The organism is Yoonia sp. I 8.24 (genome assembly GCF_022096995.1).
In the GTDB taxonomy this organism is placed as follows: Bacteria; Pseudomonadota; Alphaproteobacteria; order Rhodobacterales; family Rhodobacteraceae; genus Yoonia.
The window spans coordinates 342,311-399,110 of the sequence record NZ_JACXGQ010000001.1 but is presented as its reverse complement, the minus strand read 5'-3'; the positions used below and the strand labels follow the sequence as shown (position 1 = coordinate 399,110).

Annotated in this window: 57 protein-coding genes (2 of these 57 cut by a window edge); 46 read left to right on the top strand and 11 right to left on the bottom strand. The window is 55.5% G+C overall.

Translation table 11 applies throughout. The features are described from left to right. The 17 genes from nuoF to Yoon_RS01960 all read left to right on the top strand — a co-directional run. A protein-coding gene (gene nuoF, locus Yoon_RS02040) for an NADH-quinone oxidoreductase subunit NuoF (protein WP_238109691.1) crosses the window boundary here: on the top strand, positions 1–818 show its 3' portion. 469 nt of this gene lie to the left of the window's left edge; only the last 818 of its 1,287 coding nucleotides appear in the window; its start codon lies beyond the left edge, outside the window; it ends in the stop codon at positions 816–818. After that, entirely contained in the window at positions 815–1,225 is a 411-nt protein-coding gene (locus Yoon_RS02035) for a hypothetical protein (protein WP_238109688.1), read from the top strand. The genes nuoF and Yoon_RS02035 overlap by 4 nt, the downstream gene beginning before the upstream one ends. A 180-nt stretch (positions 1,226–1,405) precedes the next feature. Continuing rightward, entirely contained in the window at positions 1,406–1,810 is a 405-nt protein-coding gene (locus Yoon_RS02030; protein WP_238109687.1) for a DUF5333 domain-containing protein, read from the top strand. Between the two features lie 140 nt (positions 1,811–1,950). Then, on the top strand, positions 1,951–3,966 hold the full coding sequence (gene nuoG / locus Yoon_RS02025; protein WP_238109685.1) for an NADH-quinone oxidoreductase subunit NuoG: 2,016 nt from the start codon (positions 1,951–1,953) through the stop codon (positions 3,964–3,966). A 106-nt stretch (positions 3,967–4,072) separates the two neighbouring features. Further along, positions 4,073–5,113 carry an NADH-quinone oxidoreductase subunit NuoH gene (gene nuoH, locus Yoon_RS02020; RefSeq protein ID WP_238109683.1) on the top strand — a complete coding sequence of 347 codons (1,041 nt, stop codon included), beginning with the start codon at positions 4,073–4,075 and terminating at the stop codon, positions 5,111–5,113. Positions 5,114–5,263: 150 nt separating this feature from the next. After that, positions 5,264–5,848: a hypothetical protein gene (locus Yoon_RS02015; protein WP_238109681.1), complete on the top strand. Its 585-nt coding sequence runs from the start codon at positions 5,264–5,266 to the stop codon at positions 5,846–5,848. Between the two features lies 1 nt (position 5,849). Beyond that, on the top strand, positions 5,850–6,344 hold the full coding sequence (nuoI, locus tag Yoon_RS02010; RefSeq protein ID WP_238109679.1) for an NADH-quinone oxidoreductase subunit NuoI: 495 nt from the start codon (positions 5,850–5,852) through the stop codon (positions 6,342–6,344). 12 nt (positions 6,345–6,356) lie between these two features. After that, positions 6,357–6,776: a DUF4259 domain-containing protein gene (locus Yoon_RS02005; RefSeq protein ID WP_238109670.1), complete on the top strand. Its 420-nt coding sequence runs from the start codon at positions 6,357–6,359 to the stop codon at positions 6,774–6,776. After that, positions 6,773–7,171 carry a carboxymuconolactone decarboxylase family protein gene (locus tag Yoon_RS02000; RefSeq protein WP_238109669.1) on the top strand — a complete coding sequence of 133 codons (399 nt, stop codon included), beginning with the start codon at positions 6,773–6,775 and terminating at the stop codon, positions 7,169–7,171. The genes Yoon_RS02005 and Yoon_RS02000 overlap by 4 nt, the downstream gene beginning before the upstream one ends. Beyond that, the gene (locus Yoon_RS01995; RefSeq protein WP_238109667.1) at positions 7,168–7,773 is read left to right on the top strand and encodes an NADH-quinone oxidoreductase subunit J; all 606 of its coding nucleotides are present in this window, start codon (positions 7,168–7,170) and stop codon (positions 7,771–7,773) included. Before Yoon_RS02000 ends, Yoon_RS01995 begins: the two co-directional genes overlap by 4 nt. Before the next feature lie 46 nt (positions 7,774–7,819). Continuing rightward, the gene (gene nuoK / locus Yoon_RS01990) at positions 7,820–8,125 is read left to right on the top strand and encodes an NADH-quinone oxidoreductase subunit NuoK (protein ID WP_113776488.1); all 306 of its coding nucleotides are present in this window, start codon (positions 7,820–7,822) and stop codon (positions 8,123–8,125) included. A gap of 5 nt (positions 8,126–8,130) precedes the next feature. Then, positions 8,131–10,227, top strand: a complete 2,097-nt coding sequence (nuoL, locus tag Yoon_RS01985; RefSeq protein ID WP_238109666.1) for an NADH-quinone oxidoreductase subunit L — start codon at positions 8,131–8,133, stop codon at positions 10,225–10,227. Then, complete coding sequence (locus Yoon_RS01980; protein ID WP_238109664.1) at positions 10,227–11,774, top strand: NADH-quinone oxidoreductase subunit M; 1,548 nt, start codon at positions 10,227–10,229, stop codon at positions 11,772–11,774. Before nuoL ends, Yoon_RS01980 begins: the two co-directional genes overlap by 1 nt. Before the next feature lie 12 nt (positions 11,775–11,786). Continuing rightward, a complete protein-coding gene (gene nuoN / locus Yoon_RS01975; protein ID WP_238109663.1) occupies positions 11,787–13,223 on the top strand; it encodes an NADH-quinone oxidoreductase subunit NuoN in 1,437 nt (478 codons plus the stop codon). Beyond that, positions 13,213–13,971, top strand: coding sequence for a biotin--[acetyl-CoA-carboxylase] ligase (locus Yoon_RS01970; RefSeq protein ID WP_255698625.1), 759 nt, complete (start codon positions 13,213–13,215; stop codon positions 13,969–13,971). Before nuoN ends, Yoon_RS01970 begins: the two co-directional genes overlap by 11 nt. Before the next feature lie 14 nt (positions 13,972–13,985). Beyond that, positions 13,986–14,759 carry a type III pantothenate kinase gene (locus Yoon_RS01965; protein WP_238109660.1) on the top strand — a complete coding sequence of 258 codons (774 nt, stop codon included), beginning with the start codon at positions 13,986–13,988 and terminating at the stop codon, positions 14,757–14,759. Beyond that, positions 14,756–16,420, top strand: coding sequence for a ribonuclease J (locus Yoon_RS01960; RefSeq protein ID WP_238109659.1), 1,665 nt, complete (start codon positions 14,756–14,758; stop codon positions 16,418–16,420). Before Yoon_RS01965 ends, Yoon_RS01960 begins: the two co-directional genes overlap by 4 nt. A gap of 62 nt (positions 16,421–16,482) precedes the next feature. Here the strand turns inward: Yoon_RS01960 and Yoon_RS01955 are convergent, their stop codons facing one another. The 4 genes from Yoon_RS01955 to Yoon_RS01940 all read right to left on the bottom strand — a co-directional run bounded on the left by Yoon_RS01955 (position 16,483) and on the right by Yoon_RS01940 (position 20,900). Then, a complete protein-coding gene (locus Yoon_RS01955; RefSeq protein WP_238109657.1) occupies positions 16,483–17,022 on the bottom strand; it encodes a hypothetical protein in 540 nt (179 codons plus the stop codon). Between the two features lie 47 nt (positions 17,023–17,069). Beyond that, complete coding sequence (locus tag Yoon_RS01950; RefSeq protein ID WP_238109655.1) at positions 17,070–18,527, bottom strand: DEAD/DEAH box helicase; 1,458 nt, start codon at positions 18,525–18,527, stop codon at positions 17,070–17,072. Between the two features lie 193 nt (positions 18,528–18,720). Continuing rightward, positions 18,721–19,158, bottom strand: a complete 438-nt coding sequence (locus tag Yoon_RS01945; protein WP_238109654.1) for a hypothetical protein — start codon at positions 19,156–19,158, stop codon at positions 18,721–18,723. A 143-nt stretch (positions 19,159–19,301) separates the two neighbouring features. Continuing rightward, positions 19,302–20,900 (bottom strand): peptide chain release factor 3, encoded by a 1,599-nt coding sequence (locus Yoon_RS01940; RefSeq protein ID WP_238109652.1) that lies wholly within the window; start codon positions 20,898–20,900, stop codon positions 19,302–19,304. Between the two features lie 87 nt (positions 20,901–20,987). Here Yoon_RS01940 and Yoon_RS01935 point away from each other — a divergent pair, with 87 nt between their 5' ends. Together Yoon_RS01935 and Yoon_RS01930 are read left to right on the top strand one after the other, a co-directional pair. Further along, on the top strand, positions 20,988–21,599 hold the full coding sequence (locus tag Yoon_RS01935; protein ID WP_238109650.1) for a hypothetical protein: 612 nt from the start codon (positions 20,988–20,990) through the stop codon (positions 21,597–21,599). Between the two features lie 35 nt (positions 21,600–21,634). Beyond that, positions 21,635–22,192, top strand: coding sequence for a hypothetical protein (locus Yoon_RS01930; RefSeq protein ID WP_238109648.1), 558 nt, complete (start codon positions 21,635–21,637; stop codon positions 22,190–22,192). Here the strand turns inward: Yoon_RS01930 and Yoon_RS01925 are convergent. Next, positions 22,189–23,151: a Hint domain-containing protein gene (locus tag Yoon_RS01925; protein WP_238109646.1), complete on the bottom strand. Its 963-nt coding sequence runs from the start codon at positions 23,149–23,151 to the stop codon at positions 22,189–22,191. The two genes, Yoon_RS01930 and Yoon_RS01925, sit on opposite strands and share 4 nt — an antisense overlap. 94 nt (positions 23,152–23,245) lie before the next feature. On the opposite strand from Yoon_RS01925, the gene Yoon_RS01920 reads away from it, so the two are divergent. The 3 genes from Yoon_RS01920 to Yoon_RS01910 all read left to right on the top strand — a co-directional run bounded on the left by Yoon_RS01920 (position 23,246) and on the right by Yoon_RS01910 (position 26,284). Further along, the gene (locus tag Yoon_RS01920) at positions 23,246–24,025 is read left to right on the top strand and encodes an SDR family oxidoreductase (RefSeq protein WP_238109978.1); all 780 of its coding nucleotides are present in this window, start codon (positions 23,246–23,248) and stop codon (positions 24,023–24,025) included. After that, positions 24,025–25,143: a DNA alkylation repair protein gene (locus tag Yoon_RS01915; RefSeq protein ID WP_238109645.1), complete on the top strand. Its 1,119-nt coding sequence runs from the start codon at positions 24,025–24,027 to the stop codon at positions 25,141–25,143. Before Yoon_RS01920 ends, Yoon_RS01915 begins: the two co-directional genes overlap by 1 nt. Positions 25,144–25,210: 67 nt before the next feature. Next, positions 25,211–26,284: an ABC transporter ATP-binding protein gene (locus Yoon_RS01910; protein WP_238109642.1), complete on the top strand. Its 1,074-nt coding sequence runs from the start codon at positions 25,211–25,213 to the stop codon at positions 26,282–26,284. Here Yoon_RS01910 and Yoon_RS01905 read toward each other — a convergent pair. Genes Yoon_RS01905 through ccmI form a run of 3 tightly spaced genes read right to left on the bottom strand, consistent with a single transcriptional unit; the run spans position 26,241 to position 28,176 of the window. After that, the gene (locus Yoon_RS01905; RefSeq protein WP_238109640.1) at positions 26,241–26,510 is read right to left on the bottom strand and encodes a DUF1289 domain-containing protein; all 270 of its coding nucleotides are present in this window, start codon (positions 26,508–26,510) and stop codon (positions 26,241–26,243) included. The genes Yoon_RS01910 and Yoon_RS01905 overlap by 44 nt on opposite strands. Then, positions 26,507–26,983, bottom strand: a complete 477-nt coding sequence (gene ruvX / locus Yoon_RS01900) for a Holliday junction resolvase RuvX (RefSeq protein ID WP_238109637.1) — start codon at positions 26,981–26,983, stop codon at positions 26,507–26,509. The genes Yoon_RS01905 and ruvX overlap by 4 nt, the downstream gene beginning before the upstream one ends. Beyond that, positions 26,980–28,176, bottom strand: a complete 1,197-nt coding sequence (gene ccmI, locus Yoon_RS01895) for a c-type cytochrome biogenesis protein CcmI (protein WP_238109635.1) — start codon at positions 28,174–28,176, stop codon at positions 26,980–26,982. The genes ruvX and ccmI overlap by 4 nt, the downstream gene beginning before the upstream one ends. A 188-nt stretch (positions 28,177–28,364) precedes the next feature. Here ccmI and Yoon_RS01890 point away from each other — a divergent pair, with 188 nt between their 5' ends. The 5 genes from Yoon_RS01890 to speB all read left to right on the top strand — a co-directional run bounded on the left by Yoon_RS01890 (position 28,365) and on the right by speB (position 34,646). Beyond that, on the top strand, positions 28,365–29,609 hold the full coding sequence (locus Yoon_RS01890) for a sarcosine oxidase subunit beta family protein (RefSeq protein WP_238109634.1): 1,245 nt from the start codon (positions 28,365–28,367) through the stop codon (positions 29,607–29,609). Between the two features lie 37 nt (positions 29,610–29,646). After that, entirely contained in the window at positions 29,647–29,976 is a 330-nt protein-coding gene (locus Yoon_RS01885; protein WP_238109631.1) for a sarcosine oxidase subunit delta, read from the top strand. Then, the gene (locus Yoon_RS01880) at positions 29,973–33,038 is read left to right on the top strand and encodes a sarcosine oxidase subunit alpha family protein (protein WP_238109629.1); all 3,066 of its coding nucleotides are present in this window, start codon (positions 29,973–29,975) and stop codon (positions 33,036–33,038) included. Before Yoon_RS01885 ends, Yoon_RS01880 begins: the two co-directional genes overlap by 4 nt. Then, on the top strand, positions 33,031–33,597 hold the full coding sequence (locus Yoon_RS01875; protein ID WP_238109628.1) for a sarcosine oxidase subunit gamma: 567 nt from the start codon (positions 33,031–33,033) through the stop codon (positions 33,595–33,597). The genes Yoon_RS01880 and Yoon_RS01875 overlap by 8 nt, the downstream gene beginning before the upstream one ends. Positions 33,598–33,674: 77 nt before the next feature. Next, positions 33,675–34,646 (top strand): agmatinase, encoded by a 972-nt coding sequence (gene speB / locus Yoon_RS01870; protein WP_238109626.1) that lies wholly within the window; start codon positions 33,675–33,677, stop codon positions 34,644–34,646. 8 nt (positions 34,647–34,654) lie between these two features. Here the strand turns inward: speB and Yoon_RS01865 are convergent, their stop codons facing one another. Next, on the bottom strand, positions 34,655–35,752 hold the full coding sequence (locus Yoon_RS01865; RefSeq protein WP_238109624.1) for a Hint domain-containing protein: 1,098 nt from the start codon (positions 35,750–35,752) through the stop codon (positions 34,655–34,657). Positions 35,753–35,966: 214 nt separating this feature from the next. On the opposite strand from Yoon_RS01865, the gene Yoon_RS01860 reads away from it, so the two are divergent. The 4 genes from Yoon_RS01860 (at position 35,967) to rarD (ending at position 39,827) form a co-directional block, all read left to right on the top strand. Further along, entirely contained in the window at positions 35,967–36,566 is a 600-nt protein-coding gene (locus tag Yoon_RS01860) for a superoxide dismutase (RefSeq protein ID WP_238109622.1), read from the top strand. Positions 36,567–36,835: 269 nt separating this feature from the next. Beyond that, positions 36,836–37,804 (top strand): hypothetical protein, encoded by a 969-nt coding sequence (locus tag Yoon_RS01855; RefSeq protein ID WP_238109621.1) that lies wholly within the window; start codon positions 36,836–36,838, stop codon positions 37,802–37,804. A 110-nt stretch (positions 37,805–37,914) separates the two neighbouring features. Further along, positions 37,915–38,892, top strand: a complete 978-nt coding sequence (locus Yoon_RS01850; RefSeq protein WP_238109620.1) for a threonine/serine dehydratase — start codon at positions 37,915–37,917, stop codon at positions 38,890–38,892. Then, positions 38,889–39,827 (top strand): EamA family transporter RarD, encoded by a 939-nt coding sequence (gene rarD / locus Yoon_RS01845; RefSeq protein ID WP_238109619.1) that lies wholly within the window; start codon positions 38,889–38,891, stop codon positions 39,825–39,827. The genes Yoon_RS01850 and rarD overlap by 4 nt, the downstream gene beginning before the upstream one ends. On the opposite strand, the gene Yoon_RS01840 is transcribed toward rarD, so the two are convergent. Beyond that, entirely contained in the window at positions 39,764–40,321 is a 558-nt protein-coding gene (locus tag Yoon_RS01840) for a TIGR00730 family Rossman fold protein (RefSeq protein WP_238109618.1), read from the bottom strand. The two genes, rarD and Yoon_RS01840, sit on opposite strands and share 64 nt — an antisense overlap. 111 nt (positions 40,322–40,432) lie before the next feature. Between Yoon_RS01840 and Yoon_RS01835 the strand changes: the two genes are divergently transcribed. From Yoon_RS01835 to Yoon_RS01805, 7 genes are all read left to right on the top strand, one after another. After that, a complete protein-coding gene (locus tag Yoon_RS01835; protein WP_238109616.1) occupies positions 40,433–41,614 on the top strand; it encodes a LysM peptidoglycan-binding domain-containing protein in 1,182 nt (393 codons plus the stop codon). A 65-nt stretch (positions 41,615–41,679) separates the two neighbouring features. Beyond that, positions 41,680–43,500, top strand: coding sequence for an ABC transporter ATP-binding protein/permease (locus Yoon_RS01830; RefSeq protein ID WP_238109615.1), 1,821 nt, complete (start codon positions 41,680–41,682; stop codon positions 43,498–43,500). Between the two features lie 75 nt (positions 43,501–43,575). Next, positions 43,576–44,781: a multidrug effflux MFS transporter gene (locus Yoon_RS01825; RefSeq protein WP_238109976.1), complete on the top strand. Its 1,206-nt coding sequence runs from the start codon at positions 43,576–43,578 to the stop codon at positions 44,779–44,781. 107 nt (positions 44,782–44,888) lie between these two features. Beyond that, positions 44,889–45,545, top strand: a complete 657-nt coding sequence (locus Yoon_RS01820) for a tetratricopeptide repeat protein (protein WP_238109613.1) — start codon at positions 44,889–44,891, stop codon at positions 45,543–45,545. Positions 45,546–45,568: 23 nt separating this feature from the next. Continuing rightward, positions 45,569–46,861 carry a PQQ-like beta-propeller repeat protein gene (locus Yoon_RS01815; protein WP_238109612.1) on the top strand — a complete coding sequence of 431 codons (1,293 nt, stop codon included), beginning with the start codon at positions 45,569–45,571 and terminating at the stop codon, positions 46,859–46,861. Positions 46,862–46,911: 50 nt separating this feature from the next. Continuing rightward, on the top strand, positions 46,912–48,369 hold the full coding sequence (gene der, locus Yoon_RS01810; RefSeq protein WP_238109609.1) for a ribosome biogenesis GTPase Der: 1,458 nt from the start codon (positions 46,912–46,914) through the stop codon (positions 48,367–48,369). A gap of 73 nt (positions 48,370–48,442) precedes the next feature. Then, positions 48,443–49,639, top strand: coding sequence for a DUF2235 domain-containing protein (locus Yoon_RS01805; protein WP_238109607.1), 1,197 nt, complete (start codon positions 48,443–48,445; stop codon positions 49,637–49,639). On the opposite strand, the gene serS is transcribed toward Yoon_RS01805, so the two are convergent. Further along, positions 49,636–50,928, bottom strand: coding sequence for a serine--tRNA ligase (gene serS / locus Yoon_RS01800; RefSeq protein ID WP_238109606.1), 1,293 nt, complete (start codon positions 50,926–50,928; stop codon positions 49,636–49,638). The genes Yoon_RS01805 and serS overlap by 4 nt on opposite strands. A gap of 214 nt (positions 50,929–51,142) precedes the next feature. On the opposite strand from serS, the gene yajC reads away from it, so the two are divergent. The 8 genes in view from yajC to ccmD are tightly spaced (at most 31 nt apart) and all read left to right on the top strand, a layout consistent with a single transcriptional unit that may run on beyond the window. Beyond that, entirely contained in the window at positions 51,143–51,421 is a 279-nt protein-coding gene (gene yajC / locus Yoon_RS01795) for a preprotein translocase subunit YajC (protein WP_238109605.1), read from the top strand. 18 nt (positions 51,422–51,439) lie between these two features. Then, positions 51,440–53,101, top strand: a complete 1,662-nt coding sequence (secD, locus tag Yoon_RS01790; protein ID WP_238109604.1) for a protein translocase subunit SecD — start codon at positions 51,440–51,442, stop codon at positions 53,099–53,101. A gap of 1 nt (position 53,102) precedes the next feature. Next, positions 53,103–54,284: a protein translocase subunit SecF gene (gene secF, locus Yoon_RS01785; RefSeq protein WP_238109603.1), complete on the top strand. Its 1,182-nt coding sequence runs from the start codon at positions 53,103–53,105 to the stop codon at positions 54,282–54,284. Positions 54,285–54,293: 9 nt separating this feature from the next. After that, positions 54,294–54,647 carry an Mth938-like domain-containing protein gene (locus tag Yoon_RS01780; protein WP_238109602.1) on the top strand — a complete coding sequence of 118 codons (354 nt, stop codon included), beginning with the start codon at positions 54,294–54,296 and terminating at the stop codon, positions 54,645–54,647. Then, positions 54,647–55,261, top strand: a complete 615-nt coding sequence (gene ccmA, locus Yoon_RS01775) for a heme ABC exporter ATP-binding protein CcmA (protein WP_238109974.1) — start codon at positions 54,647–54,649, stop codon at positions 55,259–55,261. The genes Yoon_RS01780 and ccmA overlap by 1 nt, the downstream gene beginning before the upstream one ends. After that, positions 55,258–55,914 carry a heme exporter protein CcmB gene (gene ccmB, locus Yoon_RS01770; RefSeq protein WP_238109601.1) on the top strand — a complete coding sequence of 219 codons (657 nt, stop codon included), beginning with the start codon at positions 55,258–55,260 and terminating at the stop codon, positions 55,912–55,914. The genes ccmA and ccmB overlap by 4 nt, the downstream gene beginning before the upstream one ends. 31 nt (positions 55,915–55,945) lie before the next feature. Then, entirely contained in the window at positions 55,946–56,674 is a 729-nt protein-coding gene (locus Yoon_RS01765) for a heme ABC transporter permease (protein WP_238109600.1), read from the top strand. Beyond that, positions 56,667–56,800, top strand: the 5' portion of a protein-coding gene (gene ccmD / locus Yoon_RS01760; protein ID WP_238109599.1) for a heme exporter protein CcmD. 10 nt of this gene lie beyond the right edge of the window; 134 of the gene's 144 nt are visible here — the first part of the coding sequence; it begins with the start codon at positions 56,667–56,669; its stop codon lies beyond the right edge, outside the window. Before Yoon_RS01765 ends, ccmD begins: the two co-directional genes overlap by 8 nt.

The following is a 56,800-nucleotide window of genomic DNA, read 5'->3' as shown; positions in this document are numbered from 1 at the left end:
GTTGGGATTTTGATATTTACCTGACCCACGGGGCAGGGGCCTATATTTGTGGCGAAGAAACCGCGCTGCTTGAAAGCCTTGAAGGCAAAAAGGGCATGCCGCGGATGAAGCCACCATTCCCTGCGGGTGCTGGTCTTTACGGCTGCCCGACAACTGTGAACAACGTCGAATCAATTGCTGTTGTACCGACAATCTTGCGTCGTGGTGGTGGCTGGTTCGCGGGCATTGGCCGTGCGAATAACGCAGGCACCAAACTGTTCGCGATTTCCGGTCACGTCAACAACCCCTGCGTTGTCGAAGAAGAAATGGGTATTTCTTTCGAAGAGCTGATTGAAAAGCACTGCGGTGGCATCAAAGGCGGCTGGGATAACCTTAAGGCTGTAATCCCTGGCGGGTCATCCGTGCCAAACGTGCGCGGTGAAAACATGCGCGATGCGATCATGGATTTTGACGGGCTGAAAGAAAAAGGCTCTAGCCTTGGGACCGCAGCGGTTATCGTGATGGATCAATCGACAGATATGATCAAAGCGATCTGGCGCCTGTCCAAGTTTTACAAGCACGAAAGCTGCGGTCAGTGCACACCGTGTCGCGAAGGCACCGGCTGGATGATGCGCGTTATGGAGCGTTTGGTAAAAGGTGATGCATCTGTTGAAGAAATCGATATGCTCTTCGATGTGACCAAACAGGTTGAGGGCCACACAATTTGTGCGCTTGGTGATGCGGCCGCTTGGCCAATTCAGGCTCTTATCCGGAATTTCCGGGATGAAATTGAAGACCGGATTAAACATAAACGTATTGCGGGGATTGCAGCAGAATGATGAAAACAGGCCTGATTTTTGGTGCGGCTTTGACGCTTGCCGCTTGTGCAACCGGATCGGGTGCTGCGCGCCCGTTTGATGATCCCGCAGTGCAAAAGCTCTATAACATGTCGACGCCGCAATACTATGCGACGCTGAAAGTCGCGAATGATGTTGCGCGCAACTGCGCTGATTTTCGCTATGACGCGGCCTTGGATGCTGAGCTGAACGAAAAACGCAACGAAATGGGGCGCGGTTCACTCTCTGCGATTCCTTTGCGTCTGGCGATTGAAACAGAAACCAGCGTCAGCGAACGCAGCTTTGAAGCAAAGCACGGTGTTGAAATGATCGGTCACGATCTATGTCCTGCCGCTGCGGCTGAAACGCTTGAAGGTACCGCGTTGAGCGCCCTTTTGGTACCTGTCTAGAATATCTGCGAAGACGCGATTTGTTTGGGCCGCCAGTTTCTGCGCGGCCCTTTTTATTTTTACGCGAAACCTGGCCGATCCCATAGGTTATCAAGGCACTGATATTGAATAACGGTACCGCAATGACGATCTCTGGTGCAATCAAAGGCGCATTAAGAACCGCCTAACAGGAGACGACACATGGCCAAGACCCCATTTATCATTGCCGCCGCCGCAGTTGTGTGCGGGCTTGCCGGCAATTTATCCGCGCAGACCGCGTTGCGTGACCAGCCCGATGTCCGCGACGGCATCATCTATGTCGGCATGGCCTATGAAATTTCCGAGCAGTGCAACGACATTCGCGCACGTACGTTTCGGGGTATTAATTTCCTTCAATCGCTCAAACGCCGGGCCGCCGAACTAGGTTATTCTGACGCTGAAATTGATGCCTATGTCGGGGATCGTGCCGAAAAACGTAGGCTCGAAGATATCGCGCGCGCACAGCTTGCGTTGCTTGGGGTGGTCGCTGATGATCCTGAAACATATTGCGCCGTTGGACGTGCGCAAATCGCCGCAAATACGCGCGTTGGGTGGTTGTTACGGTAAGGAGCCGAATTTGACGCGAATTTTGGCGTCTTTTTTGTCAAACTGACTGGCATCATGTTCCCGGTCGCGTTAGAACGCGGCTAACGCGGTCCCACCCCAAATTGTCGGGGAAGGCGCGCAAGGGAATAAAAAGGCACGCCATGTCTGATCTACGCAAAGTCGTCATTGATGGAACTGAGGTCGAAGTTGATGGGGCGATGACCCTCATCCAGGCCTGTGAACAGGTCGGGATCGAAGTCCCAAGGTTCTGCTATCACGAACGGCTTTCGATTGCGGGTAACTGCCGCATGTGTCTGGTTGAGGTCGTCGGCGGCCCGCCAAAGCCCACAGCCTCTTGTGCGATGCAGGTGCGTGACCTGCGCCCCGGTCCCGAAGGTCAGCCGCCCGTTGTGAAAACCAATTCGCCTATGGTCAAAAAGGCCCGTGAAGGTGTGATGGAATTCCTGCTGATCAACCACCCGCTGGATTGTCCGATTTGTGACCAAGGCGGCGAATGCGATCTGCAAGATCAGGCGATGGCCTACGGTGTTGACTTTAGCCGTTTCCGCGAGCCAAAGCGCGCGACCGATGATCTGGATCTTGGCCCACTTGTTGAAACCCATATGACGCGTTGTATTTCGTGCACACGCTGCGTGCGCTTCACGACAGAGGTCGCAGGCATCGCCCAAATGGGTCAGACGGGCCGTGGAGAAGACGCTGAAATCACCAGCTATCTGGGTGAAACGCTTGATTCGAACATGCAGGGTAACATCATTGACCTGTGTCCGGTTGGCGCACTGGTGTCGAAACCCTATGCGTTTACGGCCCGCCCTTGGGAATTAACCAAGACAGAATCAATTGATGTGATGGATGCTCTGGGCTCAAACATCCGCGTTGATACCAAAGGCCGCGAAGTGATGCGCATCTTGCCACGCAACCATGATGGCGTGAATGAAGAGTGGATTTCGGATAAAACCCGTTTTGTTTGGGATGGCCTGCGCAAGCAGCGTTTGGACACACCATACATCCGTGAAAACGGCAAATTACGTAAAGCTGGATGGGGCGAAGCCCTAACCGCCGCTGCCGCCGCGATGAACGGTAAAAAAGTCGCAGGGCTTGTCGGTGATTTGGCCCCGGTCGAGGCGACATTCGCATTAAAACAGTTGATCGAGGCTCAAGGCGGCGTGGTCGAGGCCCGTACAAACGGCGCGAAACTGCCAGCCGATAACCGCTCGGCCTATGTGGGCACCGCAGCTATCGCCGATATCGACGATGCAGAATACATCATGCTGATCGGCACCAACCCGCGCGAAGAATCGCCAGTCTTGAACGCCCGTATCCGTGCCGCTTGGTCCAAAGGGGCCAATGTCGCGCTGATCGGTGAAGCGGTCGATCTGACCTATGACTATGTGCACATGGGCAATGATCGTGACGCGCTTGTATCGCTTTCTGACCATGCATTCGGCGACATCAAAGACAAAAAATCTGTGATGATCGTGGGCCAAGGCGCGCTGAACGAGGCGGACGGCGAAGCTGTATTAAGCCAAGTGATGAAAGCAGTTGAACGCTCAAACGGCAAATTGATGGTGCTGCACGGGGCCGCGTCACGTGTTGGTGCGCTTGATGTTGGTGCTGTGACTGACGGTGGCATGGACACAATCAAAGATGCCGAGGTGATTTATAACCTTGGCGCGGATGAGGTCGACATCGCACCGGGCGCATTCGTGATCTATCAAGGGTCGCATGGGGATCGTGGTGCGCACCGCGCAGACATCATCCTGCCGGGCGCTGCCTATACCGAAGAAAACGGATTGTTTGTGAACACCGAAGGGCGTCCGCAGCTTGCACTCCGTGCTAGCTTCCCTCCGGGTGAAGCCAAAGAAAACTGGGCGATCTTGCGCGCGCTATCTGCTGAATTGGGCGCAACCTTGCCTTATGACAGCATGGCGCAACTGCGTCAGGCGATTGTGAGCGCCCACCCGCATTTGGGTCAGATTGACGAAGTCACGGAAAATGAATGGCAACCTATAGAGGCGAAAAAGCCGGGGAAAGCCGCGTTCAAGTACGCAATCACGGATTTCTACTTAACAAACCCAATCGCGCGTGCGTCCAGCTTGATGGCTGAACTCAGCGCGAATGCCAAAGCGCGGGCAACCCCCGCAGTTGCGGCTGAATAAGACGGGGTTCGCCCCATAAATTGCAGCCTTTGGGCTGGCACCAGTGGCACGACAAACACGCGCGCCGCGTCAAGATGGCACCAGTTCATGGTGTGAGGGAATAAATATGGTCGAGTTCTTCACCAATACCAACCTTGGGATCGTCCTTGTGATTTTGGCCCAGTGTTTGCTGGTTCTGGTTCCATTGCTGGTCGCTTTGGCGTTCTTGATGTATGCGGACCGCAAAATCTGGGCCGCCGTTCAGATGCGCAAAGGGCCAAACATGGTTGGTGCCTTTGGTCTGCTGCAATCCTTTGCGGATTTCTTGAAATACATCGTCAAAGAAATCGTTGTCCCTGCAGGCGCTGACAAATTTGTCTTCTTCCTTGCGCCGATGATTTCCTTTGTGCTGGCCGTGGTCGCATGGTCGGTGATCCCGTTTAACGATGGTTGGGTGCTGTCCAACATCAACGTCGCCATTCTGTTTGTCTTCGCGGTGTCCTCGCTCGAGGTTTACGGCGTGATCATGGGCGGTTGGGCGTCGAACTCTAAATACCCATTCCTTGGCTCGCTGCGCTCTGCCGCGCAGATGATTTCTTACGAAGTCTCGCTGGGCCTGATCATCATCGGTGTGATTATCTCAACCGGTTCCATGAACTTTGGCGATATCGTCGCGGCCCAAGACGGCAAGGCGGGCCTGTTCAACTGGTACTGGGTTGCGCATTTCCCGATGCTGTTCCTTTTCTTTATCTCAGCACTCGCTGAAACGAACCGGCCACCGTTCGATTTGCCCGAAGCGGAATCGGAACTGGTTGCTGGGTATCAGGTTGAATATTCATCAACACCGTTCCTGCTGTTCATGATCGGTGAATTGATGGCCGTCGTGCTGATGTGCGCGCTGATTTCACTGCTGTTCTTTGGCGGCTGGTTGTCACCAATTCCGGGCCTGCCAGATGGCATCCTGTGGATGGTGCTGAAAATGTCCGCCTGTTTCTTTGTCTTCTCAATGGTCAAGGCGATCACACCGCGCTACCGCTATGACCAACTGATGCGGATCGGCTGGAAAGTCTTCTTGCCGCTCTCACTCTTCTGGGTGGTTCTGGTGTCATTCCTCGCAAAATTCGAAGTGCTCGGCGGTTTCTGGGCGCGCTGGACAATGGGTGTTTAGTTGATCCTACGAGCGATCATAATTCGGGGAACGCTTGCAGTTTCTGCTGGGCTTGCTTTGCCCTGCATAGCTGTAGCGCAGAACTACCGTGACTATGGCCATCCTGGATTTGCAGAATCAATAGTGTCATATGTGTTCGAGACGTGCCCTTTGGCAGACGCCGAAGCTACAAAGATAGCTGATGACTTGAGAGAGATACTGACATACAGCGCTCTAGATTCGGCGGATGTTTCACACGCTAGTCTGCAGGCTGAAATGAATGGTAAGGCGTATTTGACGAATGTTATGACTGACTTAGATAAGCATGGTCAGGCACTTACGTTTGTATCTGCGTATGGGGTGGTCAAAAATCTAGGATACGGCGGCTTGCTAGTTGATGAAGAGCATCTCCAAGAGCGCGATTATCTTGAGATAGAAGCTACAGAAAGAGATTTAGCGCGCGCGACTCTTGATCTCATGGAATGTTTGTTGCCCAACGCTGAAGATGCCATTAATCCACCAACAGCGTCCGGTTTGGGCGAACAAGGTGAAGCGCTTTGGAAAACAACTGTTGCTCCGATCCATGCAAGCGTTTGCGAAATAGACTTTTATGTTCTTATGCGACGATTTGTCGACGCAGACTTTGAAAACACCGAACCCACTGAGAGGCAGGCGTTGGTGGACGAAATCATTTCTGATCACTCGCAATACCTAGATGCCGGTAACATCTCCGACAAATGCGAGGAATTCACCTAGGATGACCCAAATGGATTACACACGCGCCGTAAAGTATTTCCTGCTGCAGGATTTCTATGTCGGTTTTAAACTGGGGTTGAAGTATTTCTTCTCGCCCAAGGCGACGTTGAACTACCCGCATGAAAAGGGGCCGCTGAGCCCGCGCTTTCGTGGCGAACATGCGCTGCGCCGTTATTCGAATGGTGAAGAGCGTTGTATCGCTTGCAAACTGTGCGAGGCCGTGTGCCCCGCGCAGGCGATCACCATTGATGCGGAACCGCGCGATGATGGATCACGCCGCACCACCCGCTATGACATTGATATGACCAAATGCATCTACTGTGGTTTCTGTCAGGAAGCCTGCCCGGTGGATGCCATTGTTGAGGGGCCGAATTTCGAATTCAGCACCGAAACCCGCGAAGAACTGTATTACGACAAAGAAAAACTACTGGCGAACGGCGACCGTTGGGAATCCGAGATTGCGCGCAATCTCGAACTTGACGCACCGTACCGGTAGGGGACAAAGAAGATGGGCGCTTGGGGCGTAGGATCACTCGACAATGACGGCAGCCAAGATTGGCTGACCGATTTTGGTGAATTTGGGGCCTCTGCGGCGACCGATATTCTTGATGCGTGTTCTGACGCGATCGCCAGCGGCTATGTCGAAAGTGATATCGGGACGGGCGTGATTGCCTTGGCCGAAGTTGTCGCTGCTGCCCTTGGCAAGCCGGACGAGGATCTTGCGGATCAGTTGGAAGATCCGGTTGAAAACCACAAAGATGCTCTGTTGGATGTCGACAACGTACAAGCCCGCACCAGCGAGGCGCTTGAAGCGTTGATGGCCGACGCCGAAACATCAGAGCTTTATGATCTTTGGGCCGAGGCCGATGAGCTTGACGATTGGCTCACCCAGATGAAGACGTTGCGTGCGCGATTGGATGCTGCATGAACGATCAAAACCCTTTTGAAGCCATGATGAAGATGGGGCAAGATTGGGCCAAGTCGATGAATGTCGACATGGATGCCTTTACCCCTACCGGATTTGAAAACCTATGGCCGACCATGCCAAAGGAAACCATGGAAATGTTTTTTGGCAAAGGCGTGAACCCTGATGGGTTAGACGCCAAGACCCGGCTTTTGTTGACTCTCGCGGGGCTGACAGTGCTTGGGGCGCAAGCCGATGCGCAAATTCGCCTGACCGTGCGGCATTTGACCGAAGCGGGTGCGACAAAACAGGAAATCGCCGAAACAATCGCCCAGATGGGTATGTTTGGCGGTGTTCCTGCCATGAATAAGGCCATGCAATTGGCCAATGAAGTGTTGGAAAAGGACGAAACCGCATGAGTGTTTTCGCGTTCACATTCTATCTGTTTGCTATCTCCACGGTTGTGGGGGGATTGTTCACAGTGGTTAGCCGCAACCCTGTGCATTCGGTGCTTTGGTTGATCCTTGCATTTTTGTCAGCGGCGGGGCTGTTTGTCACGCTTGGCGCTGAATTCGTGGCAATGCTGTTGATCATCGTTTACGTCGGCGCGGTCGCGGTGCTTTTCCTCTTTGTTGTCATGATGCTGGACGTCGATTTCGCTGAACTCAAGGCGGAGATGGCGAAATATATGCCGCTCGCTTTGTTGATCGGTATCGTCATCATCATGCAGTTGGCGCTGGCCTTTGGTGTCTGGGATTTCTCTGACGGGGTATCAGCACGGGTCGCCGCACCACAAGGCGATGCAGATAACACGGCTGCTTTGGGCATGCTGATTTATGACAAATACATCATGCTGTTCCAGCTCGCAGGCCTTATCCTGCTGGTCGCGATGATTGGTGCGATTGTGCTGACGCTGCGCCACCGCGTAGACATCAAACGCCAAAACGTGATCGCGCAAATGCACCGCGATCCGGCCAAGGCAATGGAACTCAAAGACGTTAAACCGGGGCAGGGGCTGTGATGAAGATATTTTCTTTGAACGTTTTTGCCTTAGAAGGAATGACACGATGATCGGACTTGAACATTATCTCGCGGTGGCTGCGGCCCTGTTTGTCATTGGCATCTTTGGCCTGTTTTTGAACCGTAAAAACGTGATCATCCTGCTGATGAGCATCGAATTGATGCTGCTGGCAGTGAACATCAACTTTGTCGCTTTCTCAAGCTACCTTGATGACCTTGTCGGCCAAGTTTTCACTCTATTTGTTCTGACAGTTGCCGCTGCCGAAGCGGCGATTGGTCTGGCCATTCTGGTTTGTTTCTTCCGCAACCGCGGAACCATCGACGTTGAAGACGTCAACGTGATGAAGGGTTAAGGCACATGGAAACCACCATTCTATTTGCTCCGCTTGTGGGCGCGCTTATTGGCGGCTTCGGTTGGAGAATGATCGGCGAAACCGCCGCGCAGTGGGTAACCACGGGCCTGCTGTTCTTGGCTGCGTTCCTATCATGGATTGTGTTCCTGACGTTTGACGGCACCACAGAGACGATCCACATCCTGCGCTGGATCGAGAGCGGCACACTGTCGACCGATTGGTCAATCCGTATGGACCGTTTGACCGCGATCATGCTGATTGTGATCACGACAGTTTCGGCGCTCGTGCATCTGTATTCATTCGGCTACATGGCCCATGACGAACACTTTAGTGAAGGCCAGAACTACAAGGCGCGATTCTTTGCCTACCTGTCGTTCTTTACCTTTGCGATGTTGATGCTGGTGACCTCTGACAACCTCGTACAGATGTTCTTTGGCTGGGAAGGCGTGGGCGTTGCATCCTATTTGCTGATTGGTTTTTATTATAAGAAACCATCTGCGGGCGCTGCTGCGATGAAGGCCTTTGTCGTCAACCGGGTTGGCGACTTTGGTTTCGCGCTAGGTATCTTTGCGCTTTATATGATGACGGATAGCATTCGCTTTGATGATATCTTTGCAGCTGTGCCGCATCTGGCTGAACAAAACTTGCATTTCTTGTGGCGTGACTGGAATGCGGCCAACCTGATCGCGATGTTGTTGTTCATCGGCGCGATGGGCAAATCGGCGCAGTTGATTTTGCACACATGGTTGCCGGACGCGATGGAAGGGCCAACGCCTGTTTCCGCGCTGATCCACGCCGCGACCATGGTTACGGCTGGTGTCTTCCTTGTGTGCCGCATGTCACCGCTGATGGAATACGCGCCAGAAACCACTGCGTTTATCGTTTTCTTGGGTGCCACAACCGCGTTCTTCGCGGCGACCGTGGGCCTTGTGCAAAACGACATCAAACGTGTCATCGCCTATTCAACCTGTTCGCAGCTGGGCTATATGTTCGTGGCTGCCGGTGTTGGCGTCTATTCGGTCGCGATGTTCCACCTGCTGACACATGCGTTCTTTAAAGCGATGTTGTTCCTTGGTGCGGGCTCTGTGATCCACGCGATGCACCACGAACAAGACATGCGGAACTATGGCGGTCTGCGCAAAAAGATCCCCTATACGTTCTGGGCGATGATGATCGGCACCTTGGCGATTACCGGTGTTGGTATTCCGCTGACACACATCGGTTTCGCGGGCTTCTTGTCCAAAGATGCGGTGATCGAGAGCGCCTTTGCAGGCACATCCGGTGGCTATGCGTTCTGGATGCTTGTGATTGCGGCCTTCATGACCAGTTTTTACAGCTGGCGCCTGATGTTCCTGACCTTCTATGGCACGCCGCGCGGTGACAAGCATACGCATGATCACGCGCATGAAAGCCCAATGGTTATGTTGATCCCGCTGGGGGTTCTTGGGCTTGGTGCGGTGTTCTCTGGGATGCTTTGGTATAATTCATTCTTTGGGGATCACCATAAGGTCGAAACTTTCTTTGGGATTGCTGACGCGGAAATGCACGCGGATGACGGCCACGGTGAAACCGACGCGCATGGTGATGATCACGCGACCGATGACCACGCTGACGATCACGCAACGGATGCAGAGCATGCCTCAGTACCAGGTAAGGGTGCCATCTTTATGGCCGACGACAACCACGTGATGGACGATGCGCACCATGCGCCGACATGGGTCAAGGTATCGCCTTTCGTTGCGATGATCTTGGGCTTTGGCCTCGCGTTCTTGATGTATATCCGTCGTCCTGATCTGCCGGGCAAACTGGCGACGCAACAAGCACCGCTTTATCGGTTCTTGCTGAACAAATGGTACTTTGACGAGCTGTACGATCTGATCTTTGTACGGCCTGCGATGGCCATTGGGCGGTTCTTCTGGAAACGCGGAGATACGCAACTAATTGATGGTGGGATTAACGGTTTGGCCATGGGCATCATTCCATTCTTCACAAGGCTCGCCGGGCGCGCGCAGTCTGGCTATGTGTTCACCTATGCATTGGGCATGGTTATCGGGATCACGGTGCTGCTGACCATTGTGTCGATGTCAGGGGGGGCGCACTAATGAGCAATATCCTTTCGCTTACGACCTTCATCCCGCTGGGCGGGGCTATCATTCTTGCATTGCTTTTGCGTGGCGATGACGCAGCGGCGCAGAAAAACGCCAAATGGGTGGCGATGAGCACATCGCTGGTCACCTTTGTCGTATCCTTGTTTATCCTGTCGAACTTTGATCCGTCTGACACGGGTTTTCAGTTTGTTGAAGAGCGCACATGGTTGGCAGGTCTGCAATATAAGATGGGTGTTGATGGGATCAGCATCCTGTTTGTGATGCTGACCACATTCCTGATGCCACTGGTATTTGCGTCCTGCTGGAATGTGACCACACGCGTCAAAGAATACATGATCGCGTTCCTGCTTTTGGAAACATTGATGTTGGGCGTGTTCATGGCGCTCGATCTGGTTCTGTTCTATCTGTTCTTTGAGGCTGGCCTGATCCCAATGTTCTTGATCATCGGAATTTGGGGCGGCAAGAACCGGATTTACGCATCTTTCAAGTTCTTCCTCTATACGTTCCTTGGCTCTGTGCTGATGCTGGTGGCGATGGTCGCGATGTTCTATCACGCGGGCACCACCGACATCGCGCTGCTGCTGTCCCCAGAAGTCAGCTTTGCCTCCGACCCAATCACAGTGCTTGGCCTGAACATCATGGGGGGGGCGCAGACCTTGATGTGGATTGCGTTCTTTGCATCCTTTGCCGTGAAAATGCCAATGTGGCCGGTTCACACTTGGTTGCCTGACGCGCACGTGCAAGCCCCGACAGCGGGTTCTGTCGTGCTGGCGGCGATCCTGCTGAAAATGGGTGGCTACGGTTTCTTGCGGTTCAGCTTGCCAATGTTCCCAATCGGATCAGAGGTCATGGGGCCGCTGGTGCTTTGGCTGTCGGCAATCGCGATTGTATACACTTCGCTTGTCGCACTGGTCCAAGAGGACATGAAAAAGCTGATCGCCTATTCATCGGTCGCCCACATGGGGTACGTGACGATGGGGATCTTTGCCGTTAACCAACAAGGCATCGACGGCGCGATCTTCCAGATGATCAGCCACGGCTTTATCTCTGGCGCGTTGTTCCTATGTGTTGGCGTGATTTATGACCGGATGCACACCCGCGACATCGACGCCTATGGCGGTCTGGTGAACCGGATGCCGGCCTATGCGTTGATCTTTATGTTCTTTACCATGGCCAATGTTGGCCTGCCGGGGACATCTGGGTTTATCGGCGAATTCTTGGTCCTGATCGGTATCTTCCAAGTAAACACCTGGGTGGCGGCGATCGCAACAACGGGCGTTATTTTCTCGGCGGCTTATGCGCTGTGGCTGTACCGCCGGGTTGTGATGGGCGATCTGATCAAAGAAAGCCTGAAGTCGATCACAGATATGACCAAGCGCGAAAAGCTGATCTTTGTCCCACTGGTTACCATGACATTGCTGTTGGGTGTCTACCCCGCGCTGGTTCTTGATATTATCGGGCCAAGCGTCGAAGCATTGGTTGAAAATTACGAAACGGCGGTCGCGGGCTTTGCGCCTGTCACCCCAGTAGCGTCGCATTAAGGAACGGATGACATGATTTCCGCAGATATCCAAATCGTCATGCCTGAAATCCTGCTGGCTATCTATGCCATGCTGGCCTTGCTGGCGGCGGTTTACACCAACAAAGACAAATCCGCGTCCTTGCTGACATGGGTGACATCTGGGCTCTTTGTCCTTTTGGCGCTCTGGATCGGCGTGAACGGGCAGGGGACACAGACTGCTTTTGACGGCATGTTCAACGATGATGCCTTCTCGCGCTTTGCGAAGATTGCGATATTGCTATCTGCTGCGGCTGTTTTGATGATGTCCGAAGCCTATATGAAGCGCCGCGGGTTGCTGCGCTTTGAATACCCGATCCTTGTGGCCTTGTCGGTCGTGGGGATGATGGTCATGGTTTCGGCTGGCGATCTGATGGCGCTGTATATGGGGCTAGAGCTTCAATCGCTGTCACTTTACGTTGTGGCGTCGTTGCGCCGCGATAGTGTCAAATCGACCGAAGCCGGGCTAAAATACTTTGTGTTGGGCGCGCTATCATCGGGGCTGCTGCTATACGGCGCGTCCCTGACCTATGGTTTTGCGGGCACCACATTGTTCAGCGGCATCATCGAGGCGAGCGCGCATCACCCATCACTGGGGCTGCTATTCGGCATCGTGTTCTTGATCTCTGGGCTTGCGTTCAAAGTATCGGCGGCACCATTCCACATGTGGACGCCGGATGTTTACGAAGGTTCGCCAACACCTGTGACGGCTTTCTTTGCGACTGCGCCAAAATTCGCGGCGATGGCGATGTTTGCGCGGGTTGTGCATGATGCATTTGGCCACATCGTGTCCGATTGGCAGCAGATCGTAGCTTTGCTTGCGGTCGTGTCCATGTTCCTTGGCGCGGTAGCAGCGATTGGACAAAAAGACATCAAACGTCTGATGGCTTATTCATCCATTGCGCATATGGGCTTTGCTTTGATGGGCTTGGCGGCTGGCACAGTTTTGGGCGTGCAGGCGATGCTAATCTACATGGCGATCTATGTGACCATGAACATCGGCGCCTTTGCGTTTATCCTTGGGATGGAACGCGATGGCCGCCCGGTGACCTCAATCGAGAGCCTCAAGATGTATTCCAAGCGCCAGCCGCTACGCGCACTTGCGCTGCTGGTCTTGATGTTCAGCCTTGCAGGGGTGCCGCCAATGGTTGGCTTCTTTGGTAAATTCTACGTGCTGCGTGCGGCCTTTGATGCCGGTTTGGCGTGGTTGGCAGTTGCGGGTGTGATCGCTTCTGTGATCGGCGCGTTTTATTACCTGCGCATCGTCTACTACATGTACTTTGGCGAAGAAACGGAGCCATTGGATGGCAAGATGAACCCTGTTCTATGGGGCTTCTTGATGGCGGCTTCCTTGGCGATGTTGATCGGCGTGATCAACCTGTTCGGAATCGAACCGATTGCCCAAGCCGCGGCAGAAGCGCTTGTTAACTGACAATACACACGCGCATTGGCCTGATGGCTATGCGCGTGTCATTCTCGACAGCGTGGATAGCACGATGGCCGAGGCGGCACGCCGCGCGCCGACCTTAGAACACCCCACTTGGATAATGGCACATACCCAAACCGCAGGGCGCGGTCGCCGTGGGCGGCCTTGGGTGGATCCTGCGGGCAATCTGATCGCCACGCTCGTATTTAAGCCTGATTGCGCGCTCGCCGAAGCGGCCCAACGGTCATTCGTTGCCGCGAATGCGTTGGCGGCGGCGCTATCTGTCTATGTGCAACCTGAAAAACTGGCGCAAAAATGGCCTAACGACGTGTTGTTGTCTGGTGGAAAAGTCGCAGGGATATTGCTCGAAAGCAGCGGGCAGGGGCCGAAAGTTGACTGGTTGTCGATCGGCATCGGCGTGAACCTTGTCACGGTGCCGCAGGCGGTCGAAAACGCAGCCTTTGCGCCCACCAGCTTGCGGACCGCTGGCGGGTGGGATGTTGACCCGGTCGATTTCTTATCGGTACTTGCACAGGCATACGCGACCCAAGAAGAAAACCTGCGTAGCTTTGGCTTTGTGCGCATCCGCGACGACTGGCTCGCCAAGGCGGCGCGCTTGGGCGAGGTGATCACCGCCCGCACCGGGCGCGAAGAGATCACTGGGCGCTTTGATACGGTTGATCTGGACGGTAATCTTGTGTTGCAGACGACCCAAGGCGCACGTCTGATCGCGGCTGCTGACGTATATTTTTAGACGGGAGATGACCCATGCTTTTGGCGATTGACTGCGGCAATACCAATACCGTGTTCTCTATCTGGGATGGAGAAAGCTTTATCGCGACATGGCGGACCAGTACCGAATGGCAGCGCACGGCAGATCAATACTACGTCTGGCTGTCGACTTTGATGGCTGTGCAAAAGCTCGACGTTGAGATTACCGAGATGATCATCAGCTCGACTGTGCCCCGCGTTGTATTCAATCTGCGTGTCCTATCCGACCGCTATTTCAATTGTCGCCCCTTGGTGGTGGGCAAACCTGATTGCTTGCTCGCACAGCAGCCGCGCGTCGATGAAGGCACCGCTGTTGGGCCAGACCGGATTGTGAACGCGGCGGGGGCCTATGATCGTTTTGGCGGTAACCTGATCGTTGTGGATTTTGGCACGGCGACCACGTTTGACGTGGTGGACACAGACGGGGCCTATGTCGGTGGGGTAATCGCGCCGGGCGTCAATCTGAGCCTTGAAGCGCTGCACAATGCCGCCGCCGCGCTGCCCCATGTTGATATCACCATGCCGCAGCGTGTTGTGGGCACAAATACTGTGGCTTGCATGCAATCTGGTGTCTTTTGGGGTTACATCGGGCTGGTCCGCGAGATATGTGCGCGGATCAAAGCGGAGCGCGATGCCCCAATGAAAGTTATCGCAACCGGGGGGCTCGCACCCCTGTTCCAACAAGCGGACAATCTGTTCGATTCATATGACGACGATCTGACGATGCACGGGCTGACCGTGATCAATAAGTACAATAAGGAAAACACATGACCGACCGCCTGATTTACCTGCCTCTTGGGGGCGCCGGCGAGATCGGCATGAACGCTTATGTTTATGGCTATGGCGCACCGGGCAAGGAACGGTTGATCGTGGTCGATCTTGGCGTGACCTTCCCGGATATGGACGGCACGCCGGGCGTGAACCTGATCTTGCCCGATATTTCGTGGCTTGTGAAACGCAAAGCCCAGATCGAAGGCATCTTTATCACCCACGCCCACGAAGACCACGTCGGTGCCATTGGGCATTATTGGGAACAGCTTGGCGCGCCTGTCTATGCGCGCCCGTTCACGGCCAATATCGCCCGCCGTAAGCTGTCAGAACATGGTTTGCCCGATAGCGTGGTTACCGTCGTCGACGTCTACCCGCAAGTCATCGATTGTGGCCCGTTTAAAGTGTCCTATCTGCCGATCAGCCACTCTATCCCTGAAAGCGCAGGCCTGTTGATTGACAGCCCCGAAGGGCGCGTTCTGCACTCTGGTGACTTTAAGATCGATGAAACCCCAGTTGTCGGTGATCCGTGGAATGCCGCGCTTTGGGAAGAAGTGTCTAAGGACGGGGTAAAGGCGCTTGTTTGCGACAGCACCAATATCTTCTCAACCGCCGAAGGCCGGTCAGAGGCGACGATTGGCGACGCGATTGCGGACATGATGAAAGAAGCGACAGGTATGGTCGTGGCCACCACATTTGCGTCCAACATCGCGCGTTTGAAAACGCTCGCGATTGCTGCAGAAAAGGGCGGGCGCTCAGTTGTATTGCTAGGCCGCGCGATGCGCCGCATGGTCGAAGCGGCAACCGAAGTCGGCATTCTGTCTGGCTTCCCACCTGTCGTGTCGCCTGAAGATGCGCTGAATATGCCGCGTGAAAACGTGATGCTGCTGGTGACCGGATCGCAGGGCGAACGGCGCGCGGCATCTGCGCAGTTGGCGCAAGGGTCGTATTTGGGCCTGAAGTTGAAAGAAGGGGATACGTTCCTCTTTTCATCTAAAACCATCCCCGGCAATGAACGCGGCGTGATCCGGATCATGAACCAATTGTCTGAATTGGGCGTTGATGTGATTGATGACGCAGGTGGTAAATACCACACGTCAGGCCACGCAAACCGCCCCGATCTGGAAACCATGCACGAGATCGTCAAACCCCAAATCCTGATCCCCATGCACGGCGAACACCGCCATCTGCGTGAACATGTAAAGGTCGGCAATGCGAAAGGCTTGACCGGGATTGTTGCCGTCAACGGGATGATGATTGACCTGTCCGGCAATGCGCCCAAAGTCGCTGAATATATCGAAACAGGCCGTACTTATCTTGATGGTACCGTGCAAATAGGCGCAATGGACGGCATCGTACGCGACCGGATCCGCATGGCGCTGAACGGCCATATGATCGTGACGTTGATCATCGACGAAAACGACGAACCGCTGGGCGACCCTTGGGTTGAAATCTCTGGCATCGCGGAAACTGGTCGAAACAATGCGGCGCTGGTCGATGTGGTCGAACAAGACCTGAGCCAATTCGTGAACCGCGCCAACGCCAAAACGCTGCGCGACGAAGTGAAGCTGGAAAAAGAGCTGAAAACAATCGCGCGCCGCTCGGCCGCTGCTGAAATTGGTAAAAAGCCTGAGGTGACAGTGATTGTGTCGCGGCTGAGCTGATATGCGAATTCGGGCGAGGGCAGACCTCGCCCATACCGCACTCCGTGGTCATGGCAAAAGAACTAGTGATCGTCGGATATGTTGAATTTGGGTTTTTCCCAGCCGCGCAGAGATGCGGAGGTATAGTTGAAGCCTATTTGCTCTCCTGCACGTTCAAGTGAAATGCCCCAAACGGATACGCCGCGTGGTGGATAGCCCCAATATGCGGGAGCGGTTGCTGTGACGTCTCTCCAATCGTAGGCGAGATCCCAGTCAGAAGTCCATTGCTGCTCCATTTCGATATATTGCGGATAGTTTTCTGCGACATAGGCAACGAAATTCTGTTCTACGTCGATGCGTTCTTGCGGCGAAAGCATGAGCAGAACGTCAGAAATTTCACACGTATGATCCTTAATCTCTAGAACAAGCTTGCTGCTTGGATCGGCCCAGCGGTTTGTTCCTGAAAACTGTTCTAAAGGTACGAGGCCATTAAACCCGCGTACCGAATTGCCCTCGATGAATGGTGCGCAATATTGATCCCACAGCGAGATAAACCGTTGGTCACGTGGTTCATGGGTAGATAGTGCGCCACGCCCGAAGTACCCCAACGCGAATAGTGCCAAAATTATTGGCGCTATTATAAGTATTCGTTACTGGCGCGTACAGCGCATTAGCCCTTCGCACGTTCTTCAAAGCTCATCGCGATAAACGCGGGGGTATCTTCGCCCATACCGACAATCGCGGGGCCATTGTCGCGCGGCTGATTGCGTCCGCGTCCGCCGCGCTGGCGGTTTTCGCGTGGTTTGTGGTCTTGTTCTTGCTTTGGAGCTGGGGCTTTTTCGGCAACGGGGGCTGCCGGTTCCGCAGGTGTATTCTCTTCGGCCTGCTTTGGTTCAACAGGCTTACGACGCGTCCGTGTGCGTGTCCGCTTTGGTTTCTCATCCGCGTCGGCTGCCGGTGCCTTGGAGGCAGGGGCCGCTTTGACCGGGGCTTCTTGGCGTGGAATTTCTTCTTTGACCAAGGCTTCGACGTCCGCGAGGTTTTTGTCGTCGCGTCCGACGCAAATCATGATCGCGGTGCCCGTACGCCCGGCACGGCCTGTCCGGCCAATGCGGTGCACATAGTCTTCGGCGTGGCTTGGCACGTCAAAGTTAAACACATGGGTCACTGCCGGAATATCAAGCCCACGCGCAGCCACATCAGAGGCAACAAGAAAACGCAGTTTGTTATCGCGGAAGGCTTCGAGCGTCCGGGTGCGGTGTGTCTGATCCAAATCTCCGTGGATCGGTGCAGCCTCATAACCGTATTTATTCAACGACTTAGCGACGATATCGACGTCTGACTTACGGTTGCAAAAGATGATCGCGTTGGTGCAGCTATCGCCTTCGCTATCAATCAGATCACGCAGCAAGGCGCGCTTTTCTGATGGTTCTTTCGGTTTGGAAGAGCCTTTGAACAGCACGACGCTTTGTTTGATGTTGGTGTTGGTCGTGGCAGCACGCGCGACTTCGACCTTCGCCGGATTGGACAGGAACGTATTGGTGATCCGTTCAATTTCTGGGGCCATCGTCGCTGAGAAGAACAGCGTTTGGCGGGTAAACGGCGTGCGCTTAAAGATTTCTTCGATATCGGGGATAAAGCCCATGTCCAGCATGCGGTCGGCTTCATCGACGACCATGACTTTCACGTCGGTCAAGATCAGTTTGCCGCGTTCCAAATGGTCCAACAGGCGGCCCGGCGTCGCGATCAGCACATCAACACCTTTGTCGATCAGCTTGTCTTGGTCTTTGAAAGAGGTCCCACCGATCAGCAAGGCTTTGCTCAGTTTGGTGTATTTTGCATAGGCGTCAAAGTTTTCTGCAACCTGTGCCGCCAATTCGCGGGTCGGGGCCAGCACCAGTGAACGTGGCATACGTGCGCGGGCGCGTCCGCGGCCCAAAAGCGTGATCATCGGCAGGGTAAACGCGGCGGTTTTCCCGGTGCCGGTCTGCGCGATTCCAAGAACGTCGCGGCCTTCAAGTGCGGGTGCGATAGCCCCAGCTTGAATAGGTGTTGGTGTATCGTAACCTGTTTCGGCTACAGCTTTTAGAACCTTGGCATCAAGGTTCAAATCAGTGAATTTCGTCATGTGCGTCCTAAGTGTGCGGGATCGATCCGCATTTGTGAAAGGACGCATTTCCCCGAACGCCCCGGTCTTGACGGCCCGTGCCATCCCGTCTGCGGATAGCGAAATTAGGCTTTACCGTCAAGCGACGCAGCATTTACGCCACGGACAGTTGTCAGCTGTGTCTGTCTGGCACCGTCGTTTGGGGCGTTCCTATTTAGGATTCAACAATCACCGCGTTTTCAAGGATGGCGGCGTTCCAAGTTTGCGGGTCGCGTACGGGGGTCATGTCGCCGCGCAAAGTGATCCGTGTTCCTTCTTCTAATCCGCTGATCGGCGTGTCGAGCATCACTTGTACGCTTGCTCCGTGGTTTGGGTCTCCGCAAAACGGGCAAAACCCCATATCTGAAACGAGGATCAGTTCGCGCACGTCTGTGCCGGGCGTGATAGGGACGACATAGCCGGTTAAAACCATGCCCTCGCGACCGTTTTCGATCGCCGCCGGGAATGTTTTGTCGACGCGGTAGGACGTATCGGTCACGGTTTCGGTGATCGCGATCCCGCGCAGCAGGTCCCAATCATCCGATTGTGCCCATGTGACGGTCCCAGAAGTGATGAGTGCGGCGCCGAGCGCCAAAGAACTGACTTGAGCCATGTGTGTCTTCTTTTGCAGGTAGGGTAATACAATAACATTACTTGATCTGCGCGAAGATGGAATAGCTACTTTTGCGATACGCGAGAATAAGCGCATTGCCTGCGCGCATCATCCAATCCGCACGGGTAATGGCTTAGGGCTGCTTACCAGACCATCATTTCTTTAGTAGCGGTCAAAGACACATCAGGATAATCTCGCCCAACCCTGTCGATATCCCATTGCAAACGCGTCAAAAACACCGTGTCGCCGTCGTTATCTGTGGCGATGTGCTGCTTATTGGCCGCGCTGAATTTCTCAACGGCGTCTTTGTCGCCTGTCACCCAGCGGGCAGAGGTGAACTGCGATTGTTCAAACCGGACCGGTAGCCCGTATTCCAATTCGATCCGGCTGGCGAGCACTTCGAATTGCAATGCACCGACAACGCCCACGATAAAGCCTGACCCAAAGGTGGGTTTGAACACTTTCGCAGCACCTTCTTCGGCAAATTGCATCAGTGCTTTTTCAAGATGTTTGGCTTTCATCGGGTCGCCCGCGCGACATGATTGTAGCAATTCGGGCGCGAATGACGGGATGCCGGACACACGAATGTCTTCACCTTCGGTCAATGTATCACCGATGCGCAGTTGCCCGTGGTTGGGGATACCGATGATATCACCTGCCCAAGCCTCTTCAGCCAATTCGCGATCAGCGGCAAGGAACAGAACAGGGTTCGAGATCGCCATCTGCTTTTTCGCGCGCACATGGGTCAGCTTCATGCCGCGATGAAAATGCCCGGAGGCTAATCGCACAAAGGCCACGCGGTCGCGGTGTTTGGGGTCCATATTCGCCTGCACCTTGAACACGAAGCCAGCGACTTTGGGTTCTTCTGGTGCGACATCACGCGGGTGGGCCGATTGCACCTGTGGCTGCGGGCCATATGTTGCGATGCCGTCCATCAGTTCTTTGACGCCAAAGGAATTCATCGCAGAGCCAAACCAAATCGGGGTCATGGACCCGTTCAGCAGCGCCTCTGGGTCCAATGCCGGAAGCAGCTCTTTTGCCATTTCGATTTCTTCAAGGAATTTTTCAAGCAAATGCGCGGGCACATGTTCGGCGAGTTTTGGATCCTCTAGGCCGCTGATTTGGATGCTTTCGGAAATCTTGTTGCGGTCCGCCCGATCCATTAGTTCCAACTTGTCGCGCAAGATATCGTAGCAGCCGATAAACTCGCGGCCAACGCCGATCGGCCAAGAGGCCGGTGTAACGTCAATTGCAAGATTTTCTTGAATTTCGTCAATAATCTCGAACGTATCGCGGCTTTCGCGGTCCATTTTGTTACAAAAGGTCAAGATCGGCAGGTCGCGCAAACGGCAAACTTCGAACAGTTTTTGCGTTTGGCTTTCCACACCTTTGGCCCCATCGATCACCATCACCGCGGCATCCACGGCGGTCAGCGTGCGGTAGGTGTCTTCGGAAAAGTCAGAGTGACCGGGCGTGTCGACAAGGTTGAAGCGATACTGTTCAAAATCAAATGACATCGCTGACGCCGAAACCGAAATTCCGCGATCTTTTTCCATCTGCATGAAATCAGACCGCGTGCGGCGTGCTTCGCCTTTGGCGCGCACCTGTCCGGCCATTTGAATGGCGCCACCATACAAAAGGAATTTTTCGGTCAATGTCGTCTTGCCCGCATCAGGGTGCGAGATGATCGCAAAGGTGCGGCGACGGGCAATTTCAGCGGGCAGGTCAAGGCGATTTGTCATGGCGCATGCTTTATGCGGTTGGCGGGCAAAGGGCAATCCACTGCGCGTTTAACGATTGCTTTGGGTTTTGCTGTCTAGATGGGATTTATGAAATTACAGATTTTTTGTCTTGTGTTGGTTTTGTTTGCGGCGGGTTGCGGCGGCGGTGGCGGCGGTGATGATCCCGGCTCTGGGATTGATCCGCGTGTTGCCCGTTTGGATGCATTTGATGCGCAGCGCATTCGGGTATTAGGTGACGTGGAAACCGGGGCGATTGGTATGGCACCAACGCCTGACGCCGCCATTCCGGTAACAGGGGCAGCAGATTTTGATGGGTTTGCGACGATACGGGTTGAAAACCCCAGCGCGCCGCTTGTGCTTTATGGTGATACGCTTGTTACGGTTGGGTTCGATACAGGCGATGCGACAGGGGCGATGTCAGCGTTTTTTGGCACAAACGCGACGGGTGAAGTTGTTGACTATGCAGGTGAAATTGCCATCGATGCGGGGCGTATCGCGACGGATGTTTCGCTCGACTACGGCGGGGTGCTGACCGAAGGGACTAACACATTGGTGTTTGATGGCACCATGACTGGCGCCTTCTTAGGGGATCCGCTGGCTGCTTTAACCACCTCTGATCTTGAGGCCGGGGTGATCTACAATGGCGCGCTTGTAGACGCGACATTGGTCGTTGTCGCAGAAACGCCCCCGCCGCCTTAACCTTACGTTAACGATGTTGCGCGCAATTTGATGCGATGAAATATCATTGGATCATGTGGGGGATGCTGACCGCCTGTGGCGGCGGGGGCACGGGGGGCGGAACTGCTCTTGCGGGTTTTGATGGGTTGCACGATGAGGTGACCGGGCTTGGCGTGACCCCGGTTGGTGATTTGCCGACGCAAGGCAGCGCGAGCTATGCGGGGCTCATTCAGCTCGATCTGCCGATTGACGGGACAGCACAAACGTTTGAGGGCGCGTTTGACGTCACCTTGGGCTTTGACGCAGGCGGAACCCCGGTGACGGGCAGCGTGACGGATTTAGCCTCGGATGCGATATCCTTGACGGGCACATTGCAGATCGACAATGGGGCAATGAACCCTGGCGCGGTACCCAGCCTCGATTATCAGTTCACAGCGGACATCGGCGGCGCATTGGATGAAAGCGGGACGATTTACATCATTGATGGCACCGTCGCAGGCGATTTTTATGGCGCGCAATGGGAGGGGATCGCAGGGGTGGCCTTTGGCGATATCACCCAAGGCACGACTGTTGATATCTTTGATGGCACATTTGTCGGTGAGCGCACACCTTAGCCACGCGATGCGCGACGTAGCAGGTCAGCAATATCGGCGCTTGGCGTAATATCACCTTGAAATTCGTAGTCTTGCGGGTCGCGTGGGGTATGGTTCTTGGGGGTAATATTTGTCGATAGCGCGGCACGGCTGCGCTGGTCGATAAGATGCGACTCGGCGGCGATCCCTTCGGCAAAGATGATGAAGTGCTCATCGAAAATGAGCTGAAAATAGTCCACAAACCCGCCCTTGCGGCGCAAGACAGATGTGCCATCGACAAGCTTGCGGGCCTTGATCAACACCTCTGGGCGGCCCGCCCCAAGGTAGTCTGCCCTTTGGTAAACCATAAGCCGATGATCAGGGCGCAACACCAAATCGTTTTCATTGTGCAGCGCACCTTTGGTGATTACGACCGGGGCAAAACGCCCCGTGGCCCGCAATGTGCACTGCCCAATCATACGGATCGGCTGTTTACCGCTATCGCGGGTTAATATCTCATCACCAACGGCAAGGGCCTCGATGGGGCGCATCATGCCATTTCCCATCGTGATCAACGTGCCGCGCGCGAACGAGCCGCCAGCAGATTGCGCGAACCGTTTAGTGGCACTGTGGCGTTCAACCCCGATGAGCCGGTAGCCGGTAGCCGGCGTAAAATCGCCAAGCGCAAGCACATGCACAGCGGCGATGAGATCACCTGTCACCTCGACAAGTATAACCGCCTCATGCGTGCCGCCGTCTGGCGCGATCAGCGTCAGACAACAATCGATATGGACGAGGTTATCCGGCCTCGCTGCGGGCCGTAGCGTTTGCCCATCATCAAGCAACGCAAGACCAAATATGTCCGCATCCGCGCCCATCTGAAACTGGTCGTCCATCAGCAAATCATCAGCAAACGACAGTGGCTCACCAATCCGCACGCCTTCGCAGACAGTGAAATCCTCGGCGCGGTAGACGTCTATGGTCAGTTTGTGATTGGTCATGTCCCTTCAGATATACGTGACAATTTCCGAAGGGAATAGACCCGGTGTATTTGCGGTGCTAGATGTGCGCCAAGCCACGAATGGAGAAGAGTCGATGGATCTTGGAATCAAAGGTAAACGGGCGCTGGTGTGTGCCTCGTCAAAAGGTTTGGGGCGCGGTTGCGCAGAGGCGCTAGCCGAAGCGGGCGTTGACCTGGTGTTGAACGCGCGTGGGGCCGAGGCCCTAGAGGCGACCGCAGCAGAAATCCGTAGCAAATACGGTGTTGATGTCACCACTGTCGCTGCTGATGTGGCGACCGAAGAAGGGCGCGCGGCCTTGCTTGCGGCTGCAGGCGACGTTGATATCTTGGTGAACAACGCGGGTGGGCCGCCTCCGGGGATGTGGTCTGATTGGGACCGTGACGATTTTATTGCTGCTTTGGACGCCAATATGCTGGCCCCGATTGCATTGATGAAAGCATTGATGCCCGGAATGATTGACCGTGGCTGGGGCCGCGTTGTGAACATCACATCGGGGTCTGTTAAGGCGCCGATCCCGGCGCTTGGCCTGTCGAATTCAGCGCGCGCTGGGCTGACAGGTTTTGTTGCAGGCACCTCACGTCAGGTCGCGCAAAAGGGTGTAAACATCAACAACCTGTTGCCGGGAATTCATGCCACCGACCGCGCCGCGAGCCTCGATGCTGGCGTATCAAAGGCCCAAGGCATCGATATCGCAGCCGCAACTGCCCAACGCAAAGCAACAATTCCCGCGCGCCGTTACGGCACTGCGGCTGAATTTGGTGCCGCATGTGCGTTCCTTTGCTCCAATCAGGCTGGCTTTATCGTTGGTCAAAACCTTGTGGTTGACGGTGGCGCGCTGAACGCGACGATCTAATGGCACAAGGGTTTAGCCTGAAAGACCAACTGTTCAATCCTGAAACGGTTGGCCTTTTGGGTGATCACTTTGAAAAGGCGGGCGTCTTTGAAGCCGCCCCCTTTACCAGCGACGTATTGGCGCAGATGGGCCCGCTCGAACTGAAGGCGCGGATCAATTGGATCGCCGAGGTTTTGGTGCGCTACCTGCCCAACAATTTTCCGGCAGCGGCTGATGCCATTTTGGCGGCCTTACCCCCGGCGCTTGATCGAACCAAATCTGACGATGATTTTGGGCATTTCATCTACGCCCCTTTGGGTGTGGTTGTTGAAACCATGGGGATTGCAGATCACCGCGATATAAGCCTCGACTTGATTGCAGAAATCACCCAACGGTTTTCAATGGAATATTCTATTCGCGCGTTCTTGAATGCCCATGAGGCCGCGACGTTGGAACGCATGCACGATTGGGTCAGGCATGACAGCTATCACGTGCGCAGGCTCGTTTCCGAAGGGACGCGACCTAAATTGCCTTGGGGGCAGGGGATTGGGGTGAATACTGCGCAAGCCCTCCCGTTGTTGGACCAGTTGCACGCGGATAACACCCGCTTTGTCACCCGGTCAGTCGCGAACCATTTGAACGATATCAGCAAAAAAGACCCGGACGCCGTGATTGGGCGATTGTCCGATTGGCAAACCAAAGACGCGCAGACCACGCCTGAATTAAGCTATATGCGCAGACATGCTTTGCGCGGTTTGGTGAAAGCCGGGCACCCAGCGGCGATGCTGCACTTGGGATATCGGCCAGATGTGGGTGTCACAGTGACGCAACTTACCATTGCGCCCAACCCCATCCAAATTGATGAGACAGCCGCGATTTCTTTTATCGTGGAGGCGGCAGAAGATGCGCCGCTGATCATCGATTACGTCATCGACTTTGTGAAGGCGCAGGGCAAAACTTCTCCCAAAGTGTTCAAATGTAAGCAGGTGTCGGCCAAAGCGGGCGTGCCGATCATAATCAGCAAGAAACATAAGTTCAAAGGCAATGCCACGACATTTCGCCTGCATCCCGGTGCCCACCGTCTTCACGTGCAAATCAATGGGAAGATCGCCCAAACCTGCGATTTCGCTTTGCATTAGCTTGCCCTGATCAGCCGCGCTTGCTAGGTGCGGTGAACCAATGTTTCCGTCAGGGATTGCGCGCCTTATGCTGACCCCCCGCCTTGAGATCAAGAATATCGTCAAATCCTTTGGCGGGCGGCAGGTTGTCGACGACCTGAGCCTGAGCGTGATGCCGGGGCAGGTGACCTGTCTGTTGGGCCCATCGGGGTGCGGGAAATCCACGACGCTGCGCATCATTGCCGGCGTCGAGATGCAAGACAGGGGCACCATCCATGTTGATGGGCATCTCGTCTGCGATACGGTTTTTCGTGTCCCGCCAGAAGGGCGCTCAATCGGCTTGATGTTCCAGGATTTTGCGCTGTTTCCGCATCTGAGCGTCGGGCAAAATGTTGCGTTTGGGCTGCGCGGTGACCGAAACGCGGTAGCGCGTGTGCAAGAGCTTTTGCAAAAAGTCGGCATGGCCCGTTTCATCGACGACTATCCGCACCAACTGTCAGGCGGCGAACAGCAGCGTGTCGCATTGGCGCGTGCCTTGGCACCCCGCCCCCAAATGATGCTGATGGACGAACCTTTTTCGGGTCTTGATGACCGGTTGCGCGATGAAATCCGTGATGAAACGCTGGAGGTGCTCAAGGGCGAAGGCACGGCCGTGCTGCTGGTCACCCATGAACCTGGCGAAGCCATGCGCATGGCTGATGAAATTGCGCTAATGCGCGACGGCAAAATCGTGCAGCAAGGCGCACCCTATAATATCTATAACACCCCTGTGGATCGCAGGGCGGCGGCATTCTTTAGTGATATCAATGTGATCACGGGCACAGTTGAGGGCGCATTGACTGAAACACCCTTTGGGCAGTTTTTGGCCCCCGGCGTGCCAGATGGAACAGAGGTTGATATTGTGATCCGCCCGCAGCATCTGAAAATTGATTTTGATCGGGCCGGGCACGGACCAAACCCGACCGCCAGCGATGGCGCGCCTGCGCGCGGCGTGGTTGAGCGCGCGCGGTTTGTCGGCGCGTCGAGTTTGGTTTCGTTGCGGATGGATTACGATGGATCGCTTTTGCAGGCGAGTGTGCCGTCGGTCTTCTTGCCACAAATCGGCACGCCGCTCTGGATTATGATCCGTCGGGATCGGTGTTTTGTGTTTCCGCGCGATTAGCCGCAACACGTGCTGACCGTCCTCCGCGCCGCTTGGTGATTTGACTGCGTCGGCGTTCGAGTTCATCCAACACTGTCCGCCGCGCATCCGGCGTCATCTGCGACCAAGCGCCGATTTCATCAATCGTGCGCAGGCAACCGGCGCAAAGCCTGCTTTGCGGATGGATCACGCAGATTTTAATGCAGGGGCTTTCGATCTCATCGCGCGCCCAGATGTCATCGGTCATGTTGCGGCCCGCAGATTGCCCAACCGATCAAGCATCCCTTGTAAGATATAGGCCGCAGCAACGTGGTCGATGACTTCGGAACGGCGCTGGCGCGATGTATCTGCTTCGAGTAGTGCCCGTTCGGCGGCGACGGTCGATAGCCGTTCGTCCCAATAAGTGATCGGTAAATCGGTCAGCCGTTCAAGATTGCGCGCAAATGCGCGTGTCGCCTGACAACGCGGTCCCTCTGATCCGTCCATATTCATCGGCAGACCCAGCACGATTCCCGTGATTTTGCGCGCATTGGTGATTTCAAGCAGCTTGGCCGCGTCCACGCCGAATTTCTTGCGCTTGATCGTTTCTAGCGGCGTGGCCACGGATTTCATTAAATCAGACACGGCGACCCCAATGGTAACCGTGCCCAGATCAAGCCCTGCGAGCGCCCCGTATGCGGGGATTGCAGCAGCAAATTCCTGCGGTGTCTCACAGATCATTCGAGTAGCCCCGCCGTTTGTGCCGCGTCGCGTAGGATGACCATCGCATCCGCATTTGGGCCAAACACCTCTTGGGCTTCGACCCAGATCATGCGCGCGTTGTCCGTTTCCCCCAGCGCGCCGTAGGCCGCGATCAGCCGCGCCCAGTCGGATGCTGGACCGCCCTCAGAGGCCAAACGGTCCGCGAGCCCGGAAACCATCCCGTTGATCATCGCGGCGCGGTCTTCTTCGGTCATGTTTTCGGCATTGGCGATGTCAGCGGCAGAGGGGCCGCGCACTTCGGGCAAGCTGTAATCGATGCCCGCGCGGTAGGCGGCGTCTTCGATTTGCGCGCGTGCAGAGGTAACGTAAAAGCTGTTCAAATCGCCGTTCTCTGCGAAATCGCGCCACAGTTGGTAGGCGAAATCGGGGCGATCCGTCATGTTATAAAGCGACCCCAGATAGTAGCGCGCGCCGATGTTTTGCGGGTCGCGGTCAAGGATGATGCGAATGACGGCCTCGGCCTCGGGCGAGACAAACCCGTTTGCGGCGGCGACCTGAAAATCGACAAGCAGGCGCATGTCATCAATCGTGGCTTCTGCCCCATATATGTCCAGCAGATGGGCTTGCGCAGCCGCCGCTGCGGCGAAATTACGCAATTCGCCTTCGTAATAGGCGAGGCGCGACCATGCCTCAGGGTCGTCAGGGCGCATAGGCGCGATCGTGCGAAGCTGATCCATGGCGTCCATAAAATCTTGCGGCGCATCAACCGGGACCCGCGGAGGTGCGAGCGCCTCAAGCGCTGCTTGACTGGGGCGGTTTTCGCGCATCTCATCACTGGTTGCGATCCGTGTCTCTAGTGGCAGATCATCATAGCCCGGTGCGCCCAAGTACGCGTAGATGCCAAATGTCAAAGCGCAAATCGCGATGGTAATCCCCCCCATCAGTAGCGGCGATGCCCTTCCTGATTGCGGGGTTGTGGTGACAGCTTTGCTGGCCGCCAAAAGCCGTCGCGCGATTTCTACGCGCGCGCGTTCGGCTTCTGCTTCGGGCAGGATGCCACGTTCAAGGTCGCGGTCGATTTCTGAAAGCTGGGCCTTATAGACCGCGATATCGGGGTTCACCGTTTCGGTTTGGGCCGTTCGCAACAATGGCGCTGCCAGAATGCCAGCAACCCCAAGAGTTAACACCACACAAATGAGCCAGAAAATCATGCTATCCACCTAAACAACGTCACGCTGACATAACCATCACAGGCGGCTGTGGAAAGGGGGCTGCGACCACGTGGCAGGGGTGATGTCGCAAAACGGCAGCCAGACGCCGCTGAGAGTATCCTCTTGGCACCGCGATGGGTCCAGTTAGAATATAAGCTCGTCCGACAAATCAGGGAATCGATGATCGCATGAAACGTTATTCCGCCTTTGCCATCGCCCGTGAAGCTATGCGCCAACACACCGGTTGGGACCGCGCTTGGGCCAAACCCGCACCCAAGAAGAAATATGATGTGATTATCGTGGGCGCTGGGGGGCATGGGCTCGCCACTGCCTACTATCTTGGTAAGAATTTTGGCATCACAAATGTTGCGGTGCTGGAAAAAGGCTGGCTTGGCGGTGGGAACACAGGGCGCAATACGACCATTATCCGCTCGAATTACCTACAAGACCCATCCGCTGCGATCTATGAAAAGGCGCGCAGCCTGTATGAAACCATGTCGCAAGACCTGAACTACAACGTGATGTTCAGCCCGCGCGGCGTGATCATGTTGGCGCAAACCCAGCACGAAATCCGCGGCTATCAACGCACGGCACAGGCCAACGCGCTGCAAGGCGTGAAAACCGAATGGATTGGCCCGCAGCGGGTTAAAGAGCTTTGTCCGATTATGAACATTGACGGGCCGCGCTACCCTGTTTTGGGCGGGCTTTACCAAGAACGTGGTGGCACTGCGCGCCATGATGCGGTGGCGTGGGGCTATGCGCGGGCCTGTTCCGATATGGGCATGGATATTATTCAGCAATGCGAAGTCACCGGTGTGCGCAAGGAAAACGGCAAGGTTGTTGGCGTCGATACCTCTAAGGGATCGATCGATTGCGACAAGCTTGGCATGGTCGTGGCTGGGCACGCAGGCGTTGTTGCGCAAATGGCAGGTTTCCGGTTGCCGCTGGAATCTGTAGCGCTTCAGGCGCTGGTGTCTGAGCCGATCAAACCTTGCATGGATGTGGTTGTGATGGCGAACACCGTGCATGGCTATATGTCCCAATCCGACAAAGGCGAGATGGTCATCGGCGGCGGGACAGATGCGTTTAACAACTACACCCAACGCGGATCGTTCCACCATATTGAAGAAACCGTGCGCGCCTTGGTCGAAACATTCCCAATGGTATCGCGGCTAAAAATGCTGCGCCAATGGGGTGGGATCGTGGATGTGACTGGGGATCGGTCTCCCATTCTGTCCAAAACACCCATTGAAGGTGTTTTTGTGAACTGCGGCTGGGGCACGGGCGGTTTCAAAGCGATCCCCGGATCTGGCTGGGCGATGGCCGAACTCATGGCCAAAGGGCAGTCCCCGCTGACCGATGAATTCAGCATGTTCCGTTTCCGCGAAGGCAAATTCATCGACGAAAGCGTCGCAGCGGGGGTGGCACACTGATGTTAATCTTTAGCTCTACTTATTCTGAGGTTTTCCCATGCTGACACTCAAATGCCCTTATTGCGGCGTGGATGCCGATGAAACTGATCTTCATGCCGGCGGCGAAGCCCACTTAACACGTGAGGGGCCGGGCGCATCGGATGACGCGTTCGAAGACTACCTGTTCATGCGCGAAAACCCCAAAGGCGTACACTTTGAGCGCTGGCGCCATGCTTACGGCTGCGGCAAATGGTTTTTGGCGGCACGCTGCACCACAACATTGCAGGTGTTCGGCACCTATCCGGCACAAACGCTGGAACCACCACAAGATATCAAAGATGCCATATCCGCGCAGCGTCCCGGTTGGTCATGGGGGAATTTCAAATGAGCACCCGTCTCTCTGGCATGGGCCGTTTGATCAATAAAGACAAAGCGGTCTCTTTCAAATTTAACGGCAAGAACCTGCGCGGGTTTGAGGGTGATACGCTCGCCTCGGCTTTGCTGGCAAACGACCAGATGCTCATGGGGCGGTCGTTCAAATATCACCGTCCACGCGGTGTCGTCGGTGCCGGGGCAGAAGAGCCGAACGCGCTGGTTAATCTGGGTGAGGGCGGACAGTTTGAGCCAAACCAACGCGCCACGACGACCGAAGTGTTCGATGGGCTGACAGCGCAATCGCAGAACCACTGGCCGAGCCTTGAATATGATATCGGTGCAATCAATACGGCGTTCTCGCGGTTCTTGCCTGCTGGTTTTTACTACAAAATGTTCATGTATCCGCGCGCATTCTGGAAACACGTCTACGAGCCGATTATCCGAAAATCCGCCGGATTAGGCCGCGCCCCCAAAGACCGTGACACAAGCACCTATGAACATTTCCACGCCCATGTGGATGTTTTGATCGTTGGTGGTGGGATCGCCGGACTGGCCGCTGCGCGTGCTGCGGGCGAGGCAGGCGCGCGTGTGTTACTGATGGAACAAACCGCAGATTGGGGCGGTCGCGCCGTTGTGGACACACCCGTGATCGACGAAATGCCTGCCGTTGATTGGATTAAATCCACCGTGCAAGCAATTGAAAATATGCCAAATGTTGAGCTTCGTTTGCGCTGCATGGGCGCTGGGGTTTATGATCACGGCTATGCGCTTGGCTACGAGCGATTGACAGATCATACGCCTAATGTGGATGGTCCGCGCCACCGTCTTTGGCGCATCCGGGCCAAACAAATCATCACTGCGACAGGGGCGATTGAGCGTCCGCTGTCGTTTGCGGGCAATGATATTCCAGGGGTGACCTTGGCCGGTGCTGTGCGCGATTATGTGGTTAACTACGGCGTGTCGCTGGGCGACCGCACTGTTGTTGTCACCAACAATGATGACGCGTACCGCACGGCGCTGGTGCTGAAGCAGGCCGGGCTTGATATTCCCGCGATCATTGATGCGCGCCCCGATGCAGACGGTCCGCTGATTGATGAGGCCCGCGCATTGGGCATCCGGGTGGAACTGGGCAAAGGCATTGCCAAGGTCAAAGGCGGCAAACGCGTCAAATCGGTTGGGCTTTGTGCCCAAGCGGGCGAAGGGGCTGTGCTGGAAGAAATCGCATGCGATTGCGTTGCGATGTCGGGCGGTTGGTCGCCGGTTGTGCATCTTTGGTCCCATTGTGGCGGTAAACTGATTTGGGATGCCGATCAGGTGATGTTCCGCCCTGATCACGAAAAGCCACCAACTGGCGCCGATGGGCAAGCCTTTGTCATCACTGCAGGCACGGCGAATGGGCATCTGTTCACCGCCGAAGCCGTGGGCGATGGGTGGGCTGCTGGCCGTGCCGCTGCAAAGGTTGCAGGCCATGTCAAACGCGGCGCAGAAGCGCCACTGGGCGAAGACGCCGAAGAAAGTGCGATCTCGCCGGTATGGTTGATGCCACAAGGCGCAAAACATGCGTTGCGCGCAAAGGCGTGGCTTGATTTCCAAAACGACGTGAAAGTGTCTGATGTGCAATTGGCCGCGCAAGAAGGCTTTGAAAGCGTCGAACACACTAAACGCTACACCACCTTGGGGATGGCGACAGATCAGGGAAAATTAAGCAATATCAACGGTCTTGCGATTCTTTCCAAATCACTGAACGCAGATATTCCGAATGTGGGCACGACGACCTTCCGCCCGCCCTATACGCCAATTTCGATGGGCGCGATCACCGGGGCCGCGCGTGACGATCTATTCCAACCGATCCGCAAAACGCCGGTATCAGCTTGGTCCAACACCAATGGCGCTGACAACGAACCTGTTGGCCAATGGCGCAGACCCTATACCTATATTCGTGAGGGTGAGAGCGTGCATGACGCCGTGAACCGCGAAGTGCTAAACGCCCGTGAAAACGTGGGGCTGTTGGATGCGTCAACGCTGGGCAAGCTGATCGTCAAAGGGCCGGACGCGGGTAAATTCCTTGATCTGATGTATACCAACATGATGTCAACGCTGCCCGTTGGAAAATGCCGCTATGGTCTGATGTGCTCAGAGAATGGGTTCTTGATGGATGACGGTGTTGTCGTGCGCATGGATGACGACACTTGGCTGTGCCACACAACCACCGGCGGCGCCGAAAGCATTCACGCCCATATGGAAGACTGGCTGCAATGCGAATGGTGGGACATGCAGGTCTATGTCGCAAATGTCACCGAACAATACGCGCAGGTCGCGGTTGTTGGGCCGAAGGCCCGCAAACTGCTGCAAAAATTGGGCAGCGATATGGACCTATCCGCCGAAGCGCTGCCGTTCATGCAGTGGAAAGCCGGAAAAATAGGTGATTTCGACGCACGGGTGTTCCGGATCAGTTTCTCGGGCGAATTGTCCTATGAGGTTGCCGTGCCAGCCGGGCAGGGTGCTGCATTCTGGGATACGCTGATCGCGGCGGGCGAAGAATTCGACGCCATGCCATATGGCACCGAGGCCTTGCATATTCTGCGCGCCGAAAAAGGCTTTATCATGATCGGGGATGAAACCGACGGGACAGTGATCCCGCAGGATTTGAACCTCAATTGGGCGCTTTCCAAGAAGAAAGAAGATTATCTAGGCAAACGCGCGCATCTGCGCAGCCATATGGCCGATCCGAACCGCTGGAAGCTGGTGGGGCTGGAAACCGTCGATGGGTCTGTTTTGCCTGATGGGGCCTATGCAATTGATTTTGATACTGATCACTACGACAAGACGCTTGAGTGGACTGATCATCGTGATGTTGGTGCAAATGCGAATGATCAAATAGCGACTCAAGGCCGTGTGACATCAACCTATTATTCCGCAACGCTTGAGCGTGGCATCGCGATGGGTTTGGTCCACAATGGCCCCGACCGCATGGGCGAGGTGATTGAATTCAACAAGGTTGATGGCACCACGATTGCTGCCAAAATCGTTGACCCGGTATTCTATGATAAAGAAGGGGCAAAGCAAAATGTCTAATGCCGTCAGCGCCTTGAATGGCAAGATCGCCCCCGGCGAAGTCACAATTTCTGAGGCAGGCCTGCGCGGGATGATCACCCTGCGCGGGGACCTTGCGTTCAGCAAACTCAAATCAATTTGCACAGGGCTTACTGGGGTTGATTTTCCGACAAATGGCCAAGCCAATTGCGTCGGGGAAAAGGGACTGTGCTGGATGTCCCCGGATGAAGTCTTGATCCTTCTACCCTATGCGGAGGTCGACGCGGCCCTCGACACCATCGCTAAGGGAATGAAAAAGAAACACCATTTGGCTGAAAACGTATCAGACGCGCGCGCTTTGATCACGGTTGAAGGTGCATTTTCCCGCGAAGTGATCGCAAAACTCGCGCCCGTCGACCTGCACCCAGAAGCGTTTCAGCCCGGTGATTTCCGCCGCTCGCATATCGGCCAAGTGGCCGCTGCGTTTTGGATGCGTGATGCAGACACGATCGAAGTGATCTGTTTCCGTTCGGTCGCGGATTACGCGTTTGATCTCTTGGCGATGTCAGCCAAAGCGGGGCCTGTGGGCCTTTTTGACTAACGGGCCGCCACCCTATCATGCCTTGATATCACACAGGTTTCTGTCAAAATTGGTGCAAGAAATCATCGGGGTATCACATGACAAAACACGGCTATGAAGCAGGGCGGTTGAATCTTCCGTTCGTGGGGATTTCGACATTTGGCAAGAAACCCTATGTCGCGGATTGGGATCAGATTGATGCGGATGTCGCCGTGTTGGGTGCTCCGTTTGATTTTGGCACGCAGTGGCGGCCCGGCGCGCGCTTTGGTCCCCGGGCGGTCCGCGAGGCATCAACCCTGTTTAGTTTTGGCCATGCAGGGGCCTATGATTTTGAAGATGATGCGACATATCTGGCCGAGGATGTCCGGATCGTCGATATAGGCGACGCCGATATCATTCATACCAAGACAGATGAAAGTCACGCCAATATTGCTTACGGCGTCAGCAAAATTCTGGCCGCGGGCGCATTGCCTGTCACCATCGGTGGGGATCATTCGATCAACATCCCTTGTATCAACGCCTTTGCAGATGATTGTGCGAAAAACGGCGACATCCATGTGGTGCAAATTGATGCGCATTTGGATTTTGTCGATGAACGCCACGGGGTGACCGCGGGGCACGGCAATCCAATGCGCCGCGCCATTGAAAAAGATTACGTGTCGGGCATGACCCAATTGGGCATTCGCAATGTGTCATCAACCGCCAAAGAAGGCTACGCAGATGCGCGCGCACGCGGTTCTGATATTTTGTCAGTGCGCCAAGTGCGCAAGCTTGGCACGCAAGCCGTGCTTGACCGAATTCCCGCTGGTGCGCGCTATTACGTTACGATTGATATCGACGCCTTTTGCCCCTCTATCGCTCCCGGTACGGGGACACCAAGCCACGGGGGGTTCTTGTACTATGATGTGCTCGAAATCTTGCAAGGGCTAGCGCAGCGCGGCGATGTCGTGGGCATCGATCTGGTCGAAGTTGCCCCAGCCTATGACCCCACCGAAAGTACACAGGTCTTGGCTGCGCAGATTATATTGAACTTTTTGGGCTTTATCTTTCATGCCCGCAGCGCCCGCTGAACCGAAATCTAGCACTCACCTGTGTTTTGGGTGAAGTCTTCTAATACGGGGCGCGCATTTTTGACAACGCGTGACATAAAGCGGATCTGTCTTTCGCGGGTTGGGACTGCGCGTGCGGGCAGGGCCTCACTGTGGCGGGCGCGAAGGCCCGGGAAAATCAGGTCGATTTCCGCAACCGCGTCATTGCCAAGTGCCGCATTGGCGTGATCGCCCAAATACAATGTTTCTGCAGGGGTATCCTCGGCCAGCAGCACCTCGTGATCATCTAGAAGAAAATGGAAATACTCGATCTCGCGGACAGAGGTATCAACGTAAATTCCAGGCAAACCTGTCAATCGGATCGCGGCCAATAATATTTCGGCCTGCCCAAACATGCGTTGTGCGATTGGGGACCGGGCCATGATGCGGTGCTGGCGTGATACCAGTAAATCGCGGGTTGGCAGACCGTTGCCCAGCGCGCCCTGACAGATACGCACAGGCAGGAAACGCGCGTCTTCTTCGATCGCGGCAGCGTCAACGACACGGCGTCCGATCCAGCGAATGGGTTTCGGTCCGTTTTGTGTTGTCACCAATTGCCCGGCTTTCAAATCTCGGGCCATCGCATATCCGGTTGGCGTTTTGATCCGCGTTTCACCGGCAAAACAAACAAGCAGTTCAACATTATCCAATACGGCGCCAGAGCCGTCGGCATTGTCGCCGATTTCGGTGAAACGTATTGTGTAGTCACCTGCGGCCGGAAATGTCACGACATCTGAGAATTCAATATACGTCGATTGCACGTCTGGCACGATGTCTTGCGTGAATATTACGACGCCATTGCTGTCCAAAACCTCGACCTTGAAACCGTCAACGCCCAATGTCCCACTATCGCGCAGCGCATAGTCGAAATTTAAATCTGCGTCCCGCGCGCTGTCGACCGTGAATGTCTGTTCCATGACAGTCACGTTTCCGGTGCCACCATTCAGTTCGGCAACGCGGTTGTTGCCTGTCCCGGAGATGTAGACCGATGACACGCGTGTCTCAATGTCGGTGCCAGTCCAGCCAGCCGCGCTCGTATTGGTGCTATTTGAAAAGTCACCGTTGATAATTAGGTTCGTCAGTGCCATCTGTTGATCCTTCGGCATCGATAGTCTCTAGTAGGACTCTTAAACCGTTTTGCGCAGTATGAAAGGTACTCAAAAGCATAAAATAGGGGCCATATATCAATTTTTGGTCACTTTTGCTCGTTTGTTGGGCAGCGTTGTTTCATCACGGGCTTGACCTCTGCCCGCCATGTGACATGTATCACTACATAAATTCGCAACGCAGAAAGAGAGCACCATGGCTTTTGAACTTCCTGATCTTCCCTATGCACACGACGCACTTGCCGCCAAAGGCATGTCCGCTGAGACGCTCGAGTTCCACCACGACCTGCACCACAACGCCTATGTCACCAATGGCAACGCGGCGATTGCGGGTACTGAATGGGAAGGCAAGAGCCTCGAAGAGATCATCACCGGCACGTATGATGCGGCTTCGGTTGCGCAAAACGGCATCTTCAACAACATCTCTCAGCTTTGGAACCACAACCAGTTCTGGGAAATGATGGGCCCCGACGGCAACGCGATCCCAACTGAGCTGGAAAAAGCATTGGTTGAAAGCTTTGGCTCTGTCGATGAATTCAAAAAGCAGTTTTCTGCGGCGGGTGCTGGCCAGTTCGGTTCCGGCTGGTGCTGGTTGGTCAAAGACACCGACGGCGCGTTGAAAGTGACGAAAACAGAAAACGGCGTGAACCCACTGTGCTTTGGCCAAACGGCGCTGCTGGGCTGCGATGTGTGGGAACATTCCTATTACATCGATTTCCGCAACAAACGCCCTGTTTACCTGACCAACTTCTTGGACAATCTGGTGAACTGGGAAAACGTTGCGGGTCGCCTGTAACTTTCGCTTTTAAAGCTACCAAAAAGGCCCGTCGCGTATATCGCGGCGGGCCTTTGTCTTGAAAACGCCACTGCGCGTTCCTATATCTATATAGCTAGATCATTCTAACCAAACAATTTTCCGAAGCGCAGCCTCTGCGCGTCTAGCCCGTGCCGCGCCGTTTTTGCGCGCAGGCACCACCCGACACACGCAATTTTCCGTCGCTGCGCTGATCCGCGCAGTGCCCGTATCTGTGCGCCGTGTTGTAACCATTTTGAAAGGAGCTTTCTTTGCTTTTATTGCGTAGTATTCCTCTGTCTTTTTCGATCTTGTGGCGGTTCGTGCTTGTGCTGCCTTTTTGGATTGTCGCTTACACGGCGATGACGCTTTTCTTTGTGTTTGGCACATTTCCGGCGATGCTGGGCATTCCGGTGATCGGCTTTCTTGGGATCCTGGTGTTTGCGATTGTGGTCCCCATTATGTTCGCGATGATTTCGATGCATCCCTATTTGATTGGGATTAGATTTGGCCTGCGGTCGCTTGGGTTTGCGACTAAAAACTCACAACAACGGCTGTTTGCAGGGGCTGCTGGTTACGGACTGTTTGAAACGGTCACTGTGGGGGCTTTGCTTGTGGTTGTGACCAGTGTTTCGGCCTTTGTCGTTTCTGGGCAGCTCGGGATCAGCGCCGCTGATGCCCCTGATGGTCCAGTTGGTCAGCTGTCAACAGACATTGCTATGGGCACGCTGACGTTTGTGTCGTTGCTCAGCAGTCTCATCATGATGGCCATGCGCGCGGCTTTGCTGCCAGCGCTTGCAAACTTTGTGGCGGGGACAAACCCAAAGGGGATCAGTTTTTCGAACTTTGATGGTTTTGGCGCCGGTTTTGGCATCATGTTTCTATTGATGCTGATGATTACCGGGCTTACGGCGGCGACAGGGTATTTTGTCGAAGGGGTCGTGTCGTTTCTAGATTTCTCTACGGTGCTGCGTGAAAAGCTGGATGATGTTATTTTCATTTTGTCTGGTAAAAAAGATGCAGCCTTTACCCTGCGCCATGCGGTGATTGTGTCGGGGGCCATCTTGTTTGCGATTTGGGTGTTTTGTTTGCAATGCGCGGGGGCGGCATTGAGCTATGAAAGACGCACCCTACAGGCGCAGGCGGAACGCGCGGAATATGAGGCAAAAAGGGAACGTGATCAGCAAGATATCGGTGCGCTATTGCGTGCGCGTATGGCTAAAAATAATACGCGAAAATAAGGTGTTATGATGCTTGTGGCCGCGTTACATGAAGCCTCTATTCATTTCATGTGTAGACAATGAATAGGGGCCGTGAAACAGTCGCCTGAACTCTCCAATATCGGTGTGTGATGTCCATTCCAAATCTGTCGGCGATTGAAACAGCTGCCAAGCAGTTAGACGGGGTTTTGCTTGAGACGCCCGTCCTCTCATTGGCCTCGGCGCGCTGGGAAAGCGTCTTGCCTGATTGCGCAAGCGTCACGGTTAAGCTTGAGCTGTTTCAACAGGCCGGATCGTTTAAGGCGCGCGGGGCCTATCTTGGCATTCTGCAGCTTGATGCCGATCAGCGCGCCGCTGGCGTTGTCGCCGCGAGCGGTGGCAACCATGCATTGGCCGTGTCGTGGGCCGCGCAGGCGGCCGGTGTCGATGCATTGATTTGTATGCCGCGCGCGGTGGATCCATCGCGGATCGCAGGCTGCGAGGCCCTGGGCGCAACGGTGCAGCTGTATGATACGATGGCGGATGCCTTTGCGGCGATGAATGCCTGCGCAGATGTCGGGCGCACCTTGATGCATCCGTTTGAAGGCGCGCATATGACCTTGGGGGCCGCGACTTGCGGCGCGCAATATCAGCGTCAAGCGCCGCAGGTTGATACCTATGTCGTGCCCATCGGTGGCGGCGGGCTGATTTCCGGCATGGCCTGTGCGATTAAACAGCTCAAGCCCGCGGCAACCGTCATTGGGGTTGAACCCTTTGGCGCCGATAGCATGTACCAAAGCTTTGCCGCTGGGGTACCCGTGACATTGGATCGTGTTGATACGATTGCCGATAGCCTTGGGGCACCCTATGCGATGCCTTATTCATATGGTGTTGCCGCCGCGCATGTTGACCGGATCGTGCGTGTCGCAGATACAGAGATGCTGCGCGCGATGGATCATTATCAACGCAACCTGCGGATCACGGCCGAACCTGCCTGTGCTGCGTCATTGGCGGCTATTCTTGGGCCATTGCGCGATGAACTTAAGGGCCGTCATGTTGGTATCATCGCCTGCGGATCAAATATTTCGCTGACCCGATATGCAGAGTTGATGGGCGAATTGGCCCAATGACGGAAACGGGCAAGGGGATCATTGCCATCATCGCGACCTGCGTGATCTGGGGGCTATCGCCGATATATTACAAGGCCTTGTCACATGTACCTCCGCTAGAGGTGTTGTCGCACCGTGCGCTGTGGTCATTTGTATTCTTCGCTGCGATTTTGCTGATCCAAGGCCGCATGACGCAGATGTTTGCACTGCTCCGCGCGCAGAAGATGCTGATGCTGCTTGCCGCTTTGATGATTTCCGCGAATTGGTTTATCTTTATCCTATCTTCGCAAATTGACAGATCGACCGAGGCCAGCGTCGGCTATTACATCTATCCGCTTTTGTCGGTGCTGATCGGACGCTTCGCCTTGGGCGAGACCTTAAGCCCGATCAAATGGCTGGCGATTGGGCTGGTGCTCGCGGCGGTCACGGTCTTGACCGTGGGGCTTGGCACGATCCCAATTGTTGCGCTGTCGCTGGCGGGTACGTTTGCGATCTACGGGCTGATCAAAAAAGCCGTCTCGGCGGGGCCAATGTTAACCGTCGCAGCCGAGGTGACCCTTGTCTTGCCGCTCGCGATTGTCTGGTTGATCGGCGTGCATTTCGCAGGGTTCGAAGGGTTCCGCAGCGGAGCAGGTGGCGCATTTGGCGATAACCTATCCGACAGTTTGATGCTGATGTTTGCGGGGCCGATCACGTCAATTCCGCTTCTGATGTTCAGCTATGGCGCGCGCCGGGTGTCAATGGCGACAACCGGCATCGCGTTTTATATCAATCCCACTTTGCAATTCATGGTCGCGGTGCTTATCTTTGCCGAACCATTCGGCACCGTGCATATGATTGCTTTTCCGATGATATGGGGCGGGGTGATTATCTATTCCGTTACGGCCTTGCGTCAGGAAAGGGCCGCGCGCAAACGGGTTTCAAGCGCGGCGACATCGGGCACGATCGTGACATAGGACAAGATATCATCGCAAGCGAACCCTTGCGCCACGACATGTTCCAGTAGCCCCCACAACGGGTCCCAAAACCCGTCAATATTCAGCAAGACAATCGGCTTGGCGTGTAAATTCAGCTGCCGCCATGTCAGCGCTTCAAAGAATTCATCCAACGATCCTGCGCCGCCGGGTAAGACCACGACCGCGTCGGCGTTCATAAACATGACCTTTTTGCGTTCATGCATGGTTTCGGTGATGACAAAGCTATCGAGATCGCGTTTTCCGACCTCCCAATCCAACAAATGTGTGGGGATGACCCCAAAGGTTTTACCGTTCGCTGCTTGCACCGCGTTTGCGACCCGCCCCATCAGGCCTACATCGCCGGCGCCATAAACCAAACGCCACTCGTTGCGCACCAGCATTTTGCCTGTGGCTTCGGCGGCGTCTGCATAGGCGTTGGATACGCCATCGCGCGAGCCGCAATAGACGCAGACAGATTTTGGAAATGTAGACATAAGGACCCTTTTTGTGCAGCTTCACTTTGACGCCCGAATGTGGCGTGGTTACGGTGGCCTAACCATGTGCGGTGGGGGCACCGAATACAATGGCCTGTGAGGGGAAAAGACGTGACCGAAGCATCCAAATCCAAAGTTGTGCTGCTTGCGCTTGGCGCGATTGCCGTCGTCGCCGTCTGGGCAGTTAGTTTGAGGTTCGCACCTGAACGCGATGCGTCCGAATCCATCGCGCAGACGGACAGCCCAGCAGTGGCCGTCCCAGTTGAAGAGACCGCGCAAGTCTCGCCAGAAGAACCAGCAGCCCCCCAAGGTCCTCAGTTTGATACGTTTCGGGTCGAAACGGATGGGGCCATGGTGATTGCAGGCCGCGCTGATCCGGGACAAGAGATTGCGATCATGCTTGGTGGCACAGAGTTAGAGCGCGTGACGGCAGATGGCGCAGGCAATTTCGTGGCTTTGCCGATGGCGGGCGTGTCGGATGCACCGCGCAGCCTGACGCTTGTCGCGGACCCGGATGCGGCGGCGCTGCGGTCTGAAACCAGCTATATCGTGGCCCCGATTGCCGCACCTGCGCCAGTTGTGGCACAGCTTGCAGTGCCCGAATTGTCAAACCAATCGGCCGCGCCGCAGGCACCGACGGCTGCACCTGCGCAAACCAGCAATGCGACCCAGCCCGCTGCACCAGCGGCACCCGCAGCACCCGAAGTCGCTGCTGCGCCAATTGCGGCTCCCGAACCTCCGGCAGCGCCAACAGTGCTTCAGGCTGATGCGCAGGGGGTGCGTGTGGTGCAATCTGGACCAACGCTTCCCGCGCCAAATGTCGGGCTGGATGCCATTACCTATGACCCCGCAGGCGAAGTGCAATTGTCAGGCCGTGCAGTGGGCGATGGGGCGGTTCAAATTTACCTTGATAATGAACCTGTGACGACCTCACCGGTTACCGAAGGCGGCGATTGGCAAATTGATCTGCCCGAAATTGAGACCGGGATTTATACGCTGCGCGTTGATGAGGTTGATAATGCGGGCGATGTGGTATCGCGGCTGGAAACACCGTTTAAACGCGAAGAAGCGGCGGATGTGGCCGCTGTTTTGGCTGAAGAAACGGGCGCTGACGGATTTGAGGTCGCGGTGCGGACCGTACAACCCGGTGCGACGCTTTGGGCGATAGCGGAAGAAACCCTTGGTAACGGTGTCTACTATGTACAAGTCTACGAGGCGAATAGCGACCTGATCCGCGATCCAAATTTGATTTATCCGGGGCAGATTTTTCGGATGCCTGAGGTCAGCCAATAGGCAAAGGCCACTGGTAATCAGGCGAGGTGCAGCCTAAGTAGAGGGCTGCCAGCCGGAGTGCCAACATGCGTCATTTAGCGACAACATCTGCCAACCTTGATGATACCAAAGTGAAGGGTTGGGATGTCATTCGGCGCGTTGCGCCTTATCTGTGGCCGCAGTCCGAACCTTGGGTCAAACGCCGGGTCGTGCTTGCGCTGGCGATTTTGTTCACCGCTAAGCTGATCGCGGTCACAACGCCGCTTTTCTATAAACAAGCTGTCGATGCATTGGCCCCTGACGGCGCATCGCCTGCGGCCTTTCTAGGCTTTGGCGCGGTTGGGCTGACACTGTCTTACGGGATCGCGCGGCTGATGACCGTGGGCTTTCAGCAATTGCGCGACGTGGTGTTTACGCCCGTGGGGCAACGCGCGCTGCGTCAGCTTGCGCTTGAGACATTTACCCATATTCACCGCCTGTCCATGCGCTATCATATCATGCGCAAGACCGGCGGGCTCAGCCGGGTGATTGAGCGCGGTGTCAAAGGTGTGGAATTCCTCCTGCGTTTCTTACTGTTTAGCATCGGCCCGCTGATCCTTGAGCTGTTGATGATCGCTACGGTTTTATTTTTTCTGTTTGATGTCTGGTACTTGGCCGTCGTTTTTGTGACGATTTCACTGTATATTCTGTTCACCTTTAAGGTCACAGAATGGCGCGTCAAGATCCGCAAGATCATGAACGAGCAAGACACCGACGCCAACCAAAAGGCGATTGATAGCCTGTTGAACTTTGAAACCGTTAAATATTTCGGGGCCGAAAAATGGGAGGCCAATCGCTATGATGCGGCGATGGCGGAATACCAAAAGGCGGCGATCCGTACCAATTATTCGCTCGCATTCTTGAACTTTGGCCAATCCGTCTTGATCACCAGCGGCCTTGTGGCCGTGATGGTGATGGCGGCAATGGGCGTGCAGAATGGCAGCTTGACCGTCGGTGATTTCGTCATGGTGAACGCCTATATGATCCAAATCACGATGCCGCTGAATTTTCTGGGCACCGTGTACCGGGAAATTCGCCAAGCGCTGATTGATATGGGCGATATGTTTGATTTGCTCGAACAGCCCGCTGAGGTCCAGGACAAACCGAATGCGGCTGCATTGGATGTGACGGGCGGACAGGTGACATTGCAAGACGTTGCCTTTGGCTACGATGCAGCGCGTCCGATTCTGAAGGGGATCAATCTGACGGTTGAACCGGGCCAAACGGTAGCGATTGTCGGCTCTTCTGGGTCTGGGAAATCGACTATCGGACGGCTGCTGTTCCGCTTTTACGATGTAAATGGCGGCGCGATGAAAATCGACGGGCAGGACCTGCGCGATGTCACCCAAGAAAGCCTGCATGCGCAAATTGGTGTGGTGCCGCAGGACACCGTGCTGTTCAACGACACCATTCACTACAACATCGCATATGGCCGTCCCGGCGCGCGTGAGGATGAAATCATCGCGGCCGCTAAAGCGGCTAAGATCCACGATTTTGTGATCAGTTTGCCCGATGGCTATCAGACCAGCGTCGGAGAGCGCGGGTTGAAGCTTTCCGGCGGAGAAAAGCAGCGGGTGGGCATCGCGCGCACCTTGCTCAAGAACCCACCGATCCTTTTGCTGGACGAGGCGACATCAGCACTGGACACCCAGACCGAGATGGAAATTCAGGCTGAGCTGAAAGCAATGGGGCAGGGCCGGACCGTGATCACCATCGCCCACCGCCTGTCGACCATTGCGGATGCGGATCAGATTGTGGTGTTAGAAAACGGGATCATTGTCGAGCAGGGCAAGCACGATGAATTGTTGGCCAAAGCGGGGCGCTACGCGCTGTTGTGGAACCGCCAGTCCGAAGAGAATGCGGCCTAATACAGCGGTTGCAATGCGCGAAGACTGCCCCTACTGATAAGGAAACTCCACACAATATCAGGTCTACCTATGTCGATGCTTCGTGCCGCCCTAATCCTAGGGCTTCTTTCTGCTGTTGGTCCATTTGCGATTGATATGTATCTTCCTGCGTTGCCTGCAATTGCTTTGGCGCTTGATGCTGAGGTGACGACGGTACAGCTCACGCTGACATCGTATTTCGTGGCCTTTGGCTTGGCCCAGCTTTTCTACGGGCCTTGGGCCGACCAAGTTGGCCGCAAGCGGCCCCTTTATGTCGGTGTTGGGATTTTCATTTTGGGCGCCGTAGGCTGTGCATTGGCCCCAAGCATTGGCTGGCTGATTGCCGCGCGTGCGTTGCAAGGTTTGGGCGGGGCTGTGTTGATGGTCGTGCCGCGGGCGATTGTGCGCGATATGCATACGGGCACCCAAGCCACCAGATTGATGGCGATGATCATGTTGGTGATTTCTGTATCTCCGATGCTCGCGCCGTTGGTTGGGTCAGGGCTGATTGTCTTTGGGGGATGGCAGATCATATTTTGGGTGCTGGCGCTGGTTGCCATGTTGAGCCTCGTTTTGGTGGGCATGGCCTTGCCCGAAACGCTGGCATCGGAACACCGCGTACCCGTGAATATCGCGAACCTATGGGCTGGGACAAAAACATTGGTCCGCGATCCAGTGTTCATGGGGCTTACACTGATTGGCGGCTTTGGCTTTTCAAGCTTTATGGTGTTTATCGCCAGCGCTTCATTTGTTTACACCGATCAATTTGGTCTAACCCCGACAGGGTTTAGTCTGGCCTTTGCCGTGAACGCGGTTGGCTTTTTCGCGGCATCACAATTGGCTGCTCCTTTGGGAGAGAAATACGGCATTTTACCAGTGATGCGCCGCGCGGTCATTGGGTTCGCGGGGTGTGCGATTGCGCTACTACTGGTCGGATTAGCAGGATTTGCCAATCTTTACGTCGTCATCGTGGGGCTGTTTTGTGCCAATGCCTGTCTGGGACTGATTCTGCCAACCACGATGGTCGTTGCACTTGACCCGCACGGCGAAATTGCAGGCCTCGCCTCGAGCCTTGGTGGCACATTGCAGATGGTGACGGGCGGGCTGATGGTTGTTGTCACAGGGCTGTTCTTTGATGGAACAGCGGTGCCGATGGTCGCAGGTATTGCGCTTTGTTCTGTACTTGCATTGGCGACGGCGTTGCGCACATTTCGCCTGATGAGCCGCGAGACACCGAAAAACGACGGTCAAATCAGCGTGTAAATCGGATAAGCGGGCGCAGGGCGCGCCTTCTTACTTGTCCATCTGGGCCGCTTCGCGATATGAACGCGCAAAGGATGTGAAACATTCAGCGTTAAATGGGGGCCAGGGTGAGCAACTCGGACAGTTTTATCGACGAAGTCACCGATGAGGTGAAACGCGACAAGCTATATGCGCAGATGCGTAAATATGGGCCTATCGCTGTTGCATTGGTCTTGGCATTGGTCGGGGGCGCGGCATGGTCCGAGTATAAATCCGCCCAAGAGACTGCAGGCGCCCAAGCCGCAGGTGACGCACTTTATGATGCATTGGTAGAGGCCGATCCCGCAACGCGCGCCACGAGCCTAACCGCCGCACCTGTTGAAGGTGGCGCTGCGGCTGTGGCGCATATGCTTGCGGCATCTGCGCTGGTCGAAGCTGGCGATTTTGACGCGGCGGCGCGCGCATTTGCTGCGCTGTCAGCCGATGAAACTGCACCGCAGATGTATCGCGATCTTGCTGCGTTAAAGGCGGCGATGCTGCCCAATGAAGATAGCGCCGCAAAGGTCGCGGCGTTGACGCCACTGTCGCAGCCGGGTCAGCCCTATTATTTGCTTGCGATGGAACAGATCGCCTATGTGCATTTAGATACCCAAGACACAGAGGCGGCACTGGTATTGCTGCGTCAGATCGAAGAAGACGCCGCATCAACGCAGGGCTTGCGTGAGCGCGTGCAAAATATGATGATTGCCTTGGGCGAACCTTTGCCCGAGCCTGTGACACAATAGTACCCGGATTGGAACGCACCGTGATGGCAAAATCTTTCCTCGGCGCGGGGCTCGCATTGGCGTTGTTATCCGCATGTGGTGAAAAAGACGTGATCCTGCCGGGCGAACGTTTTGCCCTGCGCAACACACCTGTTTTTGAAAACACCGTGCAACCTGTGAACATGCCGCAAGCGCAGGTTAACGCTGATTGGAGCGACCGCAATGGTGGCCCCTCGCATCAGATTAACCATCCTGCGTTGGGGGCTAACCTGACGCCGCTGTTCGCCGTCTCTATCGGCGAAGGCGATAGTCGCCGGGCACGGATCACCGCTGAACCGGTGGTCGCAGGCGGTATCGTTTATACTGTTGATGCGCGTGCAACTGTTACTGCGACCACTGTGGATGGTCGCCCGGTCTGGTCCCGCGATTTGACGCCCGACCGCGCCCGTGCGCGCGATGCTTCTGGTGGGGCGGTCATGGTTGGCGGCGGTCGCGTCTATGCGACGACTGGTTTTGGTGAAATCACATCGCTTGATGCGGCTACCGGTGATGTCGTTTGGGTCCAAGATCTTGACGCGCCGGTCAATGCTTCCGCAACATTGCGCGGCGATCTGGTCTATGTTGTGGGCCGCGATAGCACGGCGTGGGCGATAGATGTCAATGATGGCCGCATCCGTTGGCAACAAAGCGGTACGCCGTCGATTGCGAACTTTGGCGGCGGGGCATCCCCGGCGGTCGCGGGGGATACCGTAATCCTGCCGTTCCCATCTGGTGAAGTCGTTGCGACATACCCTGAAGGTGGTATTCAACGTTGGAGCACGGTTGTCTCGGGCGACCGCTTGGGCAGCGCTGTGTCGCTGGTCACTGATATTGCGGGTGATCCTGTCGTCGTGGGGGACCGCGTTTATGTCGGCAACTTTGGCGGACGAATCGTTGCGCTTGATCTGAGCGATGGCAGCCGGATCTGGACTGCGGCCGAAGGCGCGCTGAGCCCGGTTTGGCCCGTCGGCAACGCGGTTTTCTTGGTCAACGACCTGAATGAATTGGTGCGGCTTGACGCGAACACAGGCGATCCTGTGTGGCGGGTGAACTTGCCGAACTTTACAACAGGCAAAACAGCGCGGCAGCGCAGCGTTTTTGCGCATTACGGCCCGATTTTGGCAGGTGGGCGGCTGATTGTGACGTCGTCAGATGGGCTTATCCGCCAATTTGATCCTGCCTCAGGGGCGCTGATCGGAACCGTTGAATTGCCCGGTGGCGCGGCCTCTGCGCCTGTTGTTGCAGGGCAGGTGCTTTATGTTGTCAGTAAAGATGGCAAATTGCATGCTTTCCGTTAGCCTCTGATTGGTGTATCGGCGGGCCTCAACATCCGTCAGGAGCCGAAAAGATGAGTTTTACCCTCGCGATTGTGGGCCGTCCGAATGTGGGCAAATCCACGCTGTTCAACCGTTTGGTTGGCAAAAAGCTGGCATTGGTCGATGACCAGCCGGGGGTAACGCGTGACTTGCGCGAAGGCGAAGGCCGGATCGCGGACCTGCGGTTTACGGTTTTGGACAGCGCCGGACTTGAAGAAGCAACCGATGACAGCCTGCAAGGCCGGATGCGCCGCCTGACTGAGCACGCCGTCGAAATGGCTGACGTCTGCCTGTTCATGATCGACGCGCGGGCAGGGGTGCTGCCTGCGGATATGGTCTTTGCCGAAATCCTGCGCAAGAAAAACGCCAACGTCATCCTTGCCGCGAACAAGGGCGAAGGCAAAGCGGCTGACGCAACCATCCTAGAGGCTTATTCGCTGGGTCTTGGTGAGCCGATCCGCATGTCCGCCGAACATGGTGAAGGTATGGGCGAGCTGATGGATATGCTGCGCCCGATCTTTGATGAACATGAAGAACGCGCAGCCGCTGACGCGCCTGAAATCGACGTTGTAGTGGGCGATGATGACGAAGACGCCCCACGTGTTCCGACGCAATCCAAACCGCTGCAAATCGCCGTGGTGGGCCGCCCGAATGCGGGCAAATCCACCCTGATTAACCAAATTATCGGCGAAGAGCGGTTGCTGACAGGGCCCGAAGCCGGGATCACCCGCGATGCGATTTCAGTCCAGCAGGATTGGGGCGGTGTGCCGATGCGGATTTTTGATACCGCGGGCATGCGTCGCAAGGCGAAGGTACAAGAAAAGCTTGAAAAACTGTCGGTTTCTGATGGTCTACGGGCCGTTAAATTTGCCGAGGTTGTTGTCGTTTTGCTTGATGTCGAAATCCCGTTTGAACAACAGGATTTGCGAATTGCCGATTTGGCCGAACGCGAGGGCCGGGCTGTGGTGATCGCAGTCAATAAATGGGACATTGAGGACGAAAAGCAGACAAAGCTGAAAGAGCTGCGTCAAAGCTTTGAACGTCTTTTGCCACAGCTGCGCGGCGCCCCCTTGGTCACCGTGTCTGCGAAAACGGGTAAGGGCGTCGATAAATTGCAACAGGCCATCATGCGCGCGCATGAGGTCTGGAACCGCCGTGTCAGCACCGCCAACTTGAACCGCTGGCTTGTAGGGATGCTTGAGCAGCACCCGCCACCCGCACCGGGCGGCAAGCGTATTAAAATGCGCTACATGACCCAAGTGAAAACCCGACCGCCCGCGTTCGTGGTGATGACATCGCACCCCGACATGATGCCCGAAAGCTATAAACGCTATCTGGTCAATGGGTTGCGTGTCGACTTTGACATGCCCGGTACGCCAATCCGGCTGTTCCTGCGTGATCAAGGCGACAAAAACCCGTATAAAGACAAGAAGTCATCACAGCCGTCACGCCTGTCTAAACACCTCAAAAAGGGTGGGTCTGACCGCTAAGGTCGGGATTTTCTGACTTGCCTCTCTTCTTTAGGATGCGCACCATCGGCGCATTCTAAAGAGGTGATTTGACATGAAACGCATTGCTATTTTTTGTGACGGCACTTGGAACCGCCATGATGCGGCCCACCCGACAAATGTTGTGCAGCTGGCGCAAGCGGTCAAACACACGGCTGACGATGGCGTTAAGCAAGAGGTGTTTTATGTGCTTGGCGTGGGCGCGGGGCGCGGATCGAATGCAATTGCACGGTTTCTGGATCGCAAGCTTGGCGGCGCGATGGGCATGGGACTGGTCGAAAACATCGAAGATGCCTACTGTGCGTTGGTTTTTTCTTATGAGCCGGGCGACGAGATTTTTATCTTTGGGTTTTCGCGGGGCGCTTATACTGCGCGCTCGCTGGCCGGGTTGATCCGATCTTGCGGTATTCCACCACGCAAACATGTGCACCGTCTGGGAGAGGCAATGGCCCGCTATCGGTCGCGCGGCGACAACACGCATCCCGATGACCCAGAAAGCTTCTTGTTCCGGTCTGATTTTGCCCCGTTTACCGCAACAAGCGAAAAAGAATGGCAATGGCGGCTCAAAACGCGGCCGGGCCTATGTGTGAACCTTGCTGTGAACTATCTGGGGGTTTGGGATACGGTTGGTGCCTTGGGGGTCCCGGGGCATTGGGTGTCGGCAAAGCTGTTCAATAAACGCCATGAATTCCATGATCAGCATCTGAGCAGCATGGTGACGTCGGCGCGCCACGCTGTTTCGATTGATGAACACCGTAAAACCTTCCCGCCTGCGCTTTGGTCTGAAAAGCTCGACGCCATGAATTTGCGTGTCCTTGGGTTGGAAAGTGATGCTGCGTTAGACCCACAGACGCGTGACGACTGGGCCTACCGGCAGGAATGGTTTCCAGGCGATCACGGATCGGTTGGCGGTGGTGGGGACCGCGTGGGGCTGTCATCGTTTTCATGCGATTGGGTCGCTAAGGGGGCAGAGCGGGTTGGGCTTGAGATGGATCAGCGTGTTCTGCAAGAGGTGCGTGACGGGCAAAATATTCGCGAGCATTTGGTGAATAAAAGCAAGCTGAACGTAATGACCCGTTTGATGATGCTCGCAAAAACGGACCGCAGAGGGCCAGGCCGCGTTGCGGATATCAGCAAGGTGGCCCGCGACCGTATCGCTTGTGACAAGGATTATCAGCCCAAGACGCTTGAAAACGTCATGCTACATCTGCAAGAGCAGATCACCAAAGATGATCTGCTCCCACCTGCTTAGGCCAATTGACCGTCAGCAGTGATTTTTGTTTTGCCGCGCAGGTAGGGGTGCAACACGGCGGGCAGATCAACTGATCCGTCTTCTTGCTGGCCGTTTTCGACCACGGCGATCAGGCAACGCCCGACGGCTAGACCTGACCCGTTCAGCGTATGCAGATATTCGGGTTTGCCGCCGCCTGTCGGTTTGAACCGTGCGTTCATCCGGCGGGCTTGGTAATCGCCAGCGACCGAGATCGACGCGATCTCGCGGTAGGCGTTTTGGCCGGGCAGCCAGACTTCGATGTCGTGTGTTTTGCGCATCCCTGCGCCCAGATCACCGGTGCACAGGACAACCGTGCGGTAAGGGATGTCTAGCTTGTCCAAAATCGCCTCGGCGCGTTTGGTCATTGCGTCATGCTCTGCGGCGCTGTCTTCTGGCTTGGTCACGCTGACCATTTCGACCTTTTCGAACTGGTGCTGGCGCAACATGCCAGATGTGTCACGCCCCGCAGACCCGGCTTCTGATCGGAAACACTGTGTGTGCGCGACATAGCGGCGGGGAAGATAGGATTCATCGACTGTCAGCCCATTGACGATATTTGTCAGCGTGACCTCAGCCGTTGGGATCAGCCACCAGCCGTTGGTGGTCTGGTAGCTGTCATCGCCGAATTTCGGCAATTGCCCGGTGCCATACATCATTTCTTCGCGCACAAGCACGGGGGTGATGGCTTCGGTTAGCCCGTGTTCGTCAACATGTGTGTCGAGCATGAATTGCGCCAATGCGCGGTGCAGCCGGGCAACGGCCCCTGACAACAGCACAAAGCGGCTGCCAGATAGTTTGGCCGCCGTTTCAAAATCCATACCCGGGCGGATGCCGGGGATGTCATAGTGTTCAACAGGCGTGAAGGCAAAATTACGTGGGCTGCCCGCGCGGTTAATCTCGACGTTATCTTCTTCGTCCGCGCCGTCGGGGATTGACGGGTCGGGCAGGTTCGGAATCGCCATCAGCAGATCAGTGAGAGCGACATCTTGGGCTTTGGCTTCGTCGTTGAGGGCGGCGATTTCGGCTTTCTTTTCGCCGACAAGCGCGCGCAGGCGCTGGAATTCATCTTCGTCACCGCGGCCTTTGGCAGCGCCCACTTCTTTGGCGGCTTTATTGGCTTCGGCCTGTGCGGTCTCAGCGGCCAAAATTTTGGCGCGGCGGGCCTCATCGATTGCCAAAATATCGGACGACGCAGGTGACATCCCACGACGAGACAGAGCTGCGTCAAAAGCAGCGGGGTTGTCACGGATGGCGCGGATATCATGCATAGCATCGGTCCTTTATTGGGTGTTTATCGTGCGCGTGATATGCCTCATCGCGCGCGGCAAGTGAACCCGTAATTGTCGGCGGCCGCTTGATAAGCTTTCAAATCGCGGTGTCGCGCCTGATATAGCCTTGCATCTGGTTGCTAATTGCTTATCTCGCCAGTAACGTGCCGCGACTTTAGGGCCCTATGGCCCCTGCGAATTAAAGGATTACGATATGAGACCTGCCGACCTGTTAATGCTCACGCTGATCTTTGGGATCATGTATTTTCTGCTTATCCGTCCGCAGCAACGCAAGATGAAAGAACACCAAGCGATGCTTGAAGCGCTGCGCCGTGGCGACCAGATCGTGACCCAAGGCGGCGTGAAGGGCAAAATTGTGAAGGTCAAAGACGACAACGAAGTTGAAGTCGAAATTGCGGCGGGCGTGAATGTCCGCATTGTGACCTCTACGATCACAACTGTTTTGAACAAAACCGAACCGGCGAAATCCTAACCGCCGAAGGGCCGCGTCATGCTGAATTTTTCCTTTACCAAACAGTTCCTGATTTGGGGCACTGTGGTTCTGGGCTTGCTGTTTGCAATGCCAAATGCGTTTTACACGCGGGTTGAAACACATAATGACGCGGTTGCGATCATCGAAGGTGGGCAGTCCAATGACGCGCTTGCCGCTGATGCGGCGCAATGGCCGGGTTTCTTGCCCTCGGGTCTTGTGAACCTCGGGCTTGATCTGCGCGGCGGTGCGCATTTGCTGGTCGAGGTGCAGCTTGCCGATGTGCAAGCCACGTACCTTGAAGGGTTCTGGCCAAACGTGCGTGACGCGCTGGCAGCCGAACGCGATACTATCGGCTTTGTAACCCGCGATGATAGTCCCGCTGATGAATTGCGCGTACGCATTTCGCAACAAGCGGGCGCCGCACGCGCACTTGAAATCGTACGTGGCTTGGGCCAACCCGTCACATCGCTGACGGGCGCTGCTGGTAGCAACTTGGATGTGTCCATCAATGGTCCTGTGCTGACAGTAAAGCTGAGCGCAGCAGAAATCGCCGCGATGAATGACCGCACGATGGCGCAAACGCTTGAGATCGTGCGCCGCCGGATCGACGAATCTGGTACACGCGAACCCACTATTCAACGCCAAGGTAGCGACCGCGTACTGATCCAAGTGCCGGGCGTGGGGTCGGCGCAAGAGGTGATCGATCTGATTGGGACCACCGCACAGCTGACGTTTAACGCTGTTCTAGGCAGCACGACCGATCCAGGGCAATCGCCGGGCACGGGCAATATTCTTGCACCAGATGCGGAAAATGAAGGGGTGTTCTATATCCTTGAAAAGCGTTCGGTTGTGACAGGCGAAGATCTTGAAAATGCGCAGCTTGATTTTGACCAAAACGGTGCACCTGCAGTGGCATTTCGGTTTAACACATCAGCGGCCCGCGATTTTGGGGATTACACGCTAGAAAACATCGGATCGCTTTTCGCGATTGTGCTGGATGGCGAAGTGATTTCTGCGCCGCGCATCAACAGCCATATTCCGGGCGGCTCTGGGATAATTTCGGGTAGTTTCTCGGTTGAAGAGGCTACGAACCTTGCGATTTTGCTACGTGCGGGGGCCTTGCCTGCGGATTTAACTGTGCTTGAAGAGCGTACAGTTGGCCCCGAGTTGGGCCAAGACAGCATCGATGCCGGTAAGGTGGCTTGTATCGTCGCAGGCATCGCGATCCTTGTGTTTATGGTGCTGAGCTATGGTCTGTTCGGTGTCTTCGCCAATATCGCGTTGATTATCAACGTTGGGCTGATTTTCGGCCTGCTGTCGATCATTGGGGCCACGCTGACCCTGCCGGGGATTGCAGGGATCGTGCTGACCATCGGGATGGCCGTGGATGCCAATGTGATCATCTTTGAACGGATCCGCGAAGAATTGAAATCGGCCAAAGGGGCCGCACGCGCGGTTGAACTGGGCTATGAAAAAGCGTTGTCATCCATCGTTGACGCGAACATCACCACGTTCATGACTGCCGTGATCTTGTTCGTCTTCGGCTCTGGTCCGGTGTCTGGCTTTGCTGTGACGCTTGGCTTTGGCATTTTGACATCGGTCTTTACGGCCATTTTTGTGACCCGCTCGCTGATCGCGATTTACTTCGCGCGTGCCCGTCCTAAGACAATCGAGGTTTAACATGCGCCTGAAACTCGTTCGCGAAAACATCAACATCGATTTCTTTAGCAAGGCCCGGATTTGGCTGGGTATCTCGTTGGTCATGATGGTCGTTGCCTTGGGGTCATTCCTGATCCAAGGGCTGGCCTTTGGGATCGATTTCCAAGGTGGGACAAGCATCCGCACCCAATCCGAAGTATCCGTTGACGTCGCCGCCTACCGGTCGGCGCTTGAACCGCTTGGCCTTGGCGATGTGTCAATTGCCGAAGTCAACGACCCAAGTTTTGACGACAATCAACACGTCGCAATGGTCCGCATTCAAGCCCAAGAGGGCGATGAGCGGATTGCTTCGGAAACAATTCAGGCAGTTCAATTTGCGCTAGGTGCTATGCTTAGCAGCCAAACGCTATTGACGGTTGAGGCGGACAGTTCGCTTCTAGAGGTTATGACTACTGCCGCGCAAGCCGAACTGGCTTCTGCAGAGGTAACTGTCCAACCGACAGGGCTTGTTATTGCTATGCCCAATGGAACAACTCTTGACCAAGTTGATGGTGTCGAGCTTGCAGTGAAATCAGCGGGAACTGTCGTTTCTGTAAAGCGTTCCTTTGACAACATTAGCTTCCCTTCCATCGAATCCGTTGGTCCCAAAGTATCAGGCGAATTGATCAACACGGCGATCTTGGCCGTGACCTTGGCCGTGGCGGCGATCCTTTTGTATATTTGGATGCGGTTCGAATGGCAGTTTGCAGTCGGTGCGGTTTTGGCATTGGTGCATGATGTTTTGCTGACCATCGGGATCTTCTCGGAATTGCAGATCAAATTTGATCTCGCGATTATCGCGGCACTACTGACCATTGTTGGCTATTCGATCAACGATACCGTGATTGTGTTTGACCGGGTGCGTGAAAACCTGCGTAAATATAAGCAAAAGGACCTCAAAGAGGTGCTGAACTTGTCAATCAACGAGACACTGGCGCGGACATTGATGACATCGGTGACAACACTGCTCGCGCTGGTTTCGCTCTACGTGCTGGGCGGGGACGTGATCCGCGGCTTTGTCTTTGCGATGATCTGGGGCGTTGTGATTGGCACCTATTCATCGATCTTTGTGGCTTCGACAGTCTTGCTGATCTTGGGCGTCAAACGCGATTGGTCTAAGAAAGACCCAAGCGCGGGCACTCGTTACGCCCATATCGATAACTAAGGATCGCCCATGCGCCTAAATGAAATCAGCTATGATAACGCGGCCCCGGTCGACGGCTATGGCGCTGGTTTCTTTCGCATAGGGGGCACCCGGTTTGATGGCCCGATTGCGGCCTTTGCAACGGGTGTTCAGCCTTGGGGCGGCTATGACGACACCGCCACATTGATTGCGCAGGCTGATACATTGGACGTGCTCTTTGTCGGCACAGGGGCCGAGATTGCACATCTGCCAACCGATTTTCGCACCGCACTTGAAGACGCTGGGATCGGGGTAGAGGCCATGGCGTCACCTGCCGCTTGCCGCACTTACAATGTGCTTTTGTCCGAAGGGCGCCGCATCGCTGTCGCCCTGATCCCCGTATGATGTTGCGCGTCACAAATGTGACCTGCGCACGCGGTGGGATTCCAGTGCTCAGCGATGTGAGCTTTGAGGTGATCGCAGGCCAGGCGCTGGTCCTGCGCGGCCCCAATGGGATCGGCAAAACGACATTGCTGCGCACGCTCGCAGGGTTGCAACCCGCCTTGGCAGGCGATGTTGACGCAGACGTGGATGATCTGGCCTATGCAAGCCATGCCGATGGGATCAAAACAGCGCTCAGCGTGACCGAAAACCTAAAATTCTGGGCTGATGTCTATGGCAATCCCGTGCCTGATACGATCTGGGAGGCCTTCGATCTGGCCGATTTGCAGGACCGTATCGCAGGCACATTGTCCGCAGGGCAAAAGCGGCGTCTTGGGCTGGCGCGGCTGGGCGTGATTGGGCGCAAAATTCTGTTTTTGGATGAACCAACGGTGTCGTTGGATGGGTTTTCAGTCAAGCTTTTTGCGAAATGGCTGCAAGATACCCATCTTGCGGGCGGCGGCATCGCAGTGATCGCCACACATATCGATCTGGGGATTGATGCGCCCGAGCTTGATTTGACCCCGTTCAAGGCTGACCTGAATTTCGGCGGTGGCGCAGACGAGGCTTTCTTGTGATCGCTTTGCTGCTGCGCGACTTACGGCTAGCGGTGCGCGCGGGCGGCGGATTTGGGCTGGGGCTCGCGTTTTTTCTGATTGTTATCATTCTGGTCCCGTTTGGGGTTGGGCCGCAGGTGGATTTGCTGACACGCATCGCGCCGGGGATATTGTGGGTTGCGTCATTGCTGGCGGCGCTTTTGTCGCTCGACCGGATATTCGCGCTCGACTTTGAGGATGGATCGCTCGGGCTCTTGGCAACCTCACCACTACCGCTTGAAGGGGCGGCGTTGATGAAGGCGCTCGCGCATTGGATCACAACCGGACTGCCGTTGACGCTCGTGGCACCTGCGCTTGGGTTCTTGTTGTCGCTGGCGCCAGAGGCTTACAGCTATCTTCTGCTTTCGCTCCTTTTGGGGACGCCCGCGCTGTCGATGATCGGCACCTTTGGTGCAGCGCTGACGGTGGGGCTGCGGCGTGGTGGTTTGCTTTTGTCGCTGCTTGTCTTGCCATTATATGTGCCCACGTTGATATTCGGGGCAGAAGCCGTGCGGCGCGGCGCTGACGGGCTGGACGCGACAGGCGCGCTGATCTTACTGGGCACGATCACCGCTGGATGCTTTGCGTTGCTGCCATTTGCGACTGCGGCCACATTACGCATGAATCTGCGTTGAAGGCGCGCATGGGGCAGGGTAGGTAAATAGTATGTCGTTTTGGGAATATGCAAATCCGAAGAAATTTATGGGCTGGACCGCACCCGTTCTTCCATATGTTTTTGGGGCGGCTGCGCTGTGCCTGACAATTGGGCTGATTTGGGGGTTCTTCTTTACGCCTGACGATTTCCGGCAAGGATCAACAGTCAAAATCATCTACCTGCATGTGCCGGCTGCGACGATGGCAACAGGCACTTGGTTCATGATGCTTGCTGCCTCGCTGATTTGGGTCGTGCGACGCCATCACGTTTCCGCACTTGCCGCGCGCGCCGCCGCGCCAATTGGACTGACGATGACATTAATCGGATTGCTGACAGGCGCGATTTGGGGACAACCGATGTGGGGCACCTATTGGGCGTGGGACCCGCGATTGACGTCATTTTTGATCCTATTCCTGTTCTACCTTGGCTATATCGCCATGTGGGAAGCGATCGAGGATCCCGACACCGCCGCCGATTTGACCTCTGTGCTGTGCATGGTGGGATCGGTCTTTGCCATCCTGTCGCGCTATGCGGTGAATTTCTGGAACCAAGGGCTGCACCAAGGCGCGTCGCTGTCGCTAGATGCCGAAGAACACGTGTCTGATGTGTTCTGGCAACCGCTGGTGATCTGTATCGTGGGGTTTGTGCTATTGTTCGTTGGTCTCGTGCTGATGCGCACCCGTACCGAAATCCGCGCCCGACGCATCCGGGCCCTAGAAGCGAGGGCGCGTCGTGCCTGATTTAGGAAAATATGCTGTTGAAGTCTTGGCCGCCTACGGGGTGAGCCTTGGGCTGTTGGCCGTGCTGATCCTGCTGAGCTGGCGGCGGTCCGTGCGTATGCGCACCGCATTGGAACGGATTGAAAA

What these genes read in the sequence shown, in the direction of transcription:
- Yoon_RS02035 (WP_238109688.1), top strand. Translation starts at nt 815, where the DNA reads ATGATGAAAACAGGCCTGATTTTTGGTGCGGCTTTGACGCTTGCCGCT.
- Yoon_RS02030 (WP_238109687.1), top strand. Translation starts at nt 1,406, where the DNA reads ATGGCCAAGACCCCATTTATCATTGCCGCCGCCGCAGTTGTGTGCGGG.
- nuoG (WP_238109685.1), top strand. Translation starts at nt 1,951, where the DNA reads ATGTCTGATCTACGCAAAGTCGTCATTGATGGAACTGAGGTCGAAGTT.
- nuoH (WP_238109683.1), top strand. Translation starts at nt 4,073, where the DNA reads ATGGTCGAGTTCTTCACCAATACCAACCTTGGGATCGTCCTTGTGATT.
- nuoI (WP_238109679.1), top strand. Translation starts at nt 5,850, where the DNA reads ATGACCCAAATGGATTACACACGCGCCGTAAAGTATTTCCTGCTGCAG.
- Yoon_RS02005 (WP_238109670.1), top strand. Translation starts at nt 6,357, where the DNA reads ATGGGCGCTTGGGGCGTAGGATCACTCGACAATGACGGCAGCCAAGAT.
- Yoon_RS02000 (WP_238109669.1), top strand. Translation starts at nt 6,773, where the DNA reads ATGAACGATCAAAACCCTTTTGAAGCCATGATGAAGATGGGGCAAGAT.
- Yoon_RS01995 (WP_238109667.1), top strand. Translation starts at nt 7,168, where the DNA reads ATGAGTGTTTTCGCGTTCACATTCTATCTGTTTGCTATCTCCACGGTT.
- nuoK (WP_113776488.1), top strand. Translation starts at nt 7,820, where the DNA reads ATGATCGGACTTGAACATTATCTCGCGGTGGCTGCGGCCCTGTTTGTC.
- nuoL (WP_238109666.1), top strand. Translation starts at nt 8,131, where the DNA reads ATGGAAACCACCATTCTATTTGCTCCGCTTGTGGGCGCGCTTATTGGC.
- Yoon_RS01980 (WP_238109664.1), top strand. Translation starts at nt 10,227, where the DNA reads ATGAGCAATATCCTTTCGCTTACGACCTTCATCCCGCTGGGCGGGGCT.
- nuoN (WP_238109663.1), top strand. Translation starts at nt 11,787, where the DNA reads ATGATTTCCGCAGATATCCAAATCGTCATGCCTGAAATCCTGCTGGCT.
- Yoon_RS01965 (WP_238109660.1), top strand. Translation starts at nt 13,986, where the DNA reads ATGCTTTTGGCGATTGACTGCGGCAATACCAATACCGTGTTCTCTATC.
- Yoon_RS01960 (WP_238109659.1), top strand. Translation starts at nt 14,756, where the DNA reads ATGACCGACCGCCTGATTTACCTGCCTCTTGGGGGCGCCGGCGAGATC.
- Yoon_RS01950 (WP_238109655.1), bottom strand. Translation starts at nt 18,527, where the DNA reads ATGACGAAATTCACTGATTTGAACCTTGATGCCAAGGTTCTAAAAGCT.
- Yoon_RS01945 (WP_238109654.1), bottom strand. Translation starts at nt 19,158, where the DNA reads ATGGCTCAAGTCAGTTCTTTGGCGCTCGGCGCCGCACTCATCACTTCT.
- Yoon_RS01940 (WP_238109652.1), bottom strand. Translation starts at nt 20,900, where the DNA reads ATGACAAATCGCCTTGACCTGCCCGCTGAAATTGCCCGTCGCCGCACC.
- Yoon_RS01935 (WP_238109650.1), top strand. Translation starts at nt 20,988, where the DNA reads ATGAAATTACAGATTTTTTGTCTTGTGTTGGTTTTGTTTGCGGCGGGT.
- Yoon_RS01930 (WP_238109648.1), top strand. Translation starts at nt 21,635, where the DNA reads ATGAAATATCATTGGATCATGTGGGGGATGCTGACCGCCTGTGGCGGC.
- Yoon_RS01925 (WP_238109646.1), bottom strand. Translation starts at nt 23,151, where the DNA reads ATGACCAATCACAAACTGACCATAGACGTCTACCGCGCCGAGGATTTC.
- Yoon_RS01920 (WP_238109978.1), top strand. Translation starts at nt 23,246, where the DNA reads ATGGATCTTGGAATCAAAGGTAAACGGGCGCTGGTGTGTGCCTCGTCA.
- Yoon_RS01915 (WP_238109645.1), top strand. Translation starts at nt 24,025, where the DNA reads ATGGCACAAGGGTTTAGCCTGAAAGACCAACTGTTCAATCCTGAAACG.
- Yoon_RS01910 (WP_238109642.1), top strand. Translation starts at nt 25,211, where the DNA reads ATGCTGACCCCCCGCCTTGAGATCAAGAATATCGTCAAATCCTTTGGC.
- Yoon_RS01905 (WP_238109640.1), bottom strand. Translation starts at nt 26,510, where the DNA reads ATGACCGATGACATCTGGGCGCGCGATGAGATCGAAAGCCCCTGCATT.
- ruvX (WP_238109637.1), bottom strand. Translation starts at nt 26,983, where the DNA reads ATGATCTGTGAGACACCGCAGGAATTTGCTGCTGCAATCCCCGCATAC.
- ccmI (WP_238109635.1), bottom strand. Translation starts at nt 28,176, where the DNA reads ATGATTTTCTGGCTCATTTGTGTGGTGTTAACTCTTGGGGTTGCTGGC.
- Yoon_RS01890 (WP_238109634.1), top strand. Translation starts at nt 28,365, where the DNA reads ATGAAACGTTATTCCGCCTTTGCCATCGCCCGTGAAGCTATGCGCCAA.
- Yoon_RS01885 (WP_238109631.1), top strand. Translation starts at nt 29,647, where the DNA reads ATGCTGACACTCAAATGCCCTTATTGCGGCGTGGATGCCGATGAAACT.
- Yoon_RS01880 (WP_238109629.1), top strand. Translation starts at nt 29,973, where the DNA reads ATGAGCACCCGTCTCTCTGGCATGGGCCGTTTGATCAATAAAGACAAA.
- Yoon_RS01875 (WP_238109628.1), top strand. Translation starts at nt 33,031, where the DNA reads ATGTCTAATGCCGTCAGCGCCTTGAATGGCAAGATCGCCCCCGGCGAA.
- speB (WP_238109626.1), top strand. Translation starts at nt 33,675, where the DNA reads ATGACAAAACACGGCTATGAAGCAGGGCGGTTGAATCTTCCGTTCGTG.
- Yoon_RS01865 (WP_238109624.1), bottom strand. Translation starts at nt 35,752, where the DNA reads ATGGCACTGACGAACCTAATTATCAACGGTGACTTTTCAAATAGCACC.
- Yoon_RS01860 (WP_238109622.1), top strand. Translation starts at nt 35,967, where the DNA reads ATGGCTTTTGAACTTCCTGATCTTCCCTATGCACACGACGCACTTGCC.
- Yoon_RS01850 (WP_238109620.1), top strand. Translation starts at nt 37,915, where the DNA reads ATGTCCATTCCAAATCTGTCGGCGATTGAAACAGCTGCCAAGCAGTTA.
- rarD (WP_238109619.1), top strand. Translation starts at nt 38,889, where the DNA reads ATGACGGAAACGGGCAAGGGGATCATTGCCATCATCGCGACCTGCGTG.
- Yoon_RS01840 (WP_238109618.1), bottom strand. Translation starts at nt 40,321, where the DNA reads ATGTCTACATTTCCAAAATCTGTCTGCGTCTATTGCGGCTCGCGCGAT.
- Yoon_RS01830 (WP_238109615.1), top strand. Translation starts at nt 41,680, where the DNA reads ATGCGTCATTTAGCGACAACATCTGCCAACCTTGATGATACCAAAGTG.
- Yoon_RS01825 (WP_238109976.1), top strand. Translation starts at nt 43,576, where the DNA reads ATGCTTCGTGCCGCCCTAATCCTAGGGCTTCTTTCTGCTGTTGGTCCA.
- Yoon_RS01815 (WP_238109612.1), top strand. Translation starts at nt 45,569, where the DNA reads ATGGCAAAATCTTTCCTCGGCGCGGGGCTCGCATTGGCGTTGTTATCC.
- der (WP_238109609.1), top strand. Translation starts at nt 46,912, where the DNA reads ATGAGTTTTACCCTCGCGATTGTGGGCCGTCCGAATGTGGGCAAATCC.
- Yoon_RS01805 (WP_238109607.1), top strand. Translation starts at nt 48,443, where the DNA reads ATGAAACGCATTGCTATTTTTTGTGACGGCACTTGGAACCGCCATGAT.
- serS (WP_238109606.1), bottom strand. Translation starts at nt 50,928, where the DNA reads ATGCATGATATCCGCGCCATCCGTGACAACCCCGCTGCTTTTGACGCA.
- yajC (WP_238109605.1), top strand. Translation starts at nt 51,143, where the DNA reads ATGAGACCTGCCGACCTGTTAATGCTCACGCTGATCTTTGGGATCATG.
- secD (WP_238109604.1), top strand. Translation starts at nt 51,440, where the DNA reads ATGCTGAATTTTTCCTTTACCAAACAGTTCCTGATTTGGGGCACTGTG.
- secF (WP_238109603.1), top strand. Translation starts at nt 53,103, where the DNA reads ATGCGCCTGAAACTCGTTCGCGAAAACATCAACATCGATTTCTTTAGC.
- Yoon_RS01780 (WP_238109602.1), top strand. Translation starts at nt 54,294, where the DNA reads ATGCGCCTAAATGAAATCAGCTATGATAACGCGGCCCCGGTCGACGGC.
- ccmA (WP_238109974.1), top strand. Translation starts at nt 54,647, where the DNA reads ATGTTGCGCGTCACAAATGTGACCTGCGCACGCGGTGGGATTCCAGTG.
- Yoon_RS01765 (WP_238109600.1), top strand. Translation starts at nt 55,946, where the DNA reads ATGTCGTTTTGGGAATATGCAAATCCGAAGAAATTTATGGGCTGGACC.